The organism is Nonomuraea diastatica, assembly GCF_004349015.1.
GTDB classification, from domain to species: Bacteria; Actinomycetota; Actinomycetes; order Streptosporangiales; family Streptosporangiaceae; genus Nonomuraea; species Nonomuraea diastatica.
The window spans coordinates 1-56,902 of record NZ_SMKP01000019.1; the positions used below are offsets into that span (position 1 = coordinate 1).

Consider the following 56,902-nt stretch of genomic DNA (forward strand, 5'->3'; position numbering starts at 1 on the left):
CGCATACACCGTGGCGCGCATGAGCGCCGACGGCGTGCCCGACTTCGTGGCCACCGGGCGGGCGCTGGGCGGGGTGCAGCCGGGGGAGACGCTGCGGTTGTTCGGCGACTGGAGCAGGCATCCCCGCCACGGCAGGCGGTTCGCCGTGAGCGCGTGCGAGCGGGTGACGCCTTCGTCGGTCCGCGCCATCCGCATCTACCTGGGGTCGGGGCTGATCAGGGGCATCGGGCCGCGGCTGGCGTACGCGATCGTCGACCACTTCGGCGAGGCCACGCTCAAGGTGATCGACGCCGAGCCGGAGCGGCTCACCGAGGTGGTCAACATCGGGCCGCAGCGGCAGGGCCAGATCGTCCAGGCGTGGCAGGAGCAGAAGGCGATCGCCGCGCTGATGGTGACGTTGCAGGGGCTGGGGGTCGGCCCGCTGCTGGCCGCGAAGATCTACCAGGTGTTCGGGCCCGATGCCGACGAGGTCCTGGCCACCGACCCCTACCGGCTCATCGGGCGGGTCAGGGGCATCGCCTTCCGCGTCGCCGACAAGATCGCTCTGCAGTCGGGGGTGCCCGAGCGCAGCCCGCAGCGGGTCAAGGCGGCCCTGCTCGACCGGCTCGAGGCGGCGGGCAGCCGCGACGGCCACTGTTTCGTGCCCGTCGCCGCCCTGGCCAGAGAGACGGCGGAGCTGATCGAGCAGGATCAGGAGCTGGTGCGGCCGATGGTCGACGTGCTCGTGGGCGAGCGCCGGCTGGTCGTGGAGGCCGCTCCTGACCGGCCAGGGCAGGCGGTCGCCTACGCCAAGCACGTCCACGCCCGCGAGGTGGCGCTGACCGAGCAGCTCATCCGGCTGGCACGGGCCCGCTCCACGCTGCCGTTGCGCGCCTTCCGGGAGGACCCTGAGCTCCACGACGACCAGCGCGCCGCCGTCAACATGGCGCTGACCAGCACGCTTTCCCTTCTCACCGGCGGCCCGGGGTGCGGCAAGAGCCACACGGTGAAGGCCATCGCGACCACCGTCAGGGCGGCGGGCGGCACGGTGACGCTCACCGCGCCCACGGGCAAGGCGGCCAAGCGGCTGTCCGAGCTCACCGGGCTGCCGGCCATGACCGTGCACCGGATGCTCGCGCAGCAGCCCGATCCCGACCCCGAGACGCTGTTCGACGAGCGGCCGGCCCAGGCCGACCTCATCGTGGTCGACGAGGCGTCCATGCTCGACCTGCACCTGGCGACCCGGCTGACCGCGGCCGTGCCGTCCGGCAGCCATCTGCTGCTGATCGGCGACAGCGACCAGCTCCCGAGCATCGGCCCCGGCGACGTGCTGGCCGACCTGCTGCGCGTCATGGAGATCCCGCGGGTCCAGCTCACCCACGTCTTCCGGCAGGCGGGCGGCAGCGGCATCGTCGACGCCGCCCACCGCATCCGGGCCGGCCGGTTGCCGGCGGTGGGGGGCGGCTTCTGGTTCGAGGAGCTCGACGATCCCGAGCAGGTCGCCCGGCGGGTCGCCCACCTGGCGATGGTGGCGATCCCGCGCAAGCAGCAGGTAGAGCCCGACCAGGTCCAGGTGTTGTGCCCGATGCGCCGGGGCGAGACGGGCGCCGCCGCGCTCGGGCGGCTGATCCAGGACCAGCTCAACCCCGCCGCCGACGGCAAGGCCGAGCACTGGTCGGGGGCGACGGTGTTCCGGGTGGGCGACCGGGTCATGCCGATCCGCAACAACTACGACAAAGGGGTCTTCAACGGCGAGACCGCGACCGTCACCGCGGTGATCCCGGAAGAGCGGATGATCGAGATCCGCACCGACGACGGCGAGGGCGTGCGCTACGGGTTCGACGAGCTCGACGACCTGACCCATGCCTACGCGATCAGCGTGCACCGCTCGCAGGGCAGCGAATACCCGTTCGTGGTCGCGCCGATCGTGGCCGAGGCCGGGGGCATCATGTTGCGGCGCAAACTGCTCTACACGCTGGTCACCAGGGCCAAGGCGTGGGTCGTGCTGGTGGGTCAGCGCGAGGCGCTGGAGCTGGCGGTGCACCGGGTGGGCCATCGCAGGAACACCGGCCTGGCCCGCCGCCTGGCGCTCAGCCTCCAGAGCCGACGTGCCTGATGGAAAGCGGTTGACCTGCGCGGGATCATGGCGTGATGGACGAGCGTCGCCTGACACGGATCTCGAAATACCTGGCCCGGCACCTGCGGCACGACCCGCAGCGCATCGGGCTGGCGCTCGACGCCCACGGGTGGACGCCGGTCGACGGGCTGCTGCGGGCCGCCGCCGCGCACGGGTTCACGTTCACGGAGGCGGAGTTGCGGCACGTCGTCGCGGCCAACGACAAGCGGCGCTACACGATCGTGGACGGCCGCATCCGGGCCAACCAGGGGCACTCGGTGCCGGTCGATCTCGGTCTGCCCGCCGTCGTGCCGCCCGAGGTGCTCTACCACGGCACCGCGGGGCGCTTCGTGGCGGCCATCGAGGAGGAGGGGCTGCGGCCGATGGACCGGCATCACGTGCACCTGTCCCCCGATCGGGAGACCGCCACCCGGGTGGGCGGCCGCCGGGGCGTTCCCGTGGTGCTGGTGGTGGCGGCCGGGACGATGCACGCCGACGGGCACATGTTCCTGCGCAGCGCCAACGGGGTGTGGCTGGTCGACCACGTGCCGCCCGGCTACCTCCGTTTCCCCTCGGGTTCCCGGGAATGAACGGGTTTCACCGGCGTGGACGAAGCTTCCGTCCCACCCGGATGGTGAGTGCCCGGTGCGGGTCCCCATAACCAGACAGCCCCCGTATCCTCCTCGTCCCCTGCCGGGCCCTCGGGTCACGACCGCCGCCCCAGACGACGTCGCCCAGGTGGAAGCGGCCGGCCGCCGACACCACGGTCATGGCGCGGCAGTATGGCTGCGGCGTCACGGAAGGACCGTCATGGCGCGGCGGTGTGGTCGTGGCCTGGTGGGGGCGGTCAGGAGTTGCCGGCGGGGCGGAGCGCCTCGCGGGCGGCCATGAGGGCGAAGCCGAGCAGGTTGAGGCCCTGCCACGTCGCTGGTGAGGCGGCGCGCTCGTCGGTGGCCGCCAGGCCGATGCCCCACACCCGGTCGAGCGGGCTGGCCTCCACCAGCACCCGGTTCGACGTACCCAGCAGGAACGCCGCCAGCTCCGCGTGCTGCCCGAACTTGGCGATGTTCCCCCGCACCACGATGCCGTGGCGGTGCGTGTCCCACGTCGCCTCATCGAAGCCGCGCACAGTGCGGCCGAGGGCTTTGGCCTCCCCCGGGTGGCCGGCTGCGAGGATCTTGGCGGCGCTCCCCTCGTCCCCGAACAACCACGCCTTGTGCGCCATCATGTAGTGCTCGGCCGAGGCGAACGTGTGACCGTCCTCGTGGAAGGTGACCGGCCACCACTGGCTGAGGCACCCCGGGCCCGGGCCGCCGTCGCGGGCCGGCCGGTGGCCCCAGAAGAAGAGGAACTTGAGTGGCCGACCGGCGCGTTCCGCGGCGATCGCCTCGTCGACGGTCATCGGCAGGGGAGTTTCGTCCGGCATGGCCCTAACCTACGGGACCCCGGCCCTCGCCGACCCGTCTGAGGCGGGCGGAGACCTCCCGCAGCACCGTCAGCAGTTCCGGCGGATCCAGCACCTCGAAGTCGAAGCCCTTCACCGCCGACGTGGACGGCGAGCTCGTCCAGCGAGTTGGAGCCCGCGAGGAAGACGCAGGTGTGCTCGTTCACCGGCTCCAGCCGTCCCGCCCCAGGCGAGGTGCGGGGCCCCGCCGGGGCCTGATGCGGTCCACCCGGAACGTGCGCCAGTTGGACGGGGGCCATGATCCACTCAAGTGACGCGAGCCGTGTTCACGGGCGGGCGGCTCTGGTGCGCCTGCGTCCCGGAAGGCTGTTACCGTAGTGCGCTGTGAGCAGGGAAGTCCCGTCGGCTTCGACTGCCTGCTGAGGGTTCCCTAGGGGCGTTCACGATGCGTGACATGCGGGGCGGCGATCGATGATGAGCGCGACGCTGCCGTTTCCAGCCAGATTCCGGCATCCCGCCCAGCTCGTGGTCGCCGCGTTCGGCCTGGCCGTAGCCGCCGGCGCCACCCTGCTCTCGCTGCCGATCGCCACCGCCGAAGGCGAGGCCACGGACACCGTGGTCGCGCTGTTCACCGCCGCCTCGGCCGTCTGCGTCACCGGGCTGGCCGTCGTCGACACCGCGTCGCACTGGTCGACGTTCGGCGAAGTGGTGATCGCCGGGCTGTCCCAGGTGGGCGGCCTGGGCATCATGACGCTGGCCACCCTGGTCACCCTGCACGTCTCCGGCCGGCTGGGGCTGCGGGCCCCGATCGCCGGCCAGACGGAGACCAAGACGCTGAGCATGAGCGATGTGCGCGCCCTGGTGCGCAAGGTCCTCCTCTTCAGCCTGGTCTGCGAGGCCGTCGCCGCCGTCCTGCTCACCGGCCGCTTCGTCATCGGCTACGGCGAGTCCTTAGGCCGCGCCGCCTACCTCGGTGCCTTCCACGCGATCTCGGCCTTCAGCAGCTCCGGGTTCGTGCTCTGGCCGGACAACTTCACCCGGTTCGTCGCCGACCCGTGGATCTGCCTGACCATCGCGACCGCGGCCATCGTCGGCGGGCTGGGCTTCCCCGTGGTGTTCGAGCTGGTCCGGTCATGGCGGCATCCCAGCGGATGGACGGTGCTGACCAGGATCACCATCGCGGTGACCGTGACGTTATTGCTGTTCGGCACGCTCGTCTTCCTGGCCACCGAATGGCGCAACCCCCGGACGTTCGGCCCGCTCGATGTCGGCGGCAAGCTGCTGGCCGCCTTCTTCACGTCGGTGATGCCGCGCTCGGCCGGGTTCAACGTCGTGGACATCGGGCAGATGTACCCATCGAGCTGGCTGGCCACCGACCTGCTGATGTTCATCGGCGGCGGCAGCGCCGGCACCGCGGGCGGCATCAAGGTGACCACGATCGGGATGCTCGCCTTCATCGTCTGGGCCGAGCTTCGCGGGGAGAGCAGGGTGAACATCGGTCACCGGCGGCTTCCCGAGACCACGCAGCGCCAGTTGGTCACGATCACGATGATGGGCGTCGCGCTCGTGACCGTGTCGACGTACGCGCTGCTCGCGCTCACCCCCCACAGGCTGGACCAGGTACTGTTCGAGGTGATCTCGGCGTTCGGCACGGCGGGACTTTCCACCGGCATCACCCCCGCGGTCGGCACGGCCGGGCACCTGCTGCTGACGGTGCTCATGTTCATCGGCCGGATCGGCCCCCTCACCCTGGGCTCCGCCCTGGCACTCAACAGGCGCGCCCGCCACTACGAGCTACCCGAGGAGCGAGTCATCGTTGGCTGAGTACAAAGGCGACCCCGTCGTCGTCATCGGCTTGGGGCGATTCGGCACGTCCCTGGCGCTGGAGCTCACCCGGCGCGGCACCGAGGTGCTGGCCATCGACAGCCGGCCCAAGATCACACAGAGCCTGGCAGGGCGGATCACCCAGATCGCGACCGCCGACGCCACCGACATCGAAGCGCTGCGCCAGCTCGGCGTGTCCGACTTCTACCAGGCGGTGGTGGCCGTGGGCAGCGACATCGAGGCCAGCATCCTGACCACGTCGCTGCTGGTCGAACTGGAGATCAACGACATCTGGGCCAAGGCCATCAGCACCCAGCACGGGCGCATTCTCAGCCGCATCGGCGCCCACCACGTCGTCTTCCCCGAGCACGACATGGGCGAGCGGGTGGCCCACCTGGTCAGCGGCCGGATGCTCGACTACATGCAGGTGGACGAGGACTTCGCGCTGGCCAAGACCACACCGCCCAAGGAATATGTCGGCATCCCGCTCGGCCAGTCCAACCTGCGCCGGAAATACGGGGTCACCATCGTGGCCGTCAAGCCCTCCGGCGAGGAGTTCACCTACGCCACCGCCGAGACCGAGCTGTCCTACGGCGACGTGGTCCTCGTCTCGGGCCGCACCGAACAGGTCGAACGCTTCGCGGAGCTGCCATGAGGGCTAGGCTCGTGCAGCGGAGGTCATGATGCGCACACGCGATCTCATCGTCGAGTTCCCCACCGTCACCATGGACACCCCGGCGCTGGAGGCGGCCAGGCTGCTGGCCGAACGCGACCTGCCTGGGCTCATCCTGGTCGACGACGCCGGGCTGCCGGTCTGCATCCTGCCCGGCACGCAGGTGCTGCGCCTGGCGGTGCCCGCCTACTGCCGGGAGGATCCGGCGCTGGCCCGGGTGGTCGACGAGGCCCACGCCGACCTGTTCCTGCGGCAGCTCGGGGGGCGCACCGTCCGCGAGTGCCTGCCCGAGCAGTCGCGCGAGCTGCCGGTGGCCGACATGACGGCGACCGTGCTGGAGCTTGCGGCGCTGATGGCGCGCACGCGCAGCCCGCTGGTGGCCGTCGTGGACGACGGACGGCTGGCCGGCGCGGTCACCCTGCAGTCCCTCCTCGACCGCGCCCTCGAACTGTGACCCGCTCCCACCTGGCGTCCTGTGCCGGAGCCTGACCCGTACGGTGACCGGCGCGCTCCGGGCGCCGCTCTGGGCGGGCCGTTACACGGTCGCAACCTCGGCCACGGCATCCTAGGTCCAGTGGAACTCCATGACGCGGACCGTCTGCTCGCCGCCGCACGCGCGCTGCTGGGTGAGCACGCCGTCGTGCACCGGCAGGCCGCCGCCGCCCTCGACAAGGTGCGCCTCGACGCGGCCAGGGCGCAGCTGGAGTCGGTCCCGGTCTCCCGCCTGAAAGACGTCACCGACGGCCGCCTGCGCGTCGCCACCCTGGAGAAGGCCGGTTACACCACCGTGCGGCAGGTGCTGGACGCCTCGGCGTACCGGCTGCAGTTACTTCCGGGAATCGGCGCGCGGACGGCGGGCCACATCCACGCGGCCGCCCGGCAGATCGAGCGGGCGGCGGCCGACGCCGCAAGCGTCCGCATCGACGTCGAGCACCACGACCAGCCGGTCACCGACCTCGTGACCGCCCTGCACCGCCTGGTGCGGGTGGGCCCCGACCTGCCCCGGGCCGTCGCGGCCGCCCGCGACCTGGACGGGCGGCTGGGGCCGCTGCTGGCCGCGGCCCGGCCCGCGCGCAGCCGCCTGCGCATGTGGTTCACGCTGCCCAAGCGGCGGCAGCGGGCACGCGACGCGCTGGCCGAGATCTCCGGGCTGCTCGACGCCTCAGCGGAGACGCCGTTGCTGCTCGCCCAGGTCACCACCGACCTGCTGCGCCCGCCCGCGTCCGAGCTGGAGGCGTGGGCGGACTTCGAGTCCCGCTCCCCCGAATACTTCGGCCTGCTGACCGACCTCGCCGGGGAGCCCCTGCCCACAGGCGAGACCGCGCTGCCCGGCGACCTGGCGGCCAAGGTCGGCGGGCAGCCGCTCGACGACACCTACCGCCGGGTATCGCTCCGCGGCTACCAGGCGTTCGGCGCCCGCTTCGCCCTCGCCCAGGAACGGGTGATCATCGGCGACGAGATGGGCCTGGGCAAGTCGATCGAGGCCATCGCCGTCATGGCGCACCTCAGGGCGAAGGGGGCGACACATTTCCTGGTGGTGTGCCCCACGAGCGTGCTGATCAACTGGGTGCGGGAGATCGAGTCGCGCAGCACCCTGCGAGCCCATCCGCTGCACGGGCCCGACCGGCTCGCGGCCCAGCAGGAGTGGGAGCGGCAGGGCGGCGTCGCCGTGGCCACCCTCGACAGCCTCCACCGGCTCGGCACGAAGGCCGTGCCCGGCCTGCTCGTCGTGGACGAGGCCCACTACGTGAAGAACCCGCAGGCCAAGCGGTCCCAGGCGGTCGCCTCGTGGTGCCGGCGCGTCGACCGGGTGCTCTTCCTGACCGGCACGCCGATGGAGAACCGCGTGGAGGAGTTCCGCGTGCTGGTCTCCTACCTGCGGCCCGAGCTGGCCGCCGGCCTGCGCAACAGCGACATGGTGGCGGGCGCGCAGGCGTTCAGGAAGGCGGTCGCGCCCGTCTACTTGAGGCGCAACCAGCAGGACGTGCTGGCCGAGCTGCCCGACCGGGTCCATGCGGACGAGTGGGTGGAGTTCAGCGGCTCCGACTTCGCGGCCTACCGGCAGGCCGTGTCCGACGGCAACTTCATGGCCATGCGCCGCGCCGCCTACGCCGAGCCCTCCACCTCGGCCAAGCTGAAGCGCCTGCTCGAACTCGTCGAGGACGCCGAGGCCAACGGGCTCAAGGTGGTCGTCTTCTCCTACTTCCGCGCGGTGCTCGCCTGCGTACGGGCGGAGCTGAACGGCCGCGCGCACGGGCCGCTGTCGGGCGACGTCGGGGCGGTGCGCCGGCAGCAGGTGGTCGACGAGTTCTCCGCGGCCACGGGACACGCGGTGCTGCTCAGCCAGGTGCAGGCGGGCGGGGTGGGGCTCAACCTTCAGACGGCCTCCGTCGTGATCCTGTGCGAGCCCCAGGTCAAGCCGAGCATGGAGACTCAGGCGATCGGCCGCGCCCACCGGATGGGGCAGGTGCGCAAGGTGCAGGTGCACCGGCTGCTCACGGTCGACTCGGTCGACCAGCGCATGCTCGACATCCTGCGCCGCAAGTCGCGGCTCTTCGACGCCTACGCCCGGCGCAGCGACCTGGCCGAGTCGGCGGCCGACGCGGTGGACATCTCGGAGCAGGCGCTGGCCCGGCAGGTGGTCGAGGAGGAGCAGCGCCGCCTGCTCGACCACGGCGACGGCCCCGGATGAGACGCCGAGGGCGCGGTCCACACCGGCGCCCCCGCGCCAACCCGATCGGCGCGACCCGGAAGTGAGCCCGCCGCTCAGCGGCCGAGCCGTGCCTTCGCGACCGGCACCAGCACCTGGCCGGTGACGAACTCGCTCCACAACCCGAAGGTCAGCGCCGATCCGGGCTTGGCCGTGGTCTCCACGAAGCCGACGGTGCGGCCGTGGTGCTCACGGGTGGCGCCGAACGACAACCGGAACCTGGTGGTGCCGGCTCGCTCCTGGGGCGGGGTGTCGTTCGGCGGCAGGATCTCGTCCAGCGCCCACCGGTAGTCCTTCCGGTACGGGCGCGACACACGTTCCAGGGTCTGCTTGAGCACCACTCCGGTGGAGGGCAACACGACCAGCACGCCGGGCGAGCGGCCGATCCGGGTGTTGAAGGCGAGCACCTCGCGCGGCTCCCCGGTGGCGTACTCGGCCAGCCCGGTGCCCACCTGGGAGCCGTCCGGGCAGGCGGTCGCGCCCTTCTCCTCGATCAGGGCGCGGTCGCAGGTGGGGAAGGCGTCCGGGTTGAAGCGCACCGACCGGTCGAACAGGAACACGAACCGCCTGGCGCCCGCGGGCACCTGCCCGGTTGCGGCACGGCTGCGCCGGTCCCAGGCGAGCGTCACGCCGCGGCCCGGACCGGCGGTCGCCGTCACCGACAGGGAGTCGAGGTTGCGGGTGCCCTCGACGTCCGCCTCGTAGGGCCGCTGCGGACCGCCGGGCGCGGGGTCGGCAGGGGCTTGGGCGGCGGAGGCGGGCGCTCCGAGAGCGGGGAAGGACACGAGCGCGGTCAGAGCGGCCAGCACGATCTTCGCTTTCATGAAGTTCTCCAAGGGGATCGATCAACGTCGCGGTGGTCACTCAACCAGCGGGCACCGAAAGATCAGGTAAAGCGGGTGATGTGACTTCCAGCATTTTCGAAGCGTCGGGGGGTGTTGCTAGCGTTCTCGGCCGGTGGTGACGACGTGACGGGAAGACCAGATGGCGCAGTGGCCGGGAGGACCCCAGGATCGATTTCGGCACGCCGGGCCGCCACCGCGCCGAGGCGGCCCGCCCATGGGGCCACCGCACGGTGGCCCACCCGGGCCCGTGGGGCCGGGCGGGCCGCCCGGCCCCACGGGGTCGCCTCCTGGCGGCAACCCGCCAGGGCGCATGGGGCCACCGCATCGTGGTGGCCCGCCGGGGCCCATGCCGCCGCCCTACCAGGGCGGGCCGCCCGGGCCCATGCCCCCTCCCCCGCCACCGCCGCGGAAGCGGGGCGGGATGATCGCCCTCGCGGCGGTTCTCGCGTTCGTCGTGGTGCTCGGCCTGGGCGGCGGATGGTTGGTGTGGCAGAACTCCGGCGACGGCGGCGACGCGGCCGCGGCGGGCGACCCGGACACCCTCAACGTGCTGAAGAAGGGCCGGCTGACCGCCGCGGACGTGAGCACGGTCGATCCCACGGCGCTGTTCTACGCCGGCTTCAAGCAGATGGTCACGCAGCCGCTCCTGCACCTCACGCAGGAGTCGTACACCGAGGAGGCCGAATACCGGCAGGGCGAGCCCGGCTACGTGTGGGAGAGCGGATTCGACTACCGGACCAAGAAGTTCCGGATGGCGTGGGGGTCGGCCGACGCGGAGGACCCGATCACGGTCTGCCGCGACGGCGCGTCGTACGGCTTCAGCTACTCCCTCAAGAGGTGGGACGGCCCCGACACGGGTGACTCCCTCTGCAGGCTCAAGAGCGCCTATCGCTACATCTCCGACGGCATCTCCACGGGCGGCATGACGCAGGCCCAGGCCGACCGGTGGATCAAAGAGCTCCAGAACGACTACAAGGGGTTCGTCAAGCCGGGCGAGCTACGGCTGACCGAGGTCAAGGGCAGGCAGTATCTCCGGCTCGTCGTGGGCTACACGCCGGTCAAGCGCGCCGACGACATGTACTACGGCGGCCAGTCGCTCATGTGGTCGTTCAAGAAGACGGGCCTGGACCCGCAGAGCCATCCGTACTCCTACACCGGCGGGATGGGCACCGGTTTCCACGCGGTCTACTACCTCGACCCGGGCTCGCTGCTGACCGCCTACTCCGAGGTCGAGGTGACGCCCGCCCTCGGCAAGGACGGCCGGCCGCGCGAGGACGGCGACTTCTACAAGGTCCGCGTCGAATACCACCACCCCGCCCGGCTGCCGGCCATGAAGCCCGAGGGCAGTCCCGCGCGGCCCGAGCTCACCTGGCCGCGGGACAAGGCGTGATCCGGCGTACGCGGACGTCCCCGTGCCGCGCTGCGGGAAACTGAAGGGGTGACCGCCGAGAACGACCGTCCCAGACCGCCCGTGACCAGCCCCTCCATCGTCCTGCTCACGCTGGCCCGCCGCATCGAGAACGAGCTGGGCGCCGCCCTGGCGCCGCTCGAGCTGACGGTCGGCCGGCTGGGGCTGCTGGGCCACATCGCCGGGATGCCCGGGGTGTCGTTCAGCGAGCTGGCCCGGATGTCGGGCACCACGGTGCAGAGCGTGCACACGGCGGTGAAGGCGCTGGCCGCCGCCGGGCTGGTGCGCGACCGGACCGCCCGGGCCGGGTCGGCCTCGGCCATCGAGGTCACGGCCGAGGGGGCGCGGCTGCTCGACGCGGCGCGGGAGGTGGTGGCGCGGGTGGACGACCTGCTGTTCGGCCCGGCGGCCGACCCGATCCAGCGCCAGGTCGGCGACGCGGTGCGGACGGCGTTCGGCGCGGGCTGATCTCCCTACCTTCAGGGCCCTTGAAGCTTGCATGCTAAGCTTCAGCCCACCTGAAGGTTAACGGCGTCTGGAGGATCGGTGGAGGATCTGCTGCTGTCGGTGCACGTGCTGGCCGGCTTCTTGTTCGTCGGGGGGACGGCCGTGGCCGCGAGCCTGTTCCCGCGGTACGCGCCGGTCGCCGGAGCGACGGAGGACGGCGAGCGCAGCAGGGCCGTGGCCGCCGCGCTCCACCGCGTCAGCCGCGGCTACGGCATCGCCGCCGTCCTGGTGCCCGCGGCCGGCATCGTGCTGGCCATCATCCAGGGCAGGGTGAGCGAGACGTGGCTGGTCGCCTCCATGGTGCTGACCCTCGCCGCGGGCTGCCTGCTGGCCCTGCTGATCGTCCCTCGCCAGCGGGCCGCGCTGGCCGAGCCCGGCGAGCCGGCGGCGCTGCGCACGCTCAGCATGCTCACCGGCGGCTACAACCTGCTGTGGGCGATCGTGGTCATCCTGATGATCGTCCAGCCGGGAGCCGGTTGACATGACGGTGCCCGCCGGCCACGCCACGCTCGCGCGACACGCGTGGCGGCGGACAAGGGGGAAGAAGTGCTTAACTTGGCTACCTAAAACGTTTCATTGATCTGCGTCACCCGGAAGGACACCCTTGGACTACGAACGCCAGCCGTACAGAAGGTGCGGCCGCAGCGGTCTCCTGCTCCCCGCCGTGTCGCTCGGCCTGTGGCACAACTTCGGCGGAGGCAAGCCGCTCGACAGCCAGCGCACGATCTTGCATAAGGCGCTCGACCTCGGCATCACCCACTTCGACATCGCCGACAGGTACGGCCCGCCGCTGGGGGCCGCCGAGTCCACGTTCGGCCGGATCTTCCCCCGGTCGATGCGCGACGAGGTTGTGGTCACGACCAAGGGCAGCAACCCCATGTGGGACGGCCCGTACGGCAAGGGCAACTCCCGCAAGCACCTGCTCGCCACCCTCGACCGGTCGCTGGAGCGGCTCGGCCTCGACTTCGTCGACATCTTCTACCTGCACCGCGACGACCCCGACACTCCGCTCGAAGAGCAGGTGTCCGCGCTCGACCACATGGTCCGCACCGGGCGCGTGCTCTACGTCGGCGTCTCCAACTTCTCCCCCGAGCGCACCGCCCAGGCCGCCCGCCTGCTGCGCCGGCTCGGCACACCGCTCCTGGTGCACCAGCCGTCCTACTCCCTGCTCAACCGGGGCATCGAGGACTCGTTGCTGGGGGTGCTCGAGGAGCAGGGCGTCGGCTGCGTGGTCTACTCGCCGCTGGCGCAGGGCCTGCTGACCGACCGCTACCTCGACGGCATCCCCGCCGACTCGCGCGCCGCCGAGGGGCGTTTCCTCACGGCCGACCGGGTGACGCCGGAGGTGCTGGCGTTCGTGCGCTCGCTGTCCGAACTGGCCGAGGCGCGCGGCCAGACGGTGGCCCAGCTCGCGCTCGCCTGGGCGCTGCGTGACCCGCGCATCACCTCGGTGCTCGTGGGCGCGTCCAGCCCCGAGCAGCTGGAGGCGAACGTGGCCGCCGTCGACCACCTCGACTTCACCTATGAGGAGCTGGCGGCCATCGACCGCGCCGCCAAGGAGTCCGGCGTCGCGGCATAGCGCGGCGCCCCCGGCGAGCCGGCCGGCGCCGCCTGTGATGCTCAGCCGGCCGGCGGCCCGCCGTCCCTCCGGTCGAGACGCTGGTAGAGGCCGTACACGAAGCGGGCACGGTACGCCGTGCCCGCGTGGGCGAACTCGACCGACCAGTGGTGCGGCGCCTGCCCCTCGACCGAGGTGGCCCCCGGGAAACTCGTGCCCACGTCGGCGACGACGCACGTCCAGGGGGTGAGGTCCGCGAAGGCCAGCCGCACGCCGCCGCGGGGCCGGACGAACCACTGGTTCCAGACCTCGCCCCCGGGCCCCGTGAGCACCTCGAACTCCAGGCCCGGCCACGCCGGCAGGGCCCACCGGTGCACGTCGCAGGTCAGGCTGCCGAACGCGCGCGGGCCCGTGTGGTGGGGCCGGCCGAGCGCCATCCGGAACACCGCCGCTCCCTTGGGGGCTCGGGCTGCGTGGGACAGACGCGTCCAGTGGGTGTGCGCGGCGCGTACCTCGGCTCTGGACGCGCCCATGGCGGCGAGCGCGTCCTCCACCCGGCCGGCGTTGAGGTCGCGCATCCGGTGCATCAGGGCCAGCTCGAACTCACGCACCCGGAACCGCATGGCCCCAGCCTGCCAGAGGCTCGCCGCGCTACGGCTCCCTGGCCGCCGTGCCCCGTCGATGGCCTCGTGGCCGGTCACCGTTTGCTGTTCCTCCTGAGGGGTGTTCGTCAGAGGGCGAGCACGGTCACCGAGTGCGGGCCCACGGCCCACGTGCCGTCGCTCGCCTCGACCTGCCCCAGATCGCGCACCGCGACCGTGTCCGGCGCCCCAAGGGTGTTGGCGGCGTGCAGGTCGCCGGTCCCGAGGGTGCGGACCCGCGCACTCACGGGGGTGTCGCCGGCGGCGCCGTCGAGGACGATCCGCAGGCGCACGGTCTCGTCGCGGTGCCGGTTGACGACCGCGACCCGCACGGAGCCGTCATCGGCGCGGGTGGCTGACACGTCGATGTAGGGGACGGTCATGGGCGCGGTGAGCAGCCGTCCGTCCGGGCCGCGGTTGTCTCCGAGCCGGACCGCCGCCGACCGCGCCGGGCCGTCCACCCGCGACGGCAGCACGGTCGGGCCCGTGTGGTGCCGGTAGAGGTGCCAGACGTGGTAGATGGCCGAGCGCAGGGCGCCGCCGGGACGGGCGACGATCACGCCGTTGGCGTTGACCAGGTTCACCGGGTTGGCCATGCTCACGGGCGCCGGCAGGCCCGCGGTGCGGTGGATGGCGTGGAACACCCCGGCGTAGAAGACGAGGTCGCCGACCGTCCGCGGGCTCCACCGGTTCACCCGTACGGGGCGCGGCCGATCAGCGGGCGTCACGTCGGAGATCTCGCGCGGGGCGATGCCGCCGTCGTCGCCGGGGAGCGGGTCCGGCCAGGCCGCGGGCTCCAGGTGGCGCATGTTCCACTCGTCGAGGGCGAGCGCGGGCGGGCGGTCCAGCCCGGCCTCCGCGGCGAGCGTGGTGACCAGCTGGGAGTAGGCGTGGATCTCCCGCTCGAAGTAGAGGGACTGGGCGACGACGTCGTCGTAGTCGTCTCCGGTCCACAGGTGGGTGCTGGCGCCGTACAGGTGGAGGGACAGGTAGTCGAGCAGGTGGCCCGCCTGCCGCATCAGCGGGAGCGTCCACTGTTCCTGTTGCCAGGGGATGCCGACGCCGATCAGGCGAATCTCCGGGTCGACCAGGCGCATGAACCTGGCGTGCTCGCGGGCCGCGGCGGCGTACTCCTCGGCCGGGCGGTGACCCATCTGCCACGGGCCGTAGACCTCGTTCCCCACGCCCCAGTACTTCACCTTCCACGGCTCGGCGCGCCCGTTGCGGGCGCGCCGGCCGGTGAGCGCGGTCTCCTGGGCGGCATTGGTGTACTCGACCCAGCGCACCGCCTCGTCGACGTCCCGGCAGGAATGCACCAGGTACGGCTCCGCGCCCACGGCCTCGCACCAGGCCAGGAACTCGTCGGTGCCGAAGCGGTTGGACTCCAGCCCGCCCCAGGCCAGCTCCAGACGGCGGGGCCGGGTGTCGCGCGGGCCGACGCCGTCCTCCCAGTGGTAGGCGGAGGTGAAGTTGCCGCCCGGCCAGCGGATGGGGCCGGGGGCCAGCTCGCGGCAGAGCTCCAGCACGTCGGCGCGCACGCCGCGGAGCGGGCCGGGCTCGTCGATGGACAGCGGCGACCCTTCGTCGAACACCCCGCCCTCGATGTTGCCGAAGAAGGCGGACTCCAGGAAGTGGCCGTAGACATCGTCGTCGAGCCGGCCCGCCGGGTGGCGGGTGTCGATCGTCACGAGCGCCTCACGGGCGGGGACGGGCATGTCAGGGATCTCCGTTCCGGTCATTGCTTCACCGCTCCCGCGATGCTGTCGACGAACTTGCGCTGGAGCACGACGAAGACGGCGATCACCGGGATCAGCGAGATGACCGCCGCCGCGGCCATGCCCGACCAGTCGGTGCCCTGTTCTCCGACGAAGACGGTCATGCCCACGGCCAGCGTCCGCAGGCTGGGCTCGCTGAGCGTGAACACCAGCGGCAGGAGGTAGACGTTCCAGGCGAACAGGAACGTGAGGATGACCACCGTGGCGGTGATCGGCGAGGCGAGCGGGAGCATCACGCGGAAGAAGACCGTGAAATGTCCGGCGCCGTCCAGGCGCGCGGTCTCCTCCAGCTCCTTCGGCAGCCGCCGGAAATATCCCGCGTAGAGCAGGGTCGAGGCGATCTGCCCGCCCGCGCCCAGCCCGAGGATCACGCCGGCGTGCGTGTTGAGCAGGCCGAGCTGGTCGGTCAGCTGGGTGATCGGGATGATCGTGTACCCCTCGGGGAGGAAGAAGGTGACCAGGAACACCCCGATGAGCGGCTTCTTGCCGACGAAGTCGAAACGCCCGAGCACGTACCCCGCCAGAGCGCTGCGCACGACGACGAGCAGCACGGTGCCCACGGTGATGATGAGCGTGTTGACGAAGTACGTGGCGAAGCCCACCTCGTTCCAGGCCCGGGCGTAGTTCTCCCAGACCGGCTGCTCGGGCAGCAGGGCGAGCCCGCGGCCGAAGATCTCGGGCGAGGACTTCAGCGACGCCGAGACGAGCCAGGCGAACGGGTAGACCCACAGGCCTCCGAGAACGAGCAGCAGGACGACCGTCACCACCTGACCCGGGCTGGGACGGCGGAGCAGGCGGGCGCGCCAGGTCAGGCCGGCCTGCGCGGTCGCCGTCATGACGCGCCGGTCCTTCCTCTGGCCCAGCGCATGCCCACGGCCTGGGCGATCGCGAAGCCCATGGTCAGCAGCCCGAACAGCACCGCCGCCGCCGACGCGTAACCCAGTTGGGGAACAGTGGCCTGGAAGGCCGTACGGAAGATGAAGATCTCGATCACCTCGGATGAGAAGGACGGGCCCCCGCCGGTGAGGGTCTGCATCAGGTCGAAGACGTTGAACGCGGCCACCGTGTCGATCAGAGTGATGATCACGAGGAACGGCACGAGCAGCGGCATCGTCACGTGGCGGAACTCCGCCCAGGCGCCGGCGCCGTCGATCATCGCGGCCTCGTGCACCCCCTGCGGGATCGTCTGCAGCGCGGCGAGCCAGTAGATCAGCGTGATGCCCAGCCACTTCCACACCCACACGGCGATCCCGGCGTAGAGCGAAGTGCCGGCGCCGGCCGCGAAATTCGCCGGCGAGTCGATCAGCCCCGACCAGACCAGCGCCAGGCTCACCGGGCCGCTCGCGTCGAGCAGCAGGGTGAACACGACGCCGACGATGGCTCCCGTGGTGACGACGGGCAGGAAGAACAGGGTACGGAAGAAGCCCTTGAACGGCGTCTTCTTCCGGTTCAGCACGAGCGCCAGCGCCAGCGCCAGCCCCACCCGCAGGGGTACGGCGAACACCAGGAACACGATCGAGTTCCAGAACGCGTTCCAGAAGAGGTCGTCCCCGATCAGCCGCTCGAAGTTCTCGACGCCGACGAAGGTGCCGGCGGTCGCGAAGCCCGGCCAGTCGAGCAGGGCGAACCACCACGAGGCCAGCAGGGGGTAGACGGTGTAGGCGCCGTAGCCGAGGAGGGTCGGGAGCAGGAATAGGTAGATCCACCAGTCCTGCCGCAGGCGGCGTAGCAGGCCGCGCCCGCCGCGGTCCCGCGCGGGCGCCACGGCCGGACGTTCGCGCCGCCGGATTGTCGTTGTCATCGCGCTCCTGTTCGCAGGCGGGGCTCGGCTCAGCGCTCGGCGTAGGCCTGCTGGTCGTAGTCAGCCTTCCTGTCCCAGTTGGCGAACACCCAGGCCTCCGTGCCGACCTCGACGCCCTTCTCCTCGCGGACGACCTTGATGGCGCGCTCGCGCTCGGCGCTCATCGCGTCGGTGTAGCGGCGGAGCTCGCCGGCCACGTCGGAGGTCGATCCGGTCAGCACCGACTGGACGATGTCGCCGAGGTTCGGATGGATGTCACGCATCTCGGCGAGCACCTGCCAGACGCCAGGGGTGCCGACCTCGGGCGCCGGGGCGATCCTCACGTCGTCCTGGAAGTTGGCCACGCACCGCCGGTAGGCCGGGTGCACCTCCGCCTCCTCCACCACGTCGGTCAGCACGGGCGGCTGGTCCATGGCGGCGGCCAGCCTGGCCTGGAACTCCCTGGTCGTCATCTGCAGCATGAGCTGGGCGGCGTCCTTGGCCCGCTTCGACTGGCTCGACACCCAGAAGGTGCCGGACTGCGGGGGGCTGTATACCACGTTCCTGGTCGTCTCGGGGCAGGGGATGTGCCAGGTGCCGACCCCGCGTTCCACGGCCTCCGGCTCGTCCACGCGCAGGCCGCCGATGAACCAGGCGCCCCACAGGTACACGCCCGCCTGACCGGCCGCCCAGCGGGCGCGGGCGTCGCGGGGGCCCATCGACGGGGACGCGGGATGCACGACCTTGTCGGTCTGCAGGGCGGTCAGGAACTCGATGGCGTCGACGTACTGCTGGGCGTCGTAGGCGTACGCGCCCGTCGCCCAGTCGATGCCGCCCGGCGCGCCCGCGGTCATGGCCAGCCGGTTCACCAGGAACTGCAGGTATTCGGTCTCCTTGCTCGGCACGACGATCCCGTACACGCCGTCGTCGGTGCCCTTGGTGAGGCGCCGGGCAACGTCGCGCAGTTTGTCCCACGTGCCCGGCTCCTCCTCGGGGTCGACCCCGGCCTGCTTGAGCATCGCGGTGTTGAACCACGGCACCGCCTCGTGCCAGCGGCCGGAGAACAGGGGGAAGGAGGAGACCTCGCCGTCGAAGCGGTGCATGCCGTCATAGAGGAACTCGCCGACCGGGCTCCCCTGGAAATCGGCGAGCTTGCCGATCGGCTGGAACCAGCCCTGGCTGACCAGCGCCGCGGCGGAGGTTCCCAGGCCGGCCAGCGAGTGCACGTCCGGCATCTGGTTGCTGCGCCGCCCGACCTGCAGGGCCTGGCCCAGGTCGGGCACGTTCATCTGGCGCCGCTCGATCGTGACCCCGGGATGTTCCTTCATGTAGGGGGCGAAAAGATGGTCCTGCAACATCTTCGTCAACGGGCGGAACTGATCCCACCACTGGAGGGATCCGCTCGAACCGCCGCTTTCCCGGCTCATCTGCCCGCCACCTGTGCATCCGGCGAGCGCCGCGGCGAGTGCGGCGGCGCCGGCGCCGCCGATGAACTGGCGTCGGCCCATGCTGGGTCGCCCGGCGCTCCCCGCGCCGGGCCGGCTTCCAAGGATTCGTTGATGCCGCCGCATGGCGACTCCTCTTCGTCGGTTCGGTCTGCGACCTGTCCCGCCCATCCCTGATCGCAGGGATCCCCCGGTCAAGCGAGTTTATGTTTGCGCAAACCTATGTCCGCCGCCAACCAGCGTCAAGACGGTGCCGGTGAGGTTTCCGCTCGACCGGCACGGGCCACTGCGCTGTGCATAGTCGGCTTTACGTCGTGATATGCATGTTTGCGTAAACAAGAGGAGCGAGCATACGAGGACTCGGGGAACGATTTCCGCGGCCCTGGGCAGGGATGTACGCTGTCGGCGGCGACACGTCCTTGAGCGACGTCGAGAGCGCCGGCGGCCAGGCCCTGACCGGCCCGTCCCCGCCTGTTCGTGCGCTCCACCCGCTGCGATGACGAAGGGAGACGCCCGGCGTGGTTCGAGCACCAGGCACGAGAGCGTCCGGAGGGCCGTCCATGGCCGACGTCGCCAAACTCGCCGGAGTCTCCGGCCAGACCGTCTCCAGGGTCGTGAACGGCAACGACCGCGTGACCGCCGCCACCCGGCTCAAGGTCGAGACGGCCATGAAACAGCTGGGCTACCGCGCCAACATCGCCGCGCGGGCGCTGGCGACCGGCCGGTTCGGCACGATCGGCGTCGTCACGTTCAACCTCAGCGCCGTGCTCAACGTGCGCATCGTCGAGGCCGTCGTGACCGGCGCCCAGGCCCGCGGCTACTCGGTGAGCATCGCGGTGGTCGACGCCCCCACGGAGAAGGACGTGCGCGCGGCCGTGCGCGGCCTCACCGACCGTGCGGTCGACGGCGTGATCGTGATCGAGGCGCGCGTGCTCGACACTCCCCACCTCCAGCTGTCCGACGAGGTGCCCCTGGTCATCGCCGACAGCAAGGCGGCGCACCGGCATCCGACGTTCGGCATGGACGAGGCGGCCGGCGCCCGCGCCGCCGTCGATCACCTCCTGGAGCTGGGCCACGCCACGGTCCACCACGTGGCGGGGCCCGCCGGGTCCCATCCCGCGCAGCGGCGCAGGGCGGCCTGGCAGCGGCTGCTGAAGCGGGCGGGACGGGCGATCCCGCCGCCCGTCGTCGGCGACTGGTCGCCGCGGTCCGGCTACGACGCGGCACTCCGCCTGCTGACCGACGACTCCGTGACCGCCGTCTTCGCCGCCAACGACCAGATGGCGGTGGGCGTCCTGCGGGCGGCGGCCGAGCTGGGCCGCCGGGTGCCCGGCGATCTGAGCGTCGTCGGATTCGACGACCTCGACTTCGCGCCCTTCCTCACCCCGCCGCTGACCACGGTGCGCCAGGACCTCGCCGCGGTGGGGCGCCGCTGCCTGGAGCATCTGATCGCCCAGATCGAGACGCCCGCCGTGCCGGCGACGGCCGCCGGCACCAGCCGGTTCGTCCGTCCCGAGTTGGTGGTCCGCGCGTCCACCGCGCCGCCGGGCCGCTGACCCCTCACCGATCGGCCATTGACAGCACGAACGAGTTAGCGCAAACATGACCGGCGAGTGCGCCGATGACAACCGCTCATCCCCCAGCATCAGGGAGCCATCATGCTGCGCCGACTGCCGATCATCACTCTGACCACGGTTCTGGCCTTCTCGACCGCCGCCCCCGCCACCGCCCAAGGAGGCAGACCCGTGCGGGACGACCAGCCCCGCGAAACCGCTCTCGGAGCCCTCGGGGCGAACTTCAACCAGAACCTCGACGCGCTGGACTATCGCGAGCTGCGGGAGGCCGGCGCCCAGTGGGTGCGCGGGTTCTTCCCGATGCCCGCGGCCGACCAGGGTGACCCCGCCAAGCACTTCGCGATCCGCACCCTCAACGAGGCCGCGGGGCGCGGCTACGACACCCTGCTGAGCCTCAAGTTCCCGTACAACCAGGCGTCCTTCCCGGCGCCCGGCAGCAAGGAGATGGCCGCGGAGCTGGCCCGCCTCGACCGGGTGCTGCCCGCCGTGATGGGCAAGGCCGACATCATGACGATCGGCAACGAGCCGTTCATCGAGAGCCTGCCCGCCGAACGCGACGGGCGGCTCAACGCCTTCTACGAGACCGTCGCCCGGCACGTGATCGGCTATCGACGCAAGCACTGCGGCGCCGGCTGCGGCACCAAGCTCTACATGGGGGCGCTCAACCGGCTCGACCTGGCCGACCGCCGCACACCCGCCGCGGAACGCTGGATGACCTTCGTCCGCGAGACTCCGGAGATCGAGGGCGTCGACATCCATCCCCACGTGCCCACGCCGGAGAGCACGCGCCCGTTCCTCGACTACATCCTGCCGCGGATGCGCGCAGGGCAGACGTTCCTCGTCACCGAGTTCTCGCTGGTGTGGCACTGGAAACGGCACCTGGAGGACCCGGTCGCGGCGGACTTCGCCCGGCGCTACGGATTCGCCCCCGGCACCAAGGTCTGGCAGGTGATCAAGGCCGCCATCGACGATCCCTTCCCCCAGCGCAAATGGCGTGACTTCCTGACCAGCTGCCCGTGGTTCACGAGCCAGTCGACCTTCCTGCGCGACCAGATTCGGCTCTACCGCGGCACCGGCCGGCTGGCGGTGGCGACGTACGGCTTCAAGCAGGACGACCTGATGACGCGGAACTTCAGCCCGGACAAGGACCCGTGGCTGCTCAACAGCGTCTTCGCCACCTACACCGTCAAGCCACGCGGAGACGGGACGTCCGCCCCCAACTACTGGCTCGGCGCCTTCAAGGCCCAGCAGAGGACGTGACTCCCCGCCGTCCCGGCCGGTAGGCGGGCGCCAGGCCCGGCCAGGGCAGAGCGGACGACCGGCCAGGCGGCGGACCGAGGCGGCCGGCCGCAGCGGCGGACCGAAGCGGCTGGCCGAGGCGGCGGACCGGGCAGCCGGGTGGAGTCGTGGCGCCTGGTGCGCCCGGCGGGGTCCCGGCCGCCGCCAGTATGTGCCGGTGGGGCAGCCGCTCTCGCGCCCACAGGCGGCACGGCCGTGGCGCCGGCGTGCGGGTGGCACGGCCTGCGACATGCCGCTCGCCTGCGCATCGTGCGGCGCGGGGCAGGTTGTTGGCACCATGGTCACGACCGGCGTGGAGCGCGGCACGCACTCCCCGGAGTCCCGAAGGAGCTGACAGGATGCCGAACACCTGGCTGACCGGCCGTTTCCGGCTCGACGTGCCGCTCGTCGGCGCGCCGATGGCGGGCGTGGGCGACGGGCGGCTCGCCGCGGCCGTCTCCGTGGCGGGCGGGCTCGGCATGGTCGGCGTGCCCCCCACCGTGCCGGGCTCGTGGGTCACCGAACAGGCGGCCGTGGCGGCCGCGAGCGGGCGGGCGTACGGCGTCGGACTGATGGCCTGGGCGCTGCCGGGCAATCCCGGCCAGTTCGAGGCGGTGCTCGCGGCCCGTCCCGCCCTGGTCTCCGTCAGCTTCGGCGACTACCTCCCGTACGTCGAACCGCTGCGGGAGGCCGGCGTCACCGTGGCCGTCCAGGCGGGCACCACGGACGAGGCCCGCGCCGCCGAACGGGCCGGCGTGGACGTGGTCGTCGCCCGCGGCGGCGAGGGCGGCGGGCACGGGCGCGCCGACGTGGCCACGCTGCCCCTGCTCCAGAGCGTTCTGGATGCGGTGGACGTTCCGGTGCTCGCCGCCGGCGGTATCGCCACGGCCCGCGGTCTGGCCGCCGTCCTGGCCGCGGGCGCGGAGGGCGCCTGGGTGGGCACCGCCTTCCTCGGGTGTTCGGAGACGACCGCCTCGGAGGCGGCGCGGCGGCGGATCCTCGACGCCGACGAGACCGGCACCGCGTACGGGCGCGTCTTCGACGTGGCCCAGCGGCTCGCCTGGCCCTCCGAGTACGGCGGCCGTGCCCTGCGCAACACATTCTTCGACCGGTGGGTGGGCCGGGAGGCGGAGCTGGCCGACGATGAGGCGGCGCGGGCGGAGCTGGCGCAGGCCCGTCGCGAGGGCGACTTCGACACCGCCTGCCTCTACGCCGGGCAGGCCGTGGGCCTGGTGCGTCGGCAGCGCACGGCGGCCGACGTGGTGGGCGCCTTCGCCGCCGCCGACAACCTGCTGTCCCGCTTCGCCACCCCACGCTGACCGGCCGCTTCCCCGCCCCACGCTGAGCCCGGCCGCTGCCCGGCCGGACGTACGCCGCACGCCGTGGGCGGTCCGGACGTGCGGCCCCGCCGCGAGCCGCCGTTCACCCGCGGCTCACGAAGCGCACGCCGGGGAACCCGGGCTCCCCGTCGAGCAGGTCCGCCGGGGCACCCTTCAGGTGCCGGTCGAAGAACGCGAGCGTGTACGCGTTGATGATGGTGTGCGCCCGCTCGGCGCCGATCGGCCCGGCCAGGCCCGCCGCGCGCATGAGCGGCGACCAGAGGGGCGCGTCGGTGTAGTCGCCGTGGTACGTGTCCGGCATGAGCACGAAGTAGCCCGCCCCCGGCAGCTTGTCGTACAACGCCCGCATGGTGGTCTGGTGTCGCTCGACCTCGGCTTCGTCCCAGCCTTCGCGGCGCATGGTGGCGGCCTCTCTGGTGAGCCACATGGCGGGCTGCTTGATGCCGTCGCGCACCACGCCTGCGGGCATGGGGGCGTCCATGATCAGGCAGGCGCGCAGGCGAGGTTCGCGCGCGCAGACCTCCGCGGTGACGATGCCCCCGAGCGAGATGCCGAAGACTCCGGTACGCCGCAGGTCCAGCCGCCCGGTCAGCACGCCGCGGGGATCGGCCTGGTCGAGCTCGGCCAGCCGGTCGAGCGTGAAGGTCACGTCCTGCGCGAGGTGCGGGATCAGGCCGTCCGCGAGGGGGCGGCCGTTCAGCACCGGCGCTGTCGCGGCCGGCTTGAGGCTCTGATCGACGAGCGGCATCAGACGGTCGCGTGGCAGCCCGGCGATCGAGCGCCCGTCGGGGAACCGTACCGATCCGGCGGCGTACGGCTGGTCGATGGCGACGACGGCGTAGCCGCGGGAGACCAGCGCCTCGACCTGGAACATGTTCATCTGCCGGAAGCCCTGCGCCCCTTCCAGGAACACCAGCACCGGATGCCGTCCGGGCACGGCGGGGGCGCCGGTGACGGCGTTGCTGGTCGATTGGCGCATGTGCTGGAAGGTGGCGTCCGGCACGCCCGCTAGCTGGGCGACCGCGGTGATGACTCCAGGGTCCTCCACGTACGGGGTGCGCGGGGCCGACGGGTCGGGCCGCGCCGGATACCAGATCTGCACCATCAGCTCCCGGCGCGCCGCCGGGTCCGGGCCGAGGATCTCCTGGCGGCCGGCGTCCTTCCAGTGATAGGTCAGCGTGCCGATGCCGTGCGGGCCCTCGGGCGGCGGGAAGCGCAGCACCGGCAGCACCATCGGCAACGCCACGGCCGGCACCAGCCCCATAGCGCCGAGCGTGGTGCCGATCCTGCCCGCCCAGGCGGGAACGGGCGGGCGCAGGGTCCGCCAGAGCCACCCGGCCGGCAACGCCACCGCGAGGGCGTACGCGGGGACGAGCGGTATGCGCGCCCCTTCCAGCAGCACCTGCGCCACGGCGCCGAGCACGGCGAGCGACGCCACGTGCCGCGCCCGCCGCAGCGGCGGAACCGCGAGCACGAGAAGCGCCAGCAGGTCCACCGCCACCAGCACGATCTCGAAGGGTCTCATTCCGTCCTCCTCTCTTGCTGCCTCCAGAATCAACGAACTGGCAGCTACTGTCAATAAGGCAGCTAATGACAATCATGGGACACGCAGTACGCTGGCCCCGTGCCCCTGACCCTTCGCCAGCGCAACCGGCTGGACGCGATCCACCGGATCATGGACACCGCCATGGACCTGTTCGACGAGCGCGGCTACTCCGACGTCACGATCGAGGAGATCGCGGCCGCGTCCGGCGTGTCGCCGCGCACCTTCTACCGCTACTTCGGCACGAAGGAAGGCCTGTTCACCGCCGATCCCCTCGCCGCCGTCGGGCTCGGCAGCTACTCCGGCCAGATCGACCCCGGCGACCTGCCGGGCACGCTCGAACGGCTGATCGCCCGCATCGGCGAGGGCCCGGGCGTGTCCGAGGGCGGGCGCCGCACATCCTGGCGGGGGATGCGCTACGTCATGGAGGAGCCCTCCGTGCGGGCCGCCGTCTACGGCGCACTCGACGAGGAGGCCGAGCGGCTGACCGCCCTGCTGCGGGACGCCGGCGAGAGCCCGGCACGGGCCCGCGTCATCGCCCGGTCCTACCTGTTCGGCGCCTACTTCGGCGCGCTGGAGCAGTGGCACCTCGACGGCCGCTCCCGCCCGCTGGGCGACTACGTACGAGACGGCCTCGCGGCCCTCGCCGACCAGACCGCAGGCGGCCGCGGGCAGGCGTGAAACGGCCGGAGCACCCGCGAGTGCGGGCGGCCGATGGCAGGCCGACGGCACGACCTCTTCTGGCGCCCCGGGCGACGCGGGCGCCCCGGGCGCCCCGGGCACGAAACGCGCTACACGACGGCGCCCGATCCCTTGCGGGCCTCGGGGGCGCGGCGCTTGACGGGCTCAGGCGGCGGCCGCCGGTCGAACCTGGACAACACGATCGCGACGGGCCCGGCCACGAAGGAGGACGACAGCGTGCCCATCACGATGCCGGCGACCAGCGCGATCGCGAAGTCCCGCAGCGAGTCGCCGCCGAAGACCATCAGGGCGACCAGGATGAACAGCGCACCGAGCCCGGTGTTGACCGTGCGCGGCATGGTCTGCAGGATCGCGCCGTTCACCGAGGCGGCGAACGGCTCCTTACGGCGTGCCGTCCACAACTCCCGCACCCGGTCGAAGACCACCACCTTGTCGTTGACCGAATAACCGACGATGGTCAGCATCGCGGCGAGGAAGACGCCGTCGATCGGCTTGCCCAGCCACGCGAACATGCCCGCGACCACGAACACGTCCACGAGCAACGCGGTCACCGTCGCCGCGCCGAACGTCCACCGGAACCTGACCGCCAGGTAGAGCAGTTGCATGGTCACGGCCACGCCGAGCGCGATGAGCGCGTTGCGGCGCAGCTCCTCCCCCAGGCTGGGGCCGATGAACTCCTCGCGCCGCTTCGTCACCTCGCCCGCTTCCTGCTTCAGCTCCTGCTGGATCTGCGCGACCTCGTTCAGGCCGAGCCCGGCGGCGCGCACGGTGACGCTGTCGCCGCTGGACTGCACCACCGCCGAGGGGACCCCGGCGCGGGCGACCGCCTCACCGGCGGCCTCGGCCGGAACCGGGCGGTTCGTACCGAACTCCACGAGGCGGCCTCCGGTGAACTCGACGCCGAAGTTCAGCCCGCGGACGAGCAGCCCGGCGACGGCGACCACCACCAGCCCGCCCGCGACCGCCAGCCACACCTTCCCGGCCTTCATGAGCTGCGGGTTCCTGCGCGCCAGCCAGGTCCTGACCGTGCCGGGCGAGCTAAGGCCCGACAGGCGCGGGCCGATCTTGCTCATGGCGGTCTCGGTGAGCACGCGGGTGATGAGCATGGCCGAGACGAGCGAGGCGAGCACACCGAGCGCCAGCGTCACGCCGAAGCCCTTGACGGGACCCGACGCCAGCCAGAACAGCAGGCCGGCGGCGATCAGGGTGGTGATGTTGGAGTCGGCGATGGCGCTCCAGGCGTTCTTGAAGCCCTTGACCAGCGCCGGCTTCAGCCCTCGCCGGGGAGCCTGGCCGTACTCCTCCCTGGCTCGTTCGAAGACCAGCACGTTGGCGTCGATGGCCATGCCGATCGCCAGCACGAACCCGGCCAGGCCAGGCAGCGTCAGCGTCGCGCCCATCGCCACCAGCGCCGCGTAGGAGATCAGGCCGTAGCAGACCAGCGCGATCGTGGACAGCAGCCCGGACAGGCGGTAGACGGCGATGATGAACCCGGCCGTCAGGATCAGCCCCACGACCGCCGCCTGGGCGCTCGCCTCGATGGCCGCCTCTCCGAGCGTCGGGCCCACCGTACGCTGCTCGACCATGGCGAGCGGGACGGGCAGCGCACCGCCCTTGATCAGCACGGCGAGGTCACGGGCCTCCTGGTGCGTGAACGAGCCGGTGATCTCGGACTTCCCGCCGGGGATGCCGGCCTGGCAGGCCACCGACGGGTCGAGCGGCGGCGAGGAGATGATCTCCTTGTCGAGCACGATCGCGATCCTGCGTTTCGGGTCGCCGACCGGCTCGCACGCGGCCGCGCCGGTCAGCCGCTGCCACGCGGCGGCGTCGCGGAAGTCGAGCGTCACGAACCACCCTGGGCCGCGCTGGGGGTCACTCTGCTCGGCGGCGTCGCTCACCCCGTCGCCGGTGATGGCGGGCGGCCCGAGCTTCAGCGGCTGCCCGTTCTCGTCGGGCAGCGCCGACTTGTCACCCTGCTTGGCCGCGCCGGTCACGGGGTGGAACGCGAGCTGCGCGGTACGGCCGATGACCTCGGCCGCCTTCCGCGGGTCGAGCACGCCGGGCAGCTCGACGATGATGCGCTTCTCTCCCGAGCGGACCAGCGTGGGATCGACCACGCCGAGCGCGTCGGCCCGCTGGCGGAGCACGGACAGCGCGCGGTCGGTGGCGGCCGCGTCGGCCTTGACGGTCGGTGAGTCTCTCGCCTCGAAGACGAGTTGGGTGCCGCCGCGCAGGTCAAGGCCCAGGCGCGGCTCCATGGACAGGGCTAGGACGGATGAGATCGCGATGACGGCGAGCGCCGTCACCGCACGCCAGAACGGCGCACGGAACATGGCAGCCTCCACAGGCTAAGACGTGCGGAAAAAGATCGTCAGCGCTCTGTGGAGGGAGGCGCACGGGCAGGCGACGCCACCGGCTTGCGCTGCGCGGTGGCCTCGGGGGCGGGCCTGGAGACGACCACGGCCCACGCGTGCCGGAAGTGGAGGAGCTCGGAGGCGGGCAGCGCCCCGCCGCCCGCGCCGGTGAAGCCGTGCGTGCCGGCCCATATGCGCACGGCAGCGGGCTGGAGCGGGTGCTGCCTGGCGACGGGCTGCTGCCCGGCCGCGAAGGTGGCGGTCTTGACCGTGGTGACCGGCTGGACGGGCTGCGCGTGCGCGACGGCCGGCAGGAACCAGGAAAGGAGGAAGACCAGTGCGGCAGGCAGTCTCCCGCGCATGTCTCCTCCTCCCCCTCAAAGCTCTCAGCCTAGCCCCCTGCGGCCGGTACGGGGATCATTCCCACCGCGCGGCGCGGCACGCCGCCCTTGACCTGAACCGTCCCGGACGGCCCCGCGTATCTCGCTACATGCGTTTGAGAATGGCGATCCTCGTGATTCTGTGCCTGCTGGCGGCGTCGGGCTGCGGCGCGTCGGCGTCCGCGCAGGACGGCTACGGGCCTGCCGACGTACGTTTCAACCAGCAGATGATCATCCACCACCGGCAGACCATCCAGCTGGCCGAGCTCGCCGCCGAGCGTACGGCCACCGCGTGGGTGAAGGAACTGAGTGGCAAGCTCATCGCCGGCGACAAGGCCGACATCGAGGCGATGTCAGGATGGCTGAAGTCGTGGAACGAGCAGGTGCCGTCCGAGCAGCCCGCCAAGGAGGGCGAGGAGTTGCGGGCCGGGCCGGGGTTCGACCGGGGCTGGCTGACGATGGTGTCGGAGCACCTGCGGCACGGCATCCACATGGCCGAGGAGGTCAGGACGTCCGGCCGGCACCAGCCGACCCTGCAGCTGGCCGGGCGGATCATCCGCAATCAGAACGCGGAGTTGTCGGGCATCGCCGAGCGGCTGGCCTGACCGCGCCGGCCTTCCATCCTTTTGCCCGGAGCACCGGCCCGGCTTAGCCGCCGTTGACGGTCGCGAGACTATGCTTCGGTAATGCGGCTTACCAGTTGCCTCGGCGGCTCACCGCGGGTGGAGTGACGACGTTCGCACCCGTGTCCCGCCCGCGCTGGAACGGCGGCCCACGGGGAGGCCACGCATGACCACAGTGCCCAGATTCATCGCCGGTGCGAGCAGATTTCTCGACGATCGCCTGGGGGCGGCGCCCTTCTTCAAACGCAATCTGCGCAAGATATTCCCGGACCACTGGTCGTTCCTGCTGGGCGAGATCGCCCTCTACTCGTTCATCATCCTGCTGCTCACCGGAACGTACCTGACCTTCTGGTTCAAGCCCAGCATGGGACACGTCGTCTACGACGGCTCCTACGCGCCGCTCAAGGGCGTGGGGATGTCCGAGGCGTACGCCTCGACGTTGGAGATCAGCTTCGATGTGCGCGGCGGTCTCCTGCTCCGGCAGATCCACCACTGGGCCGCCCTGCTGTTCATCGCCAGTCTGATGGTGCACATGATGCGGGTGTTCTTCACCGGCGCCTACCGCAAGCCGCGCGAGCTGAACTGGCTGATCGGCATCGCGCTGTTCACCCTGTCCTTGGTCGAGGGGCTCACCGGCTACTCCCTGCCCGACGATCTGCTGTCCGGCGCCGGCTTGCGGATCACTCAGGGAGTGCTGATGTCGATCCCGCTGGTGGGCACGTACCTGTCGTTCCTCCTCTTCCGCGGCGAGTTTCCCGGCGATACCGTGATCGAGCGCTTCTTCACCCTGCACATCCTGCTGGTCCCCGGCATCCTGGTCGCGCTGATCACGGCCCACCTGATGCTGATGTGGGTGCAGAAGCACACGCAGATGCCGGGCAAGGGCCGCACCGAGAAGAACGTGGTGGGCGCCCCGCTCCTGCCCGCCTTCATGGCCAAGTCAGGCGCGTTCCTCCTCTTCACGGCCGCCGTACTGGCCGGGTTGTCGACCTTCGCCCAGATCAACCCCATCTGGCTGTACGGCCCCTACACGCCGGCGGACATCTCCGCGGGATCCCAGCCGGACTGGTACATGGGCTTCCTCGAAGGCTCCCTGCGGATCATGCCCTCCTGGGAGATCAACCTTTTCGGGACCGCCCATGCGGGCACGCTGCCGCTGAGCGTGCTGATCCCGGCGCTGGCGCCGCTGGGCCTGATCCTCACCGGCCTGGTGCTCTATCCGTTCCTGGAACGCTGGATCACCGGCGACCGCCGCGAGCACCACATCGCGGACCGCCCTCGCAACAACCCGCACCGCACCGCGATCGGCGTGACCGGCATCACCTTCTACGGCCTGCTGCTGGTGCTCGGCGCCAACGACGTGATCGCGGCCCACTTCAACATCAGCCTGAACTGGACGACGTACGCCGGCCGGGTGCTGATCTTCCTGGGCCCGGTGCTGGCCTACCTGGTCACCTACCGGCTGTGCGTGGGCCTGCAGCGGTCGGACGCGGCCACCATCGATCACGGGGTGGAGTCGGGCGTCATCAGACGGCTGCCCCACGGGGAGTTCATCGAGGTCCACACACCGCCGTCGGACGACGTCGAGGCCCACCTGCGCGGCAGGTCGGCCATCCCGATGCTCCCCGGGGCGCCCGAGGACGGCGACCGCGTCCCGCCCGAAACCGCCCGGGGCCCGCTCGGCCGTCTCAGGCTCAGGATGAGCCGCGCGTACGGAGCCGACCAGATCCCGCTCGGCGACGGCCACGACGGCGAGGAACAGGCCGCGAGAACACCCGAGAGGAAGGCGCCACCAGGCTGACGCCCGCCACGTCGTCGCCGGTCACGCCTGCGCGCGCCCGTGCTGGAGCGCGCCCCGCAACCAGCGGCCGAGGCCGCCGGAGGCCGGCCGGCCGCGCCAGGCCAGATGCGCGTCGGGACGTACGAGCCACACCTCGTCGTCTCGCCCATCGGCTGGTGTGAGCACGACGACGCGATCGCCCAGGGCCGCGCCCGCCTCCGACCGGCACGCGGACGCGGTGCGGGCGGTGGCCAGCAACGCCCAGCGCCCGCCCAGTTCGGCATGGAGGCGGGTGACGTCGCCGTGCGCGTCGACGCACCGCATGTCGGGAACGCGGTCGCCGGACCGTGGACGGCGGCCGGGCCCGAGCAGGGAGCCGCGGACGGCCAGAGGGCCGCGGCGGTAGCTCACTCCCAGCTGCGAGGCGATCTGGGTGGATCGGCGCTGCACCGCAGGATGGTTGCCCAGCGGCACCAGCACCCACTTGACCAGCAGCCGCGCCAGCGGGCTGTCACCGATCTGGAGTCGGGTGGTGGCGCTGGTGGTGCGGAGCACCTCGGTCGCGAGCGGACGGCGTTCGTCCTGGTAGGTGTCCAGCAGCTGCTCGCCGGCGTGGCCCTGGATGACGAGCGCGAGCTTCCAGGCGAGGTTCTCGGCGTCGCCCATCCCCGTGACCATGCCCTGCCCGCCCATCGGGCTGTGGATGTGGGCCGCGTCACCGGCCAGGAGGATCCGGCCCCGGCGGTAGGCGTCCACCAGCCGGCGGTGCGCGCGGAACACCGACGCCCAGACCGCGTCGCGGATCTTCTCCCCGTCGAGGCCGGCGCGCGCGCCCACCAGGCGGCGGAAGGCCGTGAGGATCTCGGGCTCGGTGAGCGCTTCTTCCTTGGCGCCCGGCAGGTAGGCCATCAGCCGCCACCGGTCGTCGGGCCCGCCGCCGGCGGGCGTGGGCATGGGCATGGCGAACAGCGGCCCGTCCCGGTGCGCCCACCCATGTCCACCGGCGCGGGCGAGGTCCCAGCCGGCGTGCACGTCGGCCAGGAGCCACTGGTCGGTCAGCGGCGCGCCGGGAAAGGGGATGCCGGCCAGCTTGCGGACCGTGCTGTGGCTGCCGTCGCAGCCGGCCAGCCATCCGGCGCGCACTTTGCGCCCTCCGTCGAGCACGGCGGTGACTCCGTGGTCGTCCTCGGCGAGATCGGTCAGGGTGGTGCCCCATTCCACGTCGACGCCCAGCTCGGCCAGGCGGGAGCGGAGCTGGGCCTCGATGTCCGTCTGGGGAAGGACCAGCGCCGGCCTGGGCATGCCCGGGGCGGCCTCGCCGAAGCGGGTGACGAGCGCGGCACGCCCGCCGATGTACGTGGTCAGGACGAGTGCCGGGGCCGAGCGGTCAGGCAGGTCGCCGAGCGCGCCCAGCCGGTCGAGCACCTCGGCGCCGCGGGCGTGCAGGATGTTGGCGCGTGAGGTGGTGGCCGGGCCCGGAGCCTGGTCCACCACCCGGACCGCCACCCCGTGCAACCGCAGGGCGCAGGCCAGGGCGAGACCGGCAGGCCCAGCCCCGACCACCAGGACCTCAGCGGATTCTGCCATGACCACCTGCCAGGAATAGACGTCAGGACGGAACTGTTACGTTCCTTCGTTATCACGTTAGCCCCCACTACGATGGAACACAACCGTTCCGTCTCAAGTGGAGGGTCTCACGGATGTCCGACGCCACCTCCGGTCCCGACCGCCGGCCGGCAGGTGCGGCCGTGCTGCGCGCCGACCTCACCGACGCGATCCGCCAGGCCGCTCTGGCCGAGCTGATCGACAGCGGCTACGCCCGGATGTCGATGGACGCCATCGCGCGCCGCGCAGGGGTCGGCAAGGCCGCCATCTACCGCCGCTGGGCCTCCAAGGAGCCGCTGGTGCTGGAGATCCTCACCCGCCTGGCCGACGAGGCCGTGCCGCTGCCCGACACCGGCACCCTGCGCGAAGACGTCGAAGGCTTCGTGCGCCACGCTTCCGCGTTGCGGGCCGACCCGCGGACCATGCGCGTCCTCACCGACCTGACCGCCGAGGCCACCAGGAACCCGCGCCTGGCCGCGGCCATGCAGACCAGCGCGGAGCAGCCCCGCCGCGCCGCGGGAGCCCGGCTGCTCCACCGCGCCGTCGACCGGGGCGAGCTGCCGGCCGACCTCGACACCGAGCTGGCCGTCGACTGCCTGGTCGGGCTCGCCTACCTGCGGCCGCGCACCCCGTGGCAGCCCGCTGAGTCCCTGGACGACGGCATCACACCGCTCGTGGAGGTCATCCTGGCCGCGCTGGCGGCCTGCCGCCGCCGGTAGCTCCGGCCGCCGCTGGAGGGCGTGACGCAGCGCGCCGGCATGCACGAGCCGGCGTCCAGTTCTTCTGGGACTGGCGAACGGGGTGCTAGGGGTGTATTAATAAAGCGAGCGTCGCTTTATTAATGGGGTGAGACAGTGGCACGGACGGTGAACCCCGCGGCATACGCGGCCCGGCGGGACGCGTTTCTGGACGCGGCCCAGCGGCTCATCGAGACCAAGGGCTACGCCCAGGTGAGCGTGCAGGAACTCGCGCAGGAGGCGGGCGTCTCCCAGGGCGCCTTCTACCACTACTTCGACTCCAAGCCGGCGATGCTGGAGGCGTTGATCGAGCGGACCTCCGACCAGCTGCGCGCCCACCTGTCCACGGCCGTGGAGGAGCCCGGACTGTCCGCGATGGAGCGGCTTCAGCGTTTCCTCAACGCACTGGCCGGATGGAAACTGGCCCGACGAGACCTGCTCGTCGCGATGCTTCAGTACTGGTACTCCGACGACAACGCCGTCGTCCGCCAGAAGCTGCGTCCCCGCCTGACCAAGCGCATCGCGCCGCTGCTGGCGCAGATCGTACGCGCCGGAGCGGACGAGGGCGTCTTCCCGGTGCGGCACCCCGACCAGACCGGCCACGTCCTGGTCTGCGTGATCCAGGACCTCAACGACGCGCTCGGCGACGTCTTCCTGTCCGGCGGCACAGCGGACACCGTCGAACAGATCATCGCCGCGCACACCGACGCGGTCGAGCGGGTGCTCGGCGCGCCGGCCGGATCCCTCACGCTGGTCGACCCAGCGGCCCTGCGCAACTGGTTCACAGAGGAGCCATGATGACCGTCGCGCTCAAGATCCTGCTCGGCCTGTACACCCTGCAGGCCCTGATCAAGTTCTTCAACCTCTTCGTGGTGCCCTACTCCTTCCGGATCAAGCGGATCGCCGCCCTTTACAGCGGCGGCGGCCGCTCCGTCAAAGTGTTCGACGACGTGCTGCTCGCCTTCACGGTGCTCCTCGTGGCGATGCTCGCGTCAGCCGGGCTCGAACATCTCAGCTTCATCACCGGGCTCATGGTCGGCCTGACCTTGACCCAGCTCCTGTTCCACCGCTTCAACCGGCCACTCGACGCGGACAAGGCCCCGCCGCCGCCCGTCTCCCCCATCAAGAGCATGTCGTACGCCATCCAAGCCACCCCGGCGCTGGCCTGGCGCGAGCTCATCGTCCAGACGGCCCTGTTCGTCTGGGCGCTGTACATGCTCGTCACGGGCGCCTGAGCGCCGTCTCGCCTGGCCAGGCCCCGGCGCCGCAAGGCATCCTCGGCCTCTCGGGTTGAAACCCTTGACAGGGGTGGCAACAGGTGTAGCGTGACTCATTGACCAGATTTCGAATCGAGTCAAAGGAGTCTCCGTTGCGGGAGCGGGCGGACCGGATTCTCGACGCGGCCGAGGAGTTGCTGCTCCGGCACGGTTACCGGAAGGTCACCGTCGAAGACATCGCCACGCGGGCCGAGGTCGGCAAGGGCACGGTTTACCTGCACTGGCGCACCAAGATGGAGCTTTTCGAGGCGCTGCTGCTCCGCGAGTCCATCGAGGTCGTGGAGGAGTTCGCCGAGATGTTGCGTCAGGATCCGGCACAGGTGCAGCCGCACCGCTTCGCGCGTGCGTCCTTCCTCACCACGAGCCGCCGGCCGCTCCTTCGAGCAATGTTCACCACGGACCTCGATCTGCTCGACAAGCTCGCCAGGCACCCACCGATGCGCAGCCACGACCTCCTCGCGGCCGAGCGCTTCTTCCGGGTGGCCGAGAAGTACGCGCTGCTCAGGACCGACGTGCCCAACCTGCGGTACACGATGCAGGCCGTACAGGGGGGCTTCTACATCTTCGACGGCACTGAGACCACGGAAGCCGAACTGGACGAGGAAGCCAGGGCCGACGCGCTCGCCTTCGCCGTACGGGAGCTCTTCGAGCCGGCGCAGGCACCGCCGCCTGAGGTGCTCGCCGCGGCGGCCACGGAGTACATCTCGATCTTCACGGAACTGGTCCCACCCTACAAAAAGTGGATCTACGACTAAGGAGAGGCGATGGCCGACATCGTCGAGCGGTACGACATTCCCCAGCAACACTTCTGGTTGCACGGGCCGCGATCGGGCCAGCCGGTCGAGTTCGACGCGGCCACCGGGATGTGGAACGTCTACGGATATCCGGAACTGCAGGAGATGCTGGGCGACCCCGCGACGTTCTCCTCCGACGCCATGCGCGTGATTCCCAAGAACATGATGCCGGATGGGGAGGAGCTCTCGATGAAGGGCTTCATCACCCAGATCGACCCGCCGGAGCACGGCAAGCTGCGCAAACTGGTCAGCAGCGCGTTCACCCGGAAGGTGGTCGCGGATCTCGAGCCGAGGATCGCCGCCCTCACCCACGAACTGCTCGACGCGGCGGCCGAGCGCGGCCGGTTCGAGCTGGTGACCGACCTGGCCTATCCCCTTCCCGTCATCGTCATCGCCGAACTGCTGGGGGTGCCCAGCAGCGACCGCGCCCTGTTCAAACAGTGGGCCGACGCGCTGTTCGAGCGTGACAGCAAGATCTCACTCACCGAGCCGTCAGAAGACCGCGAGGCCGAGGTCCGGGCGGCGATGAAGCCGTGGATGGAGATGTCCGGCTATCTCGCCGCCCACGCCGCGGAGCGCAGAACGAGGCCGCGCGCCGACCTGCTCACCAAGCTGGTCGAGGCCGAGGTGGACGGCGAACGGCTGCCCGACGACCAGGTGGTCAACTTCGCGATCGTCCTCCTGCTCGCCGGGCACATCACCACGACGATGCTGCTCGGCAACACGGTGCTGTGCCTCGACGCCTTCCCCGAGCAGCAGGACCGGGTCCGGGCCGACCGCTCCACCGTTCCAGCCGTGATCGAGGAGTCCCTGCGCTTCTTCACCCCGTTCTCCGCACTCGCGAGATCCACCACCCGCGAGGCCACCCTGGGCGGCGTGACGATACCCGCCGATCAGCTCGTGATGGCCTGGCTGGGACCGGCGAACCGGGATCCCCGGCAGTTCCCCGACCCCGGCGTCTTCAACCCCGACCGCGACCCCAACCCGCATCTCGCCTTCGGCCGCGGCATCCACTTCTGCCTCGGCGCGCCCCTGGCCCGGCTGGAAGGACGGGTCGCGCTCAACATCCTGCTCGATCGCCTCGACCCCCTGCGCACCAACCCCGACGAGCCCGTGGAGTTCCTCCCCACCCCGACCATGACGGGAGTGCGCCGCCTCCAGCTGCTCTGGCCGCCTCGCTGACGGCGACCGACTGACCGCGGCCAACAGGACCGCGACCAGCACGGCCGCGATCAGCCGGGCCGGGGCGGGCCATGTGGCCCGCCCCGGCCCGGCTGCGGTGACGCGGTGCGGTCACGGCGCCGTGCGGACCCGCAGGGAGGTCAGGGCCCGCTTCATCCCGCGCTGCCAGCCGATCTCTGAGGCGGGCACGCTCAGGGTGAGCCCGGGGAAGCGGTCCAGGAGGGTCGTGAGGGCGATCTGGGTCTCGCACCGGGCCAGCGCCGCGCCCAGGCAGAAGTGGATGCCGTGGCCGAAGGCGAGATGCGCGTTGTCGGCGCGACGCAGGTCCAGCCGGCCGGGCTGGTCGAAGCGGCGCGGGTCGCGGTTGGCGGTCGCGTACACCACCTGCACCGCCTCGCCCTGCGGGATGGTCACCCCGCCGATCTCCACGGGCTCCAGCGTGTAACGCATGACGGCGATCTCCGCGATCCCCGTGAAGCGCAGGAACTCCTCGACGGCGTCGGAGATGTCACCGAGCTCGAGGCGGCGGGTGAGCAGGAGCCAGAGGCTCTGGCTGATGAGGCCGACGGTGGTCTCGTGCCCGGCGATCAGGATGCTGATCGACATCGAGATCAGTTCCTCGTCGCCGAGCCGGTCGCCGTCGGCCTCCTGCACCCTGATCAGCCCTGACAGCAGATCGTCGCCGGGATCCGCCCGCTTGACGTCGATCAGCTCGGACATGTATCCGACCAGTGCCCTTGCTCCGGCGGCGACCCTTTCCAGGTCGGGAGCCACGAGGTCGGCGGCAAAGGACCGCCAGGTGTCGCGGTCCTCCGCCGGAACACCGAGCAACTCGCAGATCACCTGGACGGGCAGAGGGTAGGCGAAGCGCTCGATGAGGTCGAACTCCTCGGGCAGACCGGACAACAACGCGTCGACGATCTCCTGGATGCGCGGGCGCAACCGCTCCACCCGGCGGGCGGTGAACTCCCGCGACACCAGCCGCCGCAGCCTGGTGTGGTCGGGCGGATCGGAGACGCCCAGCGTGTGCAGCAGGTAGGGGGCGACGTCGTCGGGCAACCCGGCGACGGCGGCCAGGTCGATCTTGGATTGCCGGGTGATGTCGCTGCTGAACCGCGAATCCGTGAGGACCGCGACGCTCTCGGGATAGCCGGTCACCAGCCAGACGGGGGTGCCGTCGACGTAGGTGCCGCGGGATACCGGCCCCTGCCGGGCCAGGTCGGCCAGGAACGCGTCTCTGTCGGGGGCGGTCAGCAAATCGGCGATGTTGATCACGGTCATGTCTCCTCGATGGCGAAAATGGTCATGGCGGCGGCGCTGTCACCGCGCCCGCCGCTCCTTCCCGACCGCCTCCCAGGCCGTCAGGGCGCGGTCGTCGGCGAACACGCCGTCGGTGAAGATTTCGATGCCGGCGCGCGAGTAACGCAACGTGGCGTCCATGTCGTGCAGGTCCGGGAGGCCGAGCACCCGCGACAGGTGCTCGCCGAAGGCCAGCGGGGCGAGCAGCCAGGTCACGTAGATCGCGGCGCGGGCGTGCGGGTCCTGGCTCGGCCGTGCCCACCCCTCGGCCACACCCTGCTCCAGCCGCCGCTCGGTGGCCTCGACGATCTCGTCGTAGAGCGCCGCCGCCTCCGGTGTGCCGTCCAGAAACGCCCGGCCGAGATATCGCCGCACCGGGCCGGCGGCCTCCAGCATCGCCGCCAATCCCGCCGTGTCCTCCAGCACCTCGACGCCGGGGCCGCCGCGCACGAGCGAGATCACGTACGCGTCGCACTCCTTGCGCAGGCCCTCCTTGCTGCCGAAATGGTGCAGGACCAGGGCGTGGGAGACGTCGGCACGGGCGGCGACCGCACGCAGGCTCACCCCGGTGACACCCTCGGCCCCGAACAGCTCCAGGGCGGCGTTCCTGATCCTGGCACGTGCCTTGAGATCGTCCTTGTCTGACCACATGCCAAGGATAATAACCAACTGGTCAGCCCACTGTACAGATGGTCAGCCTCTTTCGATGCCCGTCACCCCATGACCTTGATCGAAAACATACCGTTACATCAAATGAATTTGATATAGTCGCCTCCCATCGTCGAACACGGGCGGCGCCAAGAGCGCCGGCGCTTCCGGGGCGGGCCGTGCCACGCCCGAGAAAGGACCGCAGCGGTGAACGAGCACGTCGCCGGAGGTTCCGGCGAGACGGGGGCGCCCTGGCGCGCGGTCCGGGAGGTGGCGCTGCTGTTCCTCAAGCTGGGCACCATCGCCTTCGGCGGCCCGGCCGCGCACACCGCGATGATGCGCGACGAGCTGGTGCGCCGCCGCGGCTGGGTGAGCGACGAGCGCTTCGCCGACCTGATGGGCGCGACCAACCTGATCCCGGGCCCCAACTCCACCGAGCTGGCCATCCACCTGGGCTACGACCGTGCGCGCATGCGTGGTCTCGTCGCGGCCGGGGTCTGTTTCATCCTCCCTGCCGCGCTCATGGTCACCGCCCTGGCCTGGGCCTACGTCACCTACGGCAGCACGCCCGCGGCCGAGGGCCTCCTGTACGGCATCGTCCCGGCGGTGATCGCCATCATCGCCCACGCTCTGTTCGGCCTGTGGCGCACGGTGATCAAAACCGTGTGGCTGGGCGCCCTGGCTCTCGCTGCGCTGATCGCCTACCTGGCGGGGGTCAACGAGCTGCTGATCCTGGCGGCCGGGGCGCTGCTGGCGTTCGCCGTCCGCCTGCCGCGCCGCCCGCCCGGCGTCCAGAACCGGTCGTCCGGCCTGCTCGCCGCCCCGCTGCTCACCTTCGGCGGGTCTCCCCTCTTCCCCGACCCGACCGGAGGTCAGCTGACGCAGCTGTTCCTCACCATGCTGAAGATCGGCTCGGTGCTGTACGGCAGCGGTTACGTGCTGCTGGCCTTCCTGCGCGGTGATTTCGTCGAGCGGCTGGGCTGGATCAGCTCGCAGCAGCTCATCGACGCCGTCTCCATCGGGCAGGTCACCCCCGGACCGGTGTTCACCACCGCCACCTTCCTGGGCTATGTCGTCGCCGGGCCCGTCGGCGCGTTCCTGGCGACCGTGGCCATCTTCCTGCCGTCGTTCGTCTTCGTCGGCCTGCTCACCCGGCTCACCGGCTGGCTGCGTTCGAGCGCGTGGACATCCGCCCTGCTCGACGGGGTGAACGCCGCGGCGCTGGCGCTCATGGCCGGGGTCTCCTACCAGCTCGCCCGCACGGCCGTCGTCGACCCGCTGACCGCGGCCATAGCGGTGGTCAGCCTGGCGCTGCTCTGGACGACCAGGATCAACAACGCCTGGTTGATCGCCGGCGGCGCCGCCATCGGGCTGGCCCGCACGCTGCTCGGCTGAGTATCCATCAAATGGTTTTGATGTATCCTGGCGGCATGGTGCCCACCGGCCGAACCGCCCCGGCGTTCGTACGCATGGCAGCCCACCCCCTGCGATGGCGGCTGCTGACCGCGCTGGCCGCCGGCGACTACCGCGTGCGCGAGCTCGTCGACCTGCTCGGCCACCCGCAGAACCTGATCTCCTACCATCTGCGGCTGCTGCGCGGAAGCGGGCTGGTCACCGCCCGTCGCAGCAGCTTCGACGCCCGGGACAGCTATTACCACCTCGACCTCGAACGGTGCGCGCACGCGCTGGCCGAGGCGGGCGCCGCCCTCCATCCGGCGCTGCGCCTCGATCCCGGCCCGTCATCCGGCCCGTCATCCGGCCCGTCATCCGGCCCGTCATCCGGCGCTGCCGGCGGGGTCCCGGCCCGGCCTCGGGTGTTGTTCGCGTGCACCGGCAACAGCGCCCGCTCACCGATCGCCGCTGCGCTGCTGCGCCACCGCAGCGGCGGGCACGTGGAGGTGACCAGCGCCGGCAGCCACCCGAAACCTCGCATGCATCCCAACGCCGTACGCGTCCTGCGCGAGCACTACGGCATCGACCTCGTCGGCCGGCGTCCGCGCCATCTCGACACCGTGGCCCACCGCCGTTTCGATCATCTGATCAGCTTGTGCGACAAGGTCCGCGAGGTGCATCCCGTGTTCGGCGACCGGCAGCGGCCGATGCACTGGAGCATCCCCGACCCGGCCGCGCCGGGCGACGACGATCAGGCGAGCTACCCCGCTTTCCTGCGCACGGCGGCGGAGATCGACACCCGCATCCGCTATCTCCTGCCCGTTCTCACCCACACCACCGACCCGGAGGTCGCGTCATGACCACATCACCCGGCGAACTCGCCGGCGTCCGCTACATCGTCGAGGACGTGGCCGCCGCCGTGCGCTTCTACACCACTCATCTCGGCTTCACCCTGCGCGCCAACCCCGCGCCCGCCTTCGCCGACGTGGTCCGCGGCCCGCTGCGGCTGCTGCTGTCCGGGCCGGAGAGCTCCGGCGCCCGGGCCACGCCGGAGGGTTCCACCGCGCCGGGCCGCAACCGCGTCCATCTCACCGTCCACGATCTCGACGCCGAGATCGACCGGTTGCGAGCCGCCGGGCTGTCCTTCCGCGGCGAGGTCGTCGCAGGGCCGGGCGGACGCCAGATCCTGCTCACCGACCCGGCCGGCAATCTCGTCGAGCTGTTCGAGCCCGCCGGGCGCTGAGCCGCGATCATCTGCAGCGCCGGTGCACCTCGTCCACCCGTTCGGTGAGGCCGGCTCTGTCGAGGTGTTCGAGCAGCGGCACGACGACGCGGCGGGTGGTGCCGAGGGCGTGTCTGGCCTGGCTGACCGTGAACGGTTGCGGCAGCCGGCTCAACAGCTCGGCCGCCCGCGCGTCGGCTCCCGGCAGCAGCGCGACTCCTTCGCCCACGCGCAGCAGGCTTCCGGCCCGTTCTGCCGCGGCCAGTTCCCGCGGGCCCAGCCCCAGCTCGGCCAGCCGCCCCGCGTCCGGCGCGTGGAAGGGCCGCGCCGCCAGGTCCCGTCTCAGCCGCTCGACCGCCCTGGCCACCGGCTCCGGCAGGCCCCCGGGCCCGGCCGCGATCCGCCCTCCGGCGAGCGTGAGCGGCGGCCGTACCAGCGTGGCGACCAGCCGCCGGTCGGGCAGGCCCAGCTCGTGGCGGGCCGCCTCGATCGGCATGGCGGGATCCAGGGGATGGCCGGCCGCGTAGTGCCGCACCGCCTCCACGAGCCGCCGGCCGAGATCCTTCCAGTGCCCCGGATCGGCGTACCACTCCCCTGACGTTCCTGGAGTGTCCGGCTCGACACCCATGGCGCGCAGGTCGGCGGCGCGCAGCAACCGGTGCAGGCGCAGCGCGTACGCCGTGCCGGGCGCGGCGGGCTCCAGCAGCGCCGACTCCAACCGGGCCGACTCCAGTTGGGCCGCCCGCCGCCTGGCGGCGCCCCTGCGACCCAGGGCGGGCGGGCGCACGTCGAGGACGCTCGCCCCGGCCAGCACCCGCGCCTCCGACCGGGCACGCCCGGGATCACGCAGCAGCAGCACGTCGCCGAGGTGCAGCGGCACCGGCCGGGCCAGCCGCAGCCGCACGACGCGCCCGCCGAGCGGCCGCGCCTCGGCCGCCACCGCCGCCGACCCGACGTGGACCGTCAGCCGCCGGGGCAACCCGGCGGCCTCGCGCCGCGGTCCCCCCACGTGGGCGACGCGCACGTCGACCAGGTCCGTGTACGTCCAGCCGCCCGGCGTGACGAGCGCATGCCCGCGGCCTGGGACGTCATGGCCACGCAGGTTGACCGCCACCCTGGCGACCCCGGTCACCGTGTCCCGCGGCTCCTTCAGCGACTCGAGCCCTCTGACCCGCACCGGCTCGCCGGCGAGCAGCAGTTCGTCGCCCACCGAGACCGTTCCTGCGGGCAGCGTGCCGGTGATCACCGTCCCGCTGCCGGTCACGCTGAACGCCCGGTCGATCCAGAGCCGTACCGCTGCGGCCGGATCGGGCCGGGGCAGCCCGGTCACGAGCCGGTCCAGTGCCTGCCGCAGCTCGGGCAGCCCCTGGCCGGTGCGCCCGCTCACGGCGACCGCCTCCACCTCGCCGAGGCCGGCCGTGTCCAGGCGGGCGAGGGCCTGCGCGACCACCGGGGCCGGATCGGCGAGGTCGGACCGGGTCACCACGAGCAGGCAGTGTCGCACCCCGAGGGCCTCCAGGGCCACCAGGTGCTCCTCCGACTGGGGCATCCACCCCTCGTCGGCCGCCACCACGACCATGACGGCCGGCACGGGCCCGACCCCCGCGAGCATCGTGCCGAGGAACCGTTCGTGGCCCGGGACGTCCACGAACGCGAGCCGTTCTCCCGACGGGAGTGCCGTCCACGCGTAGCCGAGCTCGATGGTCAGGCCGCGCCGGCGTTCCTCGTCCAGCCGGTCGGGCTCCATGCCGGTGAGCGCGCGTACCAGGGTGGACTTGCCGTGGTCGACGTGACCCGCGGTGGCCACGACGTGCATCAGCCCCGCACCTCCGCGGCCGCCAGCACCGCGCGCTCCACGTCGTCGTCGCGCTCGGGCGGGACGGTGCGCAGGTCCAGCAGCAGGCGGGCGTGCTCGATCCGGCCGACGACCGGCGGCTCGCCCGTCCGCAGCGGGACGGCGAGCCGTTCTGGCAGGCTCACGGCGGCGCTCGGCAGCCTCACGCCGGGCGCGCCGCCACCCCCCACGGCGGCCGTGCTCGGCACGTTCAACGCGTCGACCCCGGCACCTGCCAGACGGCCGGCCAGGACGGCGGCGCGCCTCGCCAGCACCGCCGGGCCGGCGTGCAGCGCCTCCCGGACCGGCGGCACGGGACCGCGCAGCGTCGCCTCCAGCGCGGCGAGCGTGAGCTTGTCCACCCGCAGCGCGCGGGCGAGCGGGTGCCGGCGGCAACGCTCGACCAGGTCGCCGCGGCCCAGGAGGAGGCCCGCCTGCGGCCCGCCGAGCAGCTTGTCACCGCTGGCCGTCACCAGGTCGGCACCCGACTCGATCATGGTGGTGGCGTCCGGTTCCGCGGGCAGCAGCGGCTCGCGGACCAGCAGGCCCGAGCCGATGTCCACGACGACGGGCACGCCCAGCCCGGTCAGCTCCGGCACCTCCGCCGCGCCGGTGAAACCCTCGATCCGGAAGTTCGACGGGTGGACCTTGAGCACGAACCCCGTCCGCGGCCCCACCGCGTCGGCGTAGTCGCGGGCGGAGGTGCGGTTGGTGGTGCCCACCTCGCGCAGCCGCGCCCCGGTGGAGGCGAGCAGGTCGGGGATGCGGAACCCGTCACCGATCTCCACCAGCTCGCCCCGGCTGATGAGGATCTCCCGCCCGGCGGCGAGCGCGGTGGCGACCAGGACGAGAGCGGCGGCGTTGTTGTTGACGACGTGCACGTCCGCCGCCGCGGGCACGGCTCCGGCGAGCGCCTCGACCGCGCCCCGTCCCCGCCGTGCCCTGGCGCCCGTCGCCAGGTCGAACTCCACGTCGGCGGGCCCCGCGACGGCGGTCATCGCCGCGACGGCCGCCGCCGACAGCGGCGCCCTGCCGAGGTTGGTGTGGATCAGCACGCCCGTGGCGTTGACGACCGGGCGCAGGCTCGCCGCGTGCGCCGGGAGCGCCGCCACCGCCGCGTCGGCCACGTCCGCGGGGTCGATCTCGCCCTGCCGCGCCCGGTCCTGGGCCGCCGCCACCGCCGCCTTGACCACCGGCCTGCCCAGCCGCCCGCCCGCCTCCACGAGGCGCGGGTCGGCGAGCACGGCGTCGGTGCGCGGCACCAGCCTGCGACGGTCCATGTTCCCGAACATAAGCGGAGGCGGACGGGAATCGAACCCGCCAGGCCGAGGACCTCGACCTCGTCGGTTTTGAAGACCGCGGGGGCCACCAGGCGCCCAGACGCCTCCAGGGGAGAACCTACCCACCACGGGGTAGGTGACCCGGCGGCACACGCGAACTGCAGTGAGGACGGCCATGACACCTGCGAACCCGGTGGAGGACGGCCCGGTCCGGCTGACGCGGTACGCGCACGGAGGCGGTTGCGCCTGCAAGATCCCGCCCGGCGAGCTGGAGACCATCGTCGCCGGCCTCAAGGCGCCGCACCCCGGCGCCACCGGCTCACCGGCCGGGGAGCTGATCGTGGGGCTGGACGACGGGGACGACGCCGCCGTGGTACGGATCGGCGGTGACCGGGCGGTCGTGGTCACCGCCGACTTCTTCACGCCCGTGGCAGACGACCCGTACGACTGGGGGCGCATCGCGGCGGCCAACGCCCTGTCCGACGTGTACGCGGTCGGCGGGGAGCCCCTCGTCGCGGTGAACCTGCTCGGCTGGCCCCGCGATCGGCTCCCGCTCGACCTGGTGAAGGAGGTGCTGCGCGGCGGCCTGGACGTGGCGCGGGAGGCGGGCTGCCACGTCTCCGGCGGCCACAGCGTGGACGACCCGGAGCCGAAGTACGGCATGGCGGTCACCGGCCTGGCCGACCCGGCACGGTTGCTGCGCATCGACGCCGCCCGGCCCGGCCTGCCGATCTCGCTGACCAAGCCGCTCGGCATCGGCGTGCTCAACGCGCGGCACAAGGCGACGGGCGAGGTGTTCGCGCAGGCGGTGACCGCGATGACCACGCTGAACCGCGACGGCGCGCGGGCCGCGCTGGCCGCCGGGGTGGAGTGCGCCACGGACGTGACCGGCTTCGGCCTGCTCGGGCACCTGTACAAGCTCTCCCGGGCGAGCGGCGTGACGGCGGTGGTGGACGTGGCGGCGGTGCCGTACCTGGAGGGCGCCCGGCAGGCGCTGCGCGACGGCTACGTGAGCGGCGGCACCCGCCGCAACCTCGACTGGGTACGGCCCCGGCTCGACCCCGGCGGCTTCGGCGAGGACGAGCTCCTGTTGCTGGCCGACGCCCAGACGTCGGGCGGTCTGCTGGTCGCCGGTGAGGTCACGGGCGCTCCGGTCATCGGGGAGCTGGTCCCCCTGGACGGTCCCCACCTCCGCCTGCGCTGACCGCGCGGCTCGGGCGGCGTGCCGTCCAGGACGGATCGCCCGCGAAGCGCTGGGGACGTGGGCGGGCACAGCGTCGCGTGTGACGCGCCCCTCGCGCGGACCCCGCCGTCAGGAGCCCGCCCCGTGTGTGAGGTGTCCCGCGTGAGTGCCGTCGCCGTCGGAGCCGGCGTCGTGTGTGAGGCGTCCCGCATGAGTGCCGTCGCCGTCGGGAGCCGGCGTCGAGGCCGCGTCGAGGCGTCGGCGTTGGGGGACGACGGTGTACTTCGGGTCGGCGGCCGAGGCGCGGCCCGCTTCCAGGATGCCGAAGCGGGTGCACAGGGAGCCTGCCGTGAGGGCGGCCCCGGCCAGGGCGGTGAGGGCGCGGCTGCGCCCTGCGACCACGGCGAGCAGCCCGCCGCCCACCGTCAGAGCACGCGCGGCACGCATGAGCCGGCCGGCCCGTCCCGTCCGGTACGGCTCCCCGACGAACCCGAGCCGCCGTTCCAGCACCTCGCCCGCGACCGTCTCCGTGGCCGCCCCGAGCGCGGCCACGGCACGGGCCGGGCCGGCGTGGGCCCGGGGCGTGCCGAGCATGGCGACCGCGCCCGCCGCGGCCATCGCGCTGCCCGCGAACAAGAACGGCAGCTCCCGGTACGCCTCGTGCCAGGCGGGCACGGCGGTGTCGGCGACCAGGACGGCGGTGTAGGTGGCGGTCAGTGGCCCGGTCACTCCCGTGGCCAGCAGCGCCGCGTCGCCCGCGGCCGGCAGGACGCCGGTCAGGTCGCCGGTCAGGGCAGCCGCCGACAGCCCGCCCTGGGCGGCGAGGATCCACGAGCCGACGCTCATCGGGGAGGTGAGCTTGAAGACCCGCAACATGTTGAGGAACCGTTCCGGCCTGCCCAGCTCGGCGGCGAGCAGGGCGGCTCCGAGGGACGCCCCGGCCGCCGCCGCGACGCGGGCGGTGCGGTCCAGCCGGGTGTGACCGGTCAGCCGGGCCATGACGGCTATGGTGGACGAGGCTCCCGACATCCCTCCCAGATAGAGATATGTCGGCATGTGGGGCTCGTGCCAGACGGGCGGTTTGAGCACCGGACGGCCGTAGTAGGACCGGAACTCCGCCTCCGGCACCACCGCCCGCTCCCGCGTCACCGCCGCTCCCCCCTGCGCGACGGCCCGAGGAAGGCGAGGGCCACGGCGCCTGCCGCCGACAGCGCGGCCGCGCCCGCCCAGCGCCACATGGCCGGCAGGTCACGGGTGGTCACCACGGGATCCGGCGGCAGGCCGTACACCTCGGGCTCGTCCAGGAGCAGGAAGAACGCCCCCGCCCCGCCCACGCCGTCGCCAGGGCTCTCGCCGTACAGGCGGGCCTCCTCGTGCCCGTCGGCGCGCAGGCGGGTCACCCGTTCCTCGGCGCGCTCCCGCAGCTCGTCGAGCGGCCCGAACTGGATCGAGTCGGTGGGACACGCCTTGGCGCAGGCCGGTTCGAGGCCGCCGAGCTGGCGGTCGTAGCACATCGTGCACTTCCAGGCCCGCCCGTCGTCCTCCCGCCGGTCGATCACGCCGTACGGGCAGGCGGGCACGCAGTAGCCGCACCCGTTGCAGATGTCCGACTGCACCACCACCGTGTCGAACTCGGTCCGGAACAGCGCCCCGGTCGGGCAGACGTCCAGGCAGGCGGCGTGCGTGCAGTGCTTGCACACGTCGGACGACATCAGCCACCGGTCCACGCCCTCCTCGTCGCCGGCGAGCACCGGCCGTGACTGCTCGATGAACGCGACGTGCCGCCAGGTGTTCGCCCCCAGCGTGCCGGTGTTGTCGTACGAGGTCGCCTCGAAGACGAAGCCGTCGTCGGGAATCTGGTTCCACTCCTTGCAGGCCACCTCGCACGCCTTGCACCCGATGCAGACGCTCGTGTCGGTGAAGAACCCCATCCGCTCAGCCATGGCGGTACCTCTCCAGCAGATCCAGCGCCGCCCGGCCCCTCGGCCGGCGGCCCGGCCGCACGTCACAGGTCATGGCCTTGCCCTCCTGGATGTAGACGTTCGGATCGAGCACCAGCGGCGTCAGGTCGTTGGCGACGTCACCGGTGACCAGGCCGCCTCCGCCCCAGCCCCAGTGGTACGGCAGGCCGACCTGGTGGACGACCCTGCCCTCGACGCGCAGCGGCCGCATCCGCCCGGTGACCAGCACCCTGGCCTCCACGACGGCGCGGCTGGTCACGATCGTGGCCCAGCCGCCGTTGGCCAGCCCCAGGTGGCCGGCGAGCTGCGGCGACACCTCGCAGAACAGCTCGGGCTGCAACTCGGCGAGGTAGGCCAGCGGACGGCTCATCGCGCCCGCCGTGTGGTGCTCGGTCAGCCGGTACGTCGTCAGCACGTACGGGAAACGTCCCCCGGGCGCGTTGTACGGGCTCTCGGGCCGGTGGTAGGTGCGCCGGGCCGGGTTGGCCTGCTGGGCGTAGAGCGGGTTGGCGACCGGAGACTCGTGCGGTTCGTAGTGGGTGGGCAGCGGGCCGTCGACGAGGCCGGCCGGCACGTACAGCCAGCCCTTGCCATCGGACTGCATAATGAACGGGTCGGTCCCGGCGAGCGCGGCCTGGGCGCGGGCGCCTTCGGGCGGCTCGTAGCCGGGCGGCTTGCCTATCTCGCAGTCGGGCACGTCCTGCCCGGTCCACTCGCCGCGCTCGGCGTCCCACCACACGTACGCCTTGCGCTCGCTCCACGGGTTGCCCTCGGGGTCGGCGGAGGCCCGGTTGTAGAGGATGCGCCGGTTGGCCGGCCAGGCCCAGCCCCATTCGGGCGCCACGGCGCTCTGCTCCCGGCCGGGCCGGCGGCGGGCGGCCTGGTTGACCTCGTCGGCGTACACGCCGCAGTAGATCCAGCAGCCGCACGCCGTGGAGCCGTCGGGCCGCAGCTGGGTGGAGTTGGACAGGGCCCGCCCGTCGGGGCCGACCCCGTTGATCTCGCGGAGCACGGCCTCGGCCGAGGGCTCCCTGTGCACGCCGTGCTCCGGGTAGTCCCAGGTCAGCTCGCGTACCGGCCGGTCGATCTCGTCGCCGGTCATCCGTTGTCTGAGGAGCTTGCCGAGGTGGTGGTAGAACCACAGTTCGCTGCGGCAGTCGCCGGGCGGGTCGAGCGCCTTCTCCCGCCACTGGAGCAGCCGCTGGGTGTTGGTGAACGTGCCCTCCTTCTCCACGTGGCTCGCGGCGGGCAGGAAGAACACCTCGGTGCCGATGTCCTCGGTGCGCAGCTCGCCCGTCTCCAGCTCCGGGCCGTCCAGCCAGAACGTGGCGGTCTCCACCAGGGTCAGGTCCCGGACGACGAGCCAGTCGAGGTTGGCCAGGCCGAGGCGCTGCGCCCGGCCGCCGGAGGAGCCGACGGCGGGGTTCTCCCCCACCACGAAATAGCCCTTCACGGTGCCGTCGATCTGGCCCATCACGGTGGTGTAGTGGCCGTGGTCGCCGGTCATGCGCGGCAGGTGGCCGAAGCAGAAGTCGTTCTCCTCGGTGGCGGCCTCGCCCCACCACGCCTTGAGCAGGCTCACCGCGTAGGAGCGCCGGTTGCCCCAGAAGCCCGTCGTGCCGCCCTCCACCTCCAGGTAGTGGTCGAGGCCGCCGTGCCGCCCGGCGTGCGGCATGTCCAGGTAGCCGGGCAGGATGTTGAACAGCGTCGGGATGTCGGTCGAGCCCTGGATGCTGGCGTGGCCGCGCAGCGCCAGGATGCCGCCGCCGGGCCGTCCCATGTTGCCGAGGAGCAGCTGCAAAATCGAGGCGGTGCGGATGTACTGCACGCCGACGGTGTGCTGGGTCCAGCCGACCGAGTAGACCCAGGCGGTGGTGCGCTCGCGGCCGGAGTTGGCGGTCACGGCATCGGCCAGCTCGGCGAAGCCGTCGCGCGGGATGCCGCACAGCCGCTCGACCAGCTCCGGGGTGTAGCGGGCGAAATGCCGCTTCACGATCTGGTAGACGCAGCGCGGGTGGGTCAGCGTCGGGTCGGTGCGCGGGCTGGGGTGCGCGCCGGGCCCGCCCGCCCCGTAGGTGTCCGGGCCGGCCGCCTCGGCGTCCCTGGGCCCGCCCTCCGCCTGATCGGCCGGGGGCTGCCCACCCGAGGGCTCGTACGCCCAGCTTCTGGGGTCGTACGTGGCCGTCTCCTGGTCCCAGCCGGAGAACAGGCCGTCGAGGTCCTCGGTGTCGCGGAAGTCCTCGGACACGATCGTGGCGGCGTTCGTATAGGCCAGCACGTACTCGCGGAAGTCCAGCTCGTTCTCCAGCACGTGTTTGATCAGCGCACCGAGCAGCACGATGTCACTGCCCGCGCGGATCGGCAGGTGCCGGTCGGCCAGCGCGCTGGTGCGGGTGAAGCGCGGGTCCACGTGGAACACCCTGGCCCCGCGCGCCTTGGCCTCCATCACCCACTGGAAGCCGACGGGGTGGCATTCGGCCATGTTGGAGCCCTGGATGACGATGCAGTCCGCGCCTGCCAGGTCCTGCTGGAAGGTGGTCGCGCCGCCACGCCCGAAGCTGGTCCCCAGACCGGGGACGGTGGAGGAGTGTCAAATACGGGCCTGGTTCTCGACCTGGATGGCGCCGAGGGCGGTGTAGAGCTTCTTCATCAGGTAGTTCTCTTCGTCGTCGAGCGTCGCCCCGCCCAGGCTGGCGATGCCCAGCGTGCGGCGCACGACCCTGCCCTCGTGGGTCTCCTCCCAGGTCTCCCGCCGGGTGCGCGCCACCCGGTCGGCGATCATCTCCATCGCGGTGTCCAGGTCGAGCCGCTCCCAGGCGGTGCCGTACGGCCGGCGGTAGAGCACCTGGGTCTGGCGGCCCGGATGGGTGACGAGCTGCTTGCTGGCCGAGCCCTTGGGGCAGAGCCGTCCCCGGGAGATGGGCGAGTCGGGATCGCCCTCGATCTGGGTGACCTTGCGACCGCCAGGGCCGTCCTTGACGTAGACGAGCTGGCCGCAGCCGACCGCGCAGTAGGGGCAGATCGAGCGGGCGACCGTGTCGGCGTCCTCGGTGCGGGGGCGCAGCGCGTCGGTGCGGGCCGACCGCGCCGCATCGCTCCTGCCGTCCTCGCCTGTGAGCTGGCGAATCACCGGCCACCGGGCCAGCCATCCCCTTCCTGGCATGATGCGACCTCTGCCCGCTTTCCTCCGTTCCATTCGGACGGTCTAGTCGTAATTGCGACAGTCCACCAACGCACCGGCTCTGACTGTCCCTGCGTGAGGTGGCCCGAACCCCAGCCAGGCGACACCTGCTCAGCTCTCGCCCTCGAACAGGCTGGTCACCGATCCCTCGGTGAACACTTCGCTGATGGCGCGCGCCAGTAGCGGGGCGATGGACAGCACGACCAGCCCATCCGACGGGACCGTCTCAGGGCTGGGCAGCGTGTTGGTGATGACCAGCCGCGACAGGTTCGCCTTCGCCAGTCGCTCAACCGCGTCCCCGGAGAACACTCCGTGCGTGGCGGCCGCGATGATCTGCGTGGCGCCCCTGGCGGTGAGGGCTTCGGCGGCCCGCACCACCGTACCGCCGGTGTCGATCATGTCGTCGATGACCACACAGGTACGGCCCGCCACCTCGCCCACCACGTCGTGGACGTTCACCAGGTTCGGCCGCGCAACGTCCCGGCGCTTGTGGATGATCGCCAGCGGGCAGCCCAGCCGGTCGGTCCATCGTTCGGCGACGCGGACCCGCCCCGCGTCCGGCGCCACAACGGTCAGCCGCGCCGGGCCCACCTGGCTGGTGACGTACTCGGCCAGCAGCGGCAGGGCGTGCAAATGATCCACCGGGCCGTCGAAGAAACCTTGAATCTGCGCTGTGTGCAGATCGACGGCCATGAGGCGGTCCGCGCCCGCCGCCGCGAACAGATCGGCCACCAGCCGGGCGGAGATCGGTTCGCGGCCGAGATGCTTCTTGTCCTGCCGGGCGTAGCCGAAGAACGGCGCCACCACGGTGATGCGACGCGCCGAGGCGCGCTTGAGCGCGTCGACCATGATGAACTGTTCCATGATCCAGGTGTTGATCGGGGAGGTGTGGCACTGGATCACGAAGGCGTCGCACCCGCGGACGGACTCCTCGAACCGTACGTAGATCTCGCCGTTGGCGAACTCGCGCAACTCCGTCGGCGTCACCTCGGTCCCCAGGTGCCGGGCCACCTCGGCGGCCAGGTCGGGATGCGCGCGCCCAGAGAACAGCATCAGCTTCTTGTCCCCTGCCACTTTGATACCGGTCACATCCACCTCCCGTTCGCCGCATCGTCCCACTTACCTGCCGGCGCACCCGGAAACACCCGGCTCGAAGCCTGGATCGAGCTGGCCGGCCTGGTGCGGGGCGAGAAGTTCCGCGGCGCGGTCCGCTCCTGTCTCCAGGACACGTACGGCACATTCCCGGGACGGCGTCCGGCCGGCGCACCGGTGCGGGACTTCGTCCACAGGGAGGGGGCGAGGATCGGGGAAGAGGTCTTGGAGGCGGATCGTTCCGGGCTGCCGGCGGACTCTCCACGGGCACAGGGGCCCAGCGACCGCGATCGCCACCCGAACCCCGGCCCTCGCCGTCGACCCTCCGACCGGCGCGGCACCGCCTGGCCCCTGCCGAAACCGGCCCGGCGCTGCGCGCGTGGACGCCGGCCGATGCCCCCGGGCGGCGGCCTCCATCCCGGAGCCGTGGGGTGGCATCTCCGGTGCGACGACGCGGCCCGAGCCGCGCCGAGCCGGTCGGTGAGGCCGGTGCGGCCGACCGGGTGCTGGTGCAGCGCTCCGCCCTCGCGGGATCCACGTTCACGGTCGAGCGCTGGTGCACGACGAAGCGGTGCGCCGGCGCGTTCTTGATCGGGCGGTTCAGCCTGGCGTGTTCATGCTCTGGGTGCCGATCACCGAAAGCAGCCGCAGCGCGTCCTCGGCCGGTGAGCCCGGGTCGGCTGTGTAGATCACCACGTGCTGGTCCCGGTCGGAGATGTCCAGCACGTTGCAGTTGAGGGTGATCGGGCCCACCAGCCGGTGGTGCAGGGTCTTGCGCAGGCTTGGCTCGGGGGACACGTCGTGCGAGGCCCACACCAGGGCGAACTCCGCACTGCCGGCCAGGAGCTCGGCCACCAGTTCGGTCACTTCGGGGGCGCCGGGGTAGCGGGCGGCGGCGGCGCGCAGCCGCCGGGCCGCTTCGTGGGCGAACGCGGCCCGGTCCGCCTCCGCGAGCAGCCGGGACCCGTCCGGGTGCGACCCGAGGAAAGCGTGCCGGACCAGGTTGCGGTCGCGCCGCGGCAGCGCGGAGAAGTCCGCCATCAGGGCGGCCGCCAGGTCGTTCCAGGCGATCACCTCGTAGGTGGCGGACAACACGATCGCGGCGGCCTGCGGCAGCCGGTCCAGCAGGTCGAGGATGCTGTGGTGCACCTCGCGGCACGGGCCGGGCGGCGGGCCCGGCGGGGCGCCGGCCAGGTGGTGCAGGTGGTCGCGTTCGGCGTCCGAAAGGCGCAGCGCCCGGGTCAGCCCGGTCAGCACCTCGCGGGACGGGCGCGGGGCGCGGGCCTGTTCGAGGCGGGTGTAGTACTCCGTCGAGATGTACGCGAGCTGGGCCACCTCCTCGCGGCGCAGCCCAGGGGTGCGGCGCCGCCGCCCGGCCGGGAGGCCCACGTCGGCGGCGGCGATCCGTTCCCGCCTGCTGCGCAGGAAGGCGGCCAGTTCCTGTCTGTCCACGCTTCCACTATGCGTGGCCGGCGCCGTGCTCAGCCAGGTACCGCCGGTGCCTGGCTGAGCTCCGTGGCGGGGACGAGGCTCGATGCCATGACTGATGACACGGACACGGGCCTGCTGGCCGGCAAGGTCGCCTTCGTCACCGGCGCCGGGCGCGGCATCGGCGCCGCCGCGGCGCGGCTGTTCGCCCGGGAGGGCGCCACGGTGCTGCTCGCCGCCCGGACCGAGGGCCAGCTCAAGGCGGTGACCGAGGAGATCCGGGCGGCGGGCGGCACCGCCGACCACGTCGTGTGCGACCTGGCCGGCGCGGGCAGCGTGCGCGCCGCGGTGGACCGGGCCGTGGAGCTGTACGGCAGGCTCGACGTCGCTTTCAACAACGGCGCGACGGCGGTGCCGCCGGCGCCGATGGACCGGATGCCGGAGGCCGACTTCGACCTGATGTACACCGTGAACCTCAAGGGACAGTGGGTCGCCATGTCCGCGGAGGTGGCCGCCATCCGGGCCACTGCCGGGACCGGGGCGATCGTCAACACCTCCACCGTCGGCAGCTGGGGGCCGAACCCCGTGCTGCCCGCCTACGGCGCGATGAAGCGGGCGCTCAACAGCCTCACCGAGTCGGCCGCCGCCACCTATGGCCCGGAGGGCATCCGGGTCAACGGGATCGCCCCCGGCACCACGCTGACCGACATGGTCCACGCCTGGGAGGCCGTCTCGCCCGGGATCGTCGAGCAGCTCAACGCGCGGACCTCGCTGCGGCGCGCGGCCGAGCCCGAAGAGGTCGCCGAGGCTGCCGCATGGCTGCTCAGCGACCGCTCCTCCTACGTGACCGGGACGGTGCTGCGGGTGGACGGCGGCCTGGGGTGAAGAAGCTGTCGGCGGGGCAGGACCGGCGCCGAGGCGGTCACAACCGAGGGTGACGGTCCGCAGGTGAGATCGGCCCGCGGGCCGTCGAGCGGGCGGCTTCCTCCCTGGCATCTTGCACTCAAGGCGCTGACCAAGCGCTACGGGGTGATGACGAGCTTGCCGAAGAACTTCTTGGAGACGAAGTCCTGTTGCGCCCGAGGCAGTTCGCGCAACGGATACGTGCCCGCGACGAAAGGCCGCAGCCCACCCTGTTCGATCTCCCGTACCAGGGCGGCGAACTGCTCGTGCGTGCTCACGGTGGAACCGACGAGGGTCAGTTCCTTGAGGTAGACGCCGCGCAGATCCATGTTGACGACAGGACCCGCGATGGCTCCGGCGGTGACGTAGCGTCCGAGCGGGCGCAGAGCGTCCAGCAACGCGGAGAACGACGGGCCGCCGACCACATCGGCCACGACATCCACCGACTCCCGTTCTGGCACCGCACCCCTGCCGAGGGTGGCATCGGCGCCGGCCTGCAACGCCTGCTGCTCCTTCCCCGGACCGACGACCGCGACCACATGCGAGCCGCGCGCCTTGGCCAGCTGGACCAACGCGGAACCGACTCCGCCGGACGCCCCGGTCACCAGGACACTTTCGCTCTCGCCGAGCCCGACGCGTTCGACCATCCGGTAGGCGGTCTGGTACGCCGTGGGGAACGACGCCAGCTCGGCGTCGTCGAGCGTGCTGTCGACGGGCAGCGCGTTCGCCGCCGGGACAGTGGCGAATTCGGCGAAGCCGCCGTCACGTTCGCTGCCCATGAGCCCGGAGGACGCGAGGTCCTTCTCGTTACCGGAATACAGGACAGGGTCGACGATCACCCGTTCGCCGATGCGTTCGACTGGTACGTCCTCGCCCACCTGGTCGATGTGGCCGACGATATCGGCGCCCTGGATCCGGGGAAAGGTCATCGTTCCACGCCATGCCGACGGGTGACCCGAGTCCGGATCGCCGTAGGCGCCCTCGCGAGTCCAGATGTCGGTGTTGTTCACTCCGGCCGCGGTGACGCGCACCCGGACCTCACCGGTCGCCGGAACGGGATCGGCAACGTCTTCACGATACTCAAGCTTCTCCGGACCACCGAAGCCCGTGAGCAGGTACGCCCTCAAGCTGTCCTCCTGAATGACTTACCGGTCTGGATCATTCGACCGAGACAAGGTGGCGCTCAACGGCGTTCGGCCCAGTGAGACGCGCGTGGGCGAGCGGTGCCCGGTCGTGCCGCGCCCACTGCCCGGGGAAAGGCGAGGCATGCGCCATCGAGGCAGGGAGCTCGGCAAGGCCGAGCACTACTCCAGACCACGCCGGGCGGTTGCCGACGTAAGACGCCTCCGGCCGGGATTCGAGCGGCGGATGAGGGCCGTGATCGATCGTGCTCTGACACGGCCCTCATGTGCAGATCACGGCCCGCGGACGGCCCAGGAGATCGGCTGATGGCCGGTCGTTTCAGCGTACGCAGATATTCGGGCGTGCCGGAGTGCTCGTGCCCGAGCCGATGAAGAAGCTCGGGTGGGGCGGCTGGTTGTAGGCCGTGTTCTGCCAGGCCAGCGCGACACGGCACTGCGGGTCGTGGGCCAGCGTGTGGATGCGCAGGTCGGTGGTGGCGGTGGTGGCGTCACCCGGCGGGCTTCCGCTCAGCGGGAGGCCGGATGCTCAGCTGTTCGGCCCGGGAGAGCTCGGCGGCGGCGTCCGGGACCAGCCCGAGACTGACGGTCTGGCGGCTGAGCAGGCCGGCCAGCGCCCAGTCGGCGGCGACGCGGAGCCGGTTGCCGGCAGCGGGCAGGGCGAACAGGTGGTACGCGCCGGTGATCGCCGACGCCGCCCGGCCCGTCACCCGCAGGTTGAACGGCGCCGCCACGGCTTGCCCGCCGCCCAGATCGGCCACGGCGCCCAGGTCGCGGTGCCGGTACGGCCGGGCCCGCCCGTGGCCGAGACCGGCGGCGACGTTGCGGGCGGCGGCGTGGCCCTGCCGCATCGCGTGCTGGGCGGTCTGCGGGCACACCGATCCCGGGCGGGTCAGGTCGGGCACCGCCGCCGCGTCCCCGAGGGCGACGACGTCGGGCCGTCCGGGGACGGCCAGGTCGGCGCCCACGACGAGCCGGCCCTTCTCCATCGGCAGACCGAGCTCGCCCACCAGGGGTCCGGCGGCGACGCCCGCCGTCCACACCAGCAGCCGGCACGCCACCGTGGTGCCGTCGCTCAGGTGGACCGTGTCAGCGGTCAGCCGGTCGACGACAGCGCCGAGCCGTACCTCGACGTCCCGGGAACGCAGGATGGCCAGCGCGCGCTCGGACAACCTGGGGTCCAGGTGCGAGAGGATCCGATGGCCGGGGTCGACGATGATCCAGCGGATGTGCTCGGCCCGCAGCCGGGGGTAGGCGGCCAGCGCCGAGCGCACGAACATCCGCATCTGCGCGACGTACTCCGTGCCCGCCAGCCCCGCGCCCACCACCACGAAGGTGGTGTAGGCCGCACGCTCGGCCCCATCGCGCAGCCCGTCGGCCAGTTCGAGCTGCGCCAGCACGCGCTCGCGCAGGTAGACCGCCTCGACGATGGTCTTGAAGCCGTGCGCGTGCTCCTTCAAGCCGGGGATGTCGAACGTGCGGGTGACGCTGCCGGGGGCGAGCACGAGCCGGTCCCATCCGATGCCGCTGACGTTCCCGTCGCGGTCGCGCACCGTCACCGTGCGCGCGTCCAGGTCGACTCCGATCGCCTCCCCCGGCTTGAGCCGGGTGCGCCGCAGGCCCCGCAGCGGGACCGCCGCGTCGGCCGGGTTGACGACGCCGGCCGCGACCTGCGGAAGCAGCGGGGTGTAGAGGTGGTAGTCGGAAGGGTTGACGAGGACGAGCTCCGCGGCGCCCGGAGGCAACTTCCGTTCCAGGCCCCGCAGGCAGGAGAACCCGCCGAACCCCGCCCCCACGACCACGACCCTCGGCTTCGCCATCTCCACCCCCGTGCCATGCCAACTGGCCGGGCGAAGGCTCTTTCAACCCTCCTTTCCCCGATCGGGGCCGTCCGTTGCCCCTTTCTGGGAGGACCGGGCGGGACCGTCACAGGGTCAGGGAAACGGCAGCAGGCCCTCGTGGCGGATCTGCCAGGAGGAGGGAAAACCTGGGACGGGCGGGCCACCGTCCCAGCCCCTGGCCATGAGGGCGACCGCCGCCAGCAGGCCGCCGTTGCCCGGCAGGTAGACGGGCAGGGACGCGGTCTGCCGGTTGTGGCCGTTCGGCAGGTGGGCGTTCTTGGCCACGGGCATCAGCAGGGCGTCCACCGCCGTCCGCGGCTCGCCGAGCCGGGTCGCGGTCATCGCGATGGCCGGGTAGTCCCAGCCCCACGTGCTCTCCCAGTCCCAGGCGGCGAGCACGTCGCGCAACGTCGCGCGCATGATCTCCGGGTCGATGAGCCGGGTGGGCGGGACGAAGCCCAGGGCGTACAACATCGACGGGTGGTCGTCCCGCACCGTGTACGGCGGAGCGTCCATCGCGGCGTAGACCCCGTCGCGCACCAGCGGGCGGGCCATGCCGGCGGCGACCACCGCCCACACCGGCTCGGGCGCCAGGCCCAGCAGCCGCCGCCAGCGCTGGGCCACCGCCAGCGCCCACGACCAGTACGCGATTTCGAACGTCGGG

At 72.0% G+C, this 56,902-nt stretch carries 50 protein-coding genes and 1 tRNA gene (1 of these 51 cut by a window edge); 26 read left to right on the plus strand and 25 right to left on the minus strand.

Annotated elements, in window-relative coordinates; genetic code table 11:
- Together recD2 and E1294_RS09170 are read left to right on the plus strand one after the other, a co-directional pair.
- On the plus strand, positions 1–2,095 hold a 2,095-nt coding region (gene recD2, locus E1294_RS09165; RefSeq protein WP_132506778.1), incomplete at its 5' end, for an SF1B family DNA helicase RecD2.
- 35 nt (positions 2,096–2,130) lie between these two features.
- Complete coding sequence (locus E1294_RS09170; RefSeq protein WP_132506780.1) at positions 2,131–2,685, plus strand: RNA 2'-phosphotransferase; 555 nt, start codon at positions 2,131–2,133, stop codon at positions 2,683–2,685.
- A 257-nt stretch (positions 2,686–2,942) separates the two neighbouring features.
- Here E1294_RS09170 and E1294_RS09175 read toward each other — a convergent pair whose 3' ends face one another.
- Positions 2,943–3,521, minus strand: coding sequence for a riboflavin biosynthesis intermediates N-glycosidase (locus E1294_RS09175; protein ID WP_132506782.1), 579 nt, complete (start codon positions 3,519–3,521; stop codon positions 2,943–2,945).
- A gap of 450 nt (positions 3,522–3,971) precedes the next feature.
- Here E1294_RS09175 and E1294_RS09185 point away from each other — a divergent pair, with 450 nt between their 5' ends.
- The 4 genes from E1294_RS09185 (at position 3,972) to E1294_RS09200 (ending at position 8,689) form a co-directional block, all read left to right on the plus strand.
- Positions 3,972–5,324 (plus strand): TrkH family potassium uptake protein, encoded by a 1,353-nt coding sequence (locus E1294_RS09185; protein WP_132506784.1) that lies wholly within the window; start codon positions 3,972–3,974, stop codon positions 5,322–5,324.
- Positions 5,317–5,979, plus strand: coding sequence for a potassium channel family protein (locus E1294_RS09190; RefSeq protein ID WP_132506786.1), 663 nt, complete (start codon positions 5,317–5,319; stop codon positions 5,977–5,979). Before E1294_RS09185 ends, E1294_RS09190 begins: the two co-directional genes overlap by 8 nt.
- A 28-nt stretch (positions 5,980–6,007) precedes the next feature.
- On the plus strand, positions 6,008–6,451 hold the full coding sequence (locus E1294_RS09195) for a CBS domain-containing protein (protein WP_132506788.1): 444 nt from the start codon (positions 6,008–6,010) through the stop codon (positions 6,449–6,451).
- Positions 6,452–6,571: 120 nt separating this feature from the next.
- Positions 6,572–8,689 (plus strand): DEAD/DEAH box helicase, encoded by a 2,118-nt coding sequence (locus tag E1294_RS09200; RefSeq protein WP_246082898.1) that lies wholly within the window; start codon positions 6,572–6,574, stop codon positions 8,687–8,689.
- Positions 8,690–8,763: 74 nt separating this feature from the next.
- Here the strand turns inward: E1294_RS09200 and E1294_RS09205 are convergent, their stop codons facing one another.
- Positions 8,764–9,531: a hypothetical protein gene (locus E1294_RS09205; protein ID WP_132506790.1), complete on the minus strand. Its 768-nt coding sequence runs from the start codon at positions 9,529–9,531 to the stop codon at positions 8,764–8,766.
- Positions 9,532–9,973: 442 nt separating this feature from the next.
- Between E1294_RS09205 and E1294_RS09215 the strand changes: the two genes are divergently transcribed.
- The 4 genes from E1294_RS09215 (at position 9,974) to E1294_RS09230 (ending at position 13,046) form a co-directional block, all read left to right on the plus strand.
- On the plus strand, positions 9,974–10,942 hold the full coding sequence (locus E1294_RS09215) for a hypothetical protein (RefSeq protein WP_132506794.1): 969 nt from the start codon (positions 9,974–9,976) through the stop codon (positions 10,940–10,942).
- Between the two features lie 48 nt (positions 10,943–10,990).
- Positions 10,991–11,428, plus strand: a complete 438-nt coding sequence (locus tag E1294_RS09220) for a MarR family winged helix-turn-helix transcriptional regulator (protein WP_132506796.1) — start codon at positions 10,991–10,993, stop codon at positions 11,426–11,428.
- 78 nt (positions 11,429–11,506) lie between these two features.
- Entirely contained in the window at positions 11,507–11,947 is a 441-nt protein-coding gene (locus E1294_RS09225) for a hypothetical protein (RefSeq protein WP_132506798.1), read from the plus strand.
- A 124-nt stretch (positions 11,948–12,071) separates the two neighbouring features.
- The gene (locus E1294_RS09230) at positions 12,072–13,046 is read left to right on the plus strand and encodes an aldo/keto reductase (RefSeq protein WP_132506800.1); all 975 of its coding nucleotides are present in this window, start codon (positions 12,072–12,074) and stop codon (positions 13,044–13,046) included.
- A 41-nt stretch (positions 13,047–13,087) separates the two neighbouring features.
- Here the strand turns inward: E1294_RS09230 and E1294_RS09235 are convergent, their stop codons facing one another.
- From E1294_RS09235 to E1294_RS09255, 5 genes are all read right to left on the minus strand, one after another.
- Entirely contained in the window at positions 13,088–13,648 is a 561-nt protein-coding gene (locus E1294_RS09235; protein ID WP_132506802.1) for a hypothetical protein, read from the minus strand.
- 107 nt (positions 13,649–13,755) lie between these two features.
- A complete protein-coding gene (locus E1294_RS09240) occupies positions 13,756–15,405 on the minus strand; it encodes an alpha-L-arabinofuranosidase C-terminal domain-containing protein (protein WP_220447635.1) in 1,650 nt (549 codons plus the stop codon).
- Positions 15,402–16,277: a carbohydrate ABC transporter permease gene (locus E1294_RS09245; RefSeq protein WP_132506804.1), complete on the minus strand. Its 876-nt coding sequence runs from the start codon at positions 16,275–16,277 to the stop codon at positions 15,402–15,404. The genes E1294_RS09240 and E1294_RS09245 overlap by 4 nt, the downstream gene beginning before the upstream one ends.
- Positions 16,274–17,242: a carbohydrate ABC transporter permease gene (locus E1294_RS09250; protein ID WP_132506806.1), complete on the minus strand. Its 969-nt coding sequence runs from the start codon at positions 17,240–17,242 to the stop codon at positions 16,274–16,276. Before E1294_RS09250 ends, E1294_RS09245 begins: the two co-directional genes overlap by 4 nt.
- 29 nt (positions 17,243–17,271) lie before the next feature.
- On the minus strand, positions 17,272–18,729 hold the full coding sequence (locus E1294_RS09255; protein WP_165977190.1) for an ABC transporter substrate-binding protein: 1,458 nt from the start codon (positions 18,727–18,729) through the stop codon (positions 17,272–17,274).
- A gap of 497 nt (positions 18,730–19,226) precedes the next feature.
- Between E1294_RS09255 and E1294_RS09260 the strand changes: the two genes are divergently transcribed.
- The 3 genes from E1294_RS09260 to E1294_RS09270 all read left to right on the plus strand — a co-directional run bounded on the left by E1294_RS09260 (position 19,227) and on the right by E1294_RS09270 (position 22,837).
- The gene (locus tag E1294_RS09260; RefSeq protein ID WP_132506810.1) at positions 19,227–20,222 is read left to right on the plus strand and encodes a LacI family DNA-binding transcriptional regulator; all 996 of its coding nucleotides are present in this window, start codon (positions 19,227–19,229) and stop codon (positions 20,220–20,222) included.
- A gap of 102 nt (positions 20,223–20,324) precedes the next feature.
- The gene (locus tag E1294_RS09265; protein ID WP_220447636.1) at positions 20,325–21,500 is read left to right on the plus strand and encodes a hypothetical protein; all 1,176 of its coding nucleotides are present in this window, start codon (positions 20,325–20,327) and stop codon (positions 21,498–21,500) included.
- A 377-nt stretch (positions 21,501–21,877) separates the two neighbouring features.
- On the plus strand, positions 21,878–22,837 hold the full coding sequence (locus tag E1294_RS09270; protein WP_132506812.1) for an NAD(P)H-dependent flavin oxidoreductase: 960 nt from the start codon (positions 21,878–21,880) through the stop codon (positions 22,835–22,837).
- A 103-nt stretch (positions 22,838–22,940) separates the two neighbouring features.
- On the opposite strand, the gene E1294_RS09275 is transcribed toward E1294_RS09270, so the two are convergent.
- Positions 22,941–24,383 (minus strand): alpha/beta hydrolase family protein, encoded by a 1,443-nt coding sequence (locus E1294_RS09275; protein WP_132506814.1) that lies wholly within the window; start codon positions 24,381–24,383, stop codon positions 22,941–22,943.
- 99 nt (positions 24,384–24,482) lie between these two features.
- Between E1294_RS09275 and E1294_RS09280 the strand changes: the two genes are divergently transcribed.
- The gene (locus tag E1294_RS09280) at positions 24,483–25,082 is read left to right on the plus strand and encodes a TetR/AcrR family transcriptional regulator (RefSeq protein ID WP_132506816.1); all 600 of its coding nucleotides are present in this window, start codon (positions 24,483–24,485) and stop codon (positions 25,080–25,082) included.
- Positions 25,083–25,192: 110 nt separating this feature from the next.
- On the opposite strand, the gene secD is transcribed toward E1294_RS09280, so the two are convergent.
- Together secD and E1294_RS09290 are read right to left on the minus strand one after the other, a co-directional pair.
- A complete protein-coding gene (gene secD, locus E1294_RS09285) occupies positions 25,193–27,436 on the minus strand; it encodes a protein translocase subunit SecD (RefSeq protein WP_132506818.1) in 2,244 nt (747 codons plus the stop codon).
- Positions 27,437–27,474: 38 nt separating this feature from the next.
- Positions 27,475–27,819 (minus strand): hypothetical protein, encoded by a 345-nt coding sequence (locus tag E1294_RS09290; protein WP_132506820.1) that lies wholly within the window; start codon positions 27,817–27,819, stop codon positions 27,475–27,477.
- 140 nt (positions 27,820–27,959) lie between these two features.
- On the opposite strand from E1294_RS09290, the gene E1294_RS09295 reads away from it, so the two are divergent.
- Together E1294_RS09295 and qcrB are read left to right on the plus strand one after the other, a co-directional pair.
- Entirely contained in the window at positions 27,960–28,442 is a 483-nt protein-coding gene (locus tag E1294_RS09295) for a DUF305 domain-containing protein (protein ID WP_165977191.1), read from the plus strand.
- Positions 28,443–28,626: 184 nt separating this feature from the next.
- Positions 28,627–30,261, plus strand: coding sequence for a cytochrome bc1 complex cytochrome b subunit (gene qcrB, locus E1294_RS09300; protein WP_132506824.1), 1,635 nt, complete (start codon positions 28,627–28,629; stop codon positions 30,259–30,261).
- Positions 30,262–30,282: 21 nt separating this feature from the next.
- Here qcrB and E1294_RS09305 read toward each other — a convergent pair whose 3' ends face one another.
- Positions 30,283–31,827 carry an FAD-dependent monooxygenase gene (locus tag E1294_RS09305; protein ID WP_132506826.1) on the minus strand — a complete coding sequence of 515 codons (1,545 nt, stop codon included), beginning with the start codon at positions 31,825–31,827 and terminating at the stop codon, positions 30,283–30,285.
- Positions 31,828–31,940: 113 nt separating this feature from the next.
- Here E1294_RS09305 and E1294_RS09310 point away from each other — a divergent pair, with 113 nt between their 5' ends.
- The 5 genes from E1294_RS09310 to E1294_RS09330 all read left to right on the plus strand — a co-directional run bounded on the left by E1294_RS09310 (position 31,941) and on the right by E1294_RS09330 (position 35,835).
- The gene (locus E1294_RS09310; RefSeq protein WP_220447637.1) at positions 31,941–32,564 is read left to right on the plus strand and encodes a TetR/AcrR family transcriptional regulator; all 624 of its coding nucleotides are present in this window, start codon (positions 31,941–31,943) and stop codon (positions 32,562–32,564) included.
- Positions 32,565–32,699: 135 nt separating this feature from the next.
- On the plus strand, positions 32,700–33,380 hold the full coding sequence (locus tag E1294_RS09315; protein WP_132506828.1) for a TetR/AcrR family transcriptional regulator: 681 nt from the start codon (positions 32,700–32,702) through the stop codon (positions 33,378–33,380).
- A complete protein-coding gene (locus E1294_RS09320; RefSeq protein WP_132506830.1) occupies positions 33,380–33,817 on the plus strand; it encodes a hypothetical protein in 438 nt (145 codons plus the stop codon). The genes E1294_RS09315 and E1294_RS09320 overlap by 1 nt, the downstream gene beginning before the upstream one ends.
- Positions 33,818–33,951: 134 nt before the next feature.
- Positions 33,952–34,614 carry a TetR/AcrR family transcriptional regulator gene (locus E1294_RS09325; RefSeq protein WP_220447638.1) on the plus strand — a complete coding sequence of 221 codons (663 nt, stop codon included), beginning with the start codon at positions 33,952–33,954 and terminating at the stop codon, positions 34,612–34,614.
- 9 nt (positions 34,615–34,623) lie between these two features.
- On the plus strand, positions 34,624–35,835 hold the full coding sequence (locus tag E1294_RS09330) for a cytochrome P450 (protein ID WP_132506832.1): 1,212 nt from the start codon (positions 34,624–34,626) through the stop codon (positions 35,833–35,835).
- Between the two features lie 111 nt (positions 35,836–35,946).
- Here the strand turns inward: E1294_RS09330 and E1294_RS09335 are convergent, their stop codons facing one another.
- Together E1294_RS09335 and E1294_RS09340 are read right to left on the minus strand one after the other, a co-directional pair.
- Positions 35,947–37,116, minus strand: coding sequence for a cytochrome P450 family protein (locus E1294_RS09335; RefSeq protein ID WP_132506834.1), 1,170 nt, complete (start codon positions 37,114–37,116; stop codon positions 35,947–35,949).
- 39 nt (positions 37,117–37,155) lie between these two features.
- Complete coding sequence (locus E1294_RS09340) at positions 37,156–37,785, minus strand: TetR/AcrR family transcriptional regulator (RefSeq protein ID WP_132506836.1); 630 nt, start codon at positions 37,783–37,785, stop codon at positions 37,156–37,158.
- A 204-nt stretch (positions 37,786–37,989) separates the two neighbouring features.
- Here E1294_RS09340 and chrA point away from each other — a divergent pair, with 204 nt between their 5' ends.
- Genes chrA through E1294_RS09355 form a run of 3 tightly spaced genes read left to right on the plus strand, consistent with a single transcriptional unit; the run spans position 37,990 to position 40,417 of the window.
- Positions 37,990–39,177, plus strand: coding sequence for a chromate efflux transporter (chrA, locus tag E1294_RS09345; protein ID WP_132506838.1), 1,188 nt, complete (start codon positions 37,990–37,992; stop codon positions 39,175–39,177).
- Positions 39,178–39,212: 35 nt separating this feature from the next.
- The gene (locus E1294_RS09350) at positions 39,213–40,034 is read left to right on the plus strand and encodes an arsenate reductase/protein-tyrosine-phosphatase family protein (protein WP_132506840.1); all 822 of its coding nucleotides are present in this window, start codon (positions 39,213–39,215) and stop codon (positions 40,032–40,034) included.
- Positions 40,031–40,417: a VOC family protein gene (locus E1294_RS09355; protein ID WP_132506842.1), complete on the plus strand. Its 387-nt coding sequence runs from the start codon at positions 40,031–40,033 to the stop codon at positions 40,415–40,417. The genes E1294_RS09350 and E1294_RS09355 overlap by 4 nt, the downstream gene beginning before the upstream one ends.
- Positions 40,418–40,424: 7 nt before the next feature.
- On the opposite strand, the gene E1294_RS09360 is transcribed toward E1294_RS09355, so the two are convergent.
- The 3 genes from E1294_RS09360 to E1294_RS52565 form a co-directional block, all read right to left on the minus strand.
- The gene (locus E1294_RS09360) at positions 40,425–42,212 is read right to left on the minus strand and encodes a SelB domain-containing protein (RefSeq protein ID WP_132506844.1); all 1,788 of its coding nucleotides are present in this window, start codon (positions 42,210–42,212) and stop codon (positions 40,425–40,427) included.
- Entirely contained in the window at positions 42,212–43,510 is a 1,299-nt protein-coding gene (gene selA, locus E1294_RS09365; RefSeq protein WP_132506846.1) for an L-seryl-tRNA(Sec) selenium transferase, read from the minus strand. Before selA ends, E1294_RS09360 begins: the two co-directional genes overlap by 1 nt.
- Positions 43,511–43,524: 14 nt before the next feature.
- A tRNA-Sec gene (locus tag E1294_RS52565) sits at positions 43,525–43,618 on the minus strand.
- A 67-nt stretch (positions 43,619–43,685) separates the two neighbouring features.
- Between E1294_RS52565 and selD the strand changes: the two genes are divergently transcribed.
- Positions 43,686–44,714: a selenide, water dikinase SelD gene (selD, locus tag E1294_RS09370; protein ID WP_132506848.1), complete on the plus strand. Its 1,029-nt coding sequence runs from the start codon at positions 43,686–43,688 to the stop codon at positions 44,712–44,714.
- Positions 44,715–44,822: 108 nt separating this feature from the next.
- Here the strand turns inward: selD and nrfD are convergent, their stop codons facing one another.
- The 5 genes from nrfD to E1294_RS09405 form a co-directional block, all read right to left on the minus strand.
- On the minus strand, positions 44,823–45,842 hold the full coding sequence (nrfD, locus tag E1294_RS09375) for an NrfD/PsrC family molybdoenzyme membrane anchor subunit (protein WP_246082899.1): 1,020 nt from the start codon (positions 45,840–45,842) through the stop codon (positions 44,823–44,825).
- Positions 45,839–46,636 carry a 4Fe-4S dicluster domain-containing protein gene (locus tag E1294_RS09380; protein ID WP_132506850.1) on the minus strand — a complete coding sequence of 266 codons (798 nt, stop codon included), beginning with the start codon at positions 46,634–46,636 and terminating at the stop codon, positions 45,839–45,841. The genes nrfD and E1294_RS09380 overlap by 4 nt, the downstream gene beginning before the upstream one ends.
- On the minus strand, positions 46,629–49,817 hold the full coding sequence (fdh, locus tag E1294_RS09385) for a formate dehydrogenase (protein ID WP_165977192.1): 3,189 nt from the start codon (positions 49,815–49,817) through the stop codon (positions 46,629–46,631). The genes E1294_RS09380 and fdh overlap by 8 nt, the downstream gene beginning before the upstream one ends.
- A gap of 129 nt (positions 49,818–49,946) precedes the next feature.
- Positions 49,947–50,924, minus strand: coding sequence for a ribose-phosphate diphosphokinase (locus E1294_RS09395; RefSeq protein ID WP_132506856.1), 978 nt, complete (start codon positions 50,922–50,924; stop codon positions 49,947–49,949).
- A gap of 603 nt (positions 50,925–51,527) precedes the next feature.
- The gene (locus E1294_RS09405; RefSeq protein ID WP_132506858.1) at positions 51,528–52,379 is read right to left on the minus strand and encodes a helix-turn-helix transcriptional regulator; all 852 of its coding nucleotides are present in this window, start codon (positions 52,377–52,379) and stop codon (positions 51,528–51,530) included.
- 87 nt (positions 52,380–52,466) lie between these two features.
- Here E1294_RS09405 and E1294_RS09410 point away from each other — a divergent pair, with 87 nt between their 5' ends.
- Positions 52,467–53,240, plus strand: a complete 774-nt coding sequence (locus E1294_RS09410) for an SDR family NAD(P)-dependent oxidoreductase (RefSeq protein WP_132506860.1) — start codon at positions 52,467–52,469, stop codon at positions 53,238–53,240.
- Positions 53,241–53,377: 137 nt separating this feature from the next.
- Here E1294_RS09410 and E1294_RS09415 read toward each other — a convergent pair whose 3' ends face one another.
- The 4 genes from E1294_RS09415 to E1294_RS09425 form a co-directional block, all read right to left on the minus strand.
- Positions 53,378–54,385: a zinc-binding dehydrogenase gene (locus E1294_RS09415; RefSeq protein ID WP_132506862.1), complete on the minus strand. Its 1,008-nt coding sequence runs from the start codon at positions 54,383–54,385 to the stop codon at positions 53,378–53,380.
- A gap of 334 nt (positions 54,386–54,719) precedes the next feature.
- Complete coding sequence (locus E1294_RS55605; protein ID WP_425465199.1) at positions 54,720–54,911, minus strand: rhamnogalacturonan lyase family protein; 192 nt, start codon at positions 54,909–54,911, stop codon at positions 54,720–54,722.
- A complete protein-coding gene (locus E1294_RS09420; protein ID WP_132506864.1) occupies positions 54,889–56,217 on the minus strand; it encodes an NAD(P)/FAD-dependent oxidoreductase in 1,329 nt (442 codons plus the stop codon). The genes E1294_RS55605 and E1294_RS09420 overlap by 23 nt, the downstream gene beginning before the upstream one ends.
- Before the next feature lie 114 nt (positions 56,218–56,331).
- Positions 56,332–56,902 carry the 3' end of a hypothetical protein gene (locus E1294_RS09425; RefSeq protein WP_132506866.1) on the minus strand. The gene runs 1,496 nt beyond the window's last position, so the window shows 571 of its 2,067 coding nt (coding positions 1,497–2,067); its start codon lies beyond the right edge, outside the window — the gene reads right to left on this strand; it ends in the stop codon at positions 56,332–56,334.

Coding starts and splice junctions, on each gene's coding strand:
- E1294_RS09295 (WP_165977191.1), top strand. CDS start 27,960: ATGGCGATCCTCGTGATTCTGTGCCTGCTGGCGGCGTCGGGCTGCGGC.
- E1294_RS09260 (WP_132506810.1), top strand. CDS start 19,227: ATGGCCGACGTCGCCAAACTCGCCGGAGTCTCCGGCCAGACCGTCTCC.
- E1294_RS09170 (WP_132506780.1), top strand. CDS start 2,131: ATGGACGAGCGTCGCCTGACACGGATCTCGAAATACCTGGCCCGGCAC.
- E1294_RS09185 (WP_132506784.1), top strand. CDS start 3,972: ATGATGAGCGCGACGCTGCCGTTTCCAGCCAGATTCCGGCATCCCGCC.
- qcrB (WP_132506824.1), top strand. CDS start 28,627: ATGACCACAGTGCCCAGATTCATCGCCGGTGCGAGCAGATTTCTCGAC.
- E1294_RS09350 (WP_132506840.1), top strand. CDS start 39,213: ATGGTGCCCACCGGCCGAACCGCCCCGGCGTTCGTACGCATGGCAGCC.
- E1294_RS09305 (WP_132506826.1), bottom strand. CDS start 31,827: ATGGCAGAATCCGCTGAGGTCCTGGTGGTCGGGGCTGGGCCTGCCGGT.
- E1294_RS09335 (WP_132506834.1), bottom strand. CDS start 37,116: ATGACCGTGATCAACATCGCCGATTTGCTGACCGCCCCCGACAGAGAC.
- E1294_RS09255 (WP_165977190.1), bottom strand. CDS start 18,729: ATGGGCCGACGCCAGTTCATCGGCGGCGCCGGCGCCGCCGCACTCGCC.
- E1294_RS09270 (WP_132506812.1), top strand. CDS start 21,878: ATGCCGAACACCTGGCTGACCGGCCGTTTCCGGCTCGACGTGCCGCTC.
- E1294_RS09265 (WP_220447636.1), top strand. CDS start 20,325: ATGCTGCGCCGACTGCCGATCATCACTCTGACCACGGTTCTGGCCTTC.
- secD (WP_132506818.1), bottom strand. CDS start 27,436: ATGTTCCGTGCGCCGTTCTGGCGTGCGGTGACGGCGCTCGCCGTCATC.
- E1294_RS09380 (WP_132506850.1), bottom strand. CDS start 46,636: ATGGCTGAGCGGATGGGGTTCTTCACCGACACGAGCGTCTGCATCGGG.
- E1294_RS09240 (WP_220447635.1), bottom strand. CDS start 15,405: ATGACCGGAACGGAGATCCCTGACATGCCCGTCCCCGCCCGTGAGGCG.
- E1294_RS09320 (WP_132506830.1), top strand. CDS start 33,380: ATGACCGTCGCGCTCAAGATCCTGCTCGGCCTGTACACCCTGCAGGCC.
- E1294_RS09245 (WP_132506804.1), bottom strand. CDS start 16,277: ATGACGGCGACCGCGCAGGCCGGCCTGACCTGGCGCGCCCGCCTGCTC.
- E1294_RS09310 (WP_220447637.1), top strand. CDS start 31,941: ATGTCCGACGCCACCTCCGGTCCCGACCGCCGGCCGGCAGGTGCGGCC.
- E1294_RS09275 (WP_132506814.1), bottom strand. CDS start 24,383: ATGAGACCCTTCGAGATCGTGCTGGTGGCGGTGGACCTGCTGGCGCTT.
- E1294_RS09195 (WP_132506788.1), top strand. CDS start 6,008: ATGCGCACACGCGATCTCATCGTCGAGTTCCCCACCGTCACCATGGAC.
- E1294_RS09360 (WP_132506844.1), bottom strand. CDS start 42,212: ATGCACGTCGTGGCCACCGCGGGTCACGTCGACCACGGCAAGTCCACC.
- E1294_RS09235 (WP_132506802.1), bottom strand. CDS start 13,648: ATGCGGTTCCGGGTGCGTGAGTTCGAGCTGGCCCTGATGCACCGGATG.
- selD (WP_132506848.1), top strand. CDS start 43,686: ATGACACCTGCGAACCCGGTGGAGGACGGCCCGGTCCGGCTGACGCGG.
- E1294_RS09205 (WP_132506790.1), bottom strand. CDS start 9,531: ATGAAAGCGAAGATCGTGCTGGCCGCTCTGACCGCGCTCGTGTCCTTC.
- E1294_RS09330 (WP_132506832.1), top strand. CDS start 34,624: ATGGCCGACATCGTCGAGCGGTACGACATTCCCCAGCAACACTTCTGG.
- E1294_RS09420 (WP_132506864.1), bottom strand. CDS start 56,217: ATGGCGAAGCCGAGGGTCGTGGTCGTGGGGGCGGGGTTCGGCGGGTTC.
- E1294_RS09355 (WP_132506842.1), top strand. CDS start 40,031: ATGACCACATCACCCGGCGAACTCGCCGGCGTCCGCTACATCGTCGAG.
- E1294_RS09175 (WP_132506782.1), bottom strand. CDS start 3,521: ATGCCGGACGAAACTCCCCTGCCGATGACCGTCGACGAGGCGATCGCC.
- E1294_RS09250 (WP_132506806.1), bottom strand. CDS start 17,242: ATGACAACGACAATCCGGCGGCGCGAACGTCCGGCCGTGGCGCCCGCG.
- E1294_RS09215 (WP_132506794.1), top strand. CDS start 9,974: ATGATCGCCCTCGCGGCGGTTCTCGCGTTCGTCGTGGTGCTCGGCCTG.
- E1294_RS09410 (WP_132506860.1), top strand. CDS start 52,467: ATGACTGATGACACGGACACGGGCCTGCTGGCCGGCAAGGTCGCCTTC.
- E1294_RS09340 (WP_132506836.1), bottom strand. CDS start 37,785: ATGTGGTCAGACAAGGACGATCTCAAGGCACGTGCCAGGATCAGGAAC.
- selA (WP_132506846.1), bottom strand. CDS start 43,510: ATGGACCGTCGCAGGCTGGTGCCGCGCACCGACGCCGTGCTCGCCGAC.
- E1294_RS09290 (WP_132506820.1), bottom strand. CDS start 27,819: ATGCGCGGGAGACTGCCTGCCGCACTGGTCTTCCTCCTTTCCTGGTTC.